This is a genomic window from Paenibacillus sp. FSL H7-0326 (genome assembly GCF_001955535.1).
Classification (GTDB): Bacteria; Bacillota; Bacilli; order Paenibacillales; family Paenibacillaceae; genus Paenibacillus; species Paenibacillus shunpengii.
This window is the reverse complement of sequence record NZ_MPVN01000003.1, coordinates 1-57,671: the sequence shown is the minus strand read 5'-3', so window position 1 is coordinate 57,671 and position 57,671 is coordinate 1. Positions and strand designations below refer to the sequence as shown.

The following is a 57,671-nucleotide window of genomic DNA, read 5'->3' as shown; positions in this document are numbered from 1 at the left end:
GGCAGCACACCTGACATCAGCGCCATGATGACAAGTAACAACGGAAAAGTTCGCCGGAACCTGCTTTTCATTCTGTTTCCTCCATCTATTTGATACCCGAATGTGCCATTGTAGAGATGACCTTACTTTGAAGAATAACAAAGAAGATTAGATTAGGTACGAGCAGGATCAATGCAGCCACAGCTGCAGCTCCCTGACGTGCAACATTATTTGCCAGGTTGCTTGTTAATGTAGAAAGAAAAAAAGGAAATGTCTTCATCTCATCGTCCTGCATAAATAAAGCTGACGTTTCCACATTACTCCATGAGTTTTGGAAGGATAGAATGGCAACGGTAGCAAGCGCAGGCATACACATGGGTATAATAATTTTTACAAGCACAATGAATTCATTAGCACCGTCTATACGCGACGCCTCCAGGAGTGTATCCGGAATTTGATCTATAAATTGCTTAAGTAAAAATACACCGACTGGCAGTGCAAGCATGGGCAGTAAGTGCCCCCAATACGAATTCAAAATACCAAGATTGCTTACAACCAAATATCGGGGAATTTGAATAACTTCAGGGGTAAACATCAACATGAGAATAATGAGAGAAAATATCCACTTTTTACCGGGAAATGCATGCTTCGACAAGGGATAAGCACACAAAACACTGACTATGGTAATACCCATTACGCTAATCAACGACACAAACAAGCTGTTAAACAAGTATCGCGAAATAGGAACGATGGAGTTAGACGTAACCCAGATAAGTTCCACAAAGTTTTGAATATTAGGCTCTTTAACGAAAAAGGTTGGCGGATAAACGAACAGCTCATGATAGGGCTTAAATGCATGATTAAAAATATATATAATAGGCAGCAGCATTAAGACTGACAGAATCAACATGAACACATTGAAAAGGACTCTTTTCACTAATCCCGACGACTTCAGTGTTTACTCCTCCTTTGTGCCAAACAATCCCCAGCTGAGCTTATTCGCAAAATACATTAATATTAGAAGAAATACGGAAACGGTTGCCGCATATCCCATCTCAAATCGGATAAATCCGTAATCATTGATGTGATTGACAATCAAATGTCCAGAATACTCGGGTGTAGGATTAAGCCCGGACAATTCAACACCGATTGAACCCGTTTTAAAAGTAGTGACGATGGCCATTACTGCACCAAACAGCATTTGGGGCTTCATTGACGGAATCGTAATGTACCACAGCTCCTGAAGGTGGTTCCGTATGCCGTCAATTCGGCCAGCTTCATATAATGTCTTATCCACATTAAGTATTCCGGCAAGCATCGCAAGGAAACCCACCCCCATGCTTGACCATAATGTAACCACGATCATGGAATTCATCAGTAGCTCAGGACTTGTAACCCATAATTTTGGCACATCAATTAAACCGAGCTTCAATAATATGCTGTTCAAGTAGCCTACCCGATCACCGGACAGAAGCGGGAGCCAAATAATCGTCATGGCAATACCAATGGTCAACGAAGGAGTATACATGGCCAGAGCTACCCACTTTTGATAACCTCCACGCAGGCGTGAGATAAGCCAGGCTAGCAGAAATGCCGCGATATATCCTCCAGGACCGACGATAACTGCAAATTTAAAAGTATTTGGCAATGCGTATTTTAGAAAAAGCATATCCTGGGCAATCAAATATCGAAAATTACTCCAACCGACAAAACGCGGTTGCTCTATGCCGTTATAATAAGTAAAACTTAGGGCGACGGCAGACGTGATCGGAACAACGATGAAGAGAGTAAAACAGATTAGAAAAGGAGCGATAAACAAATATGATATACGATAATGCCATACCCTACTCCACATCGATTAAGCCTCCTGTCCATGGCTGATCAACGACCGAAATATCAATTTCCGATAAGGTCTCTCCCTGCTCATCCACAAATCCAAACTCCTGCTGCTTTCTAATCAGCTCACGGTTGATATCTCGAGCTGTTTGCTCCAGTGAAGACATATAGTTATCTGTCCCGACTACAGACCTCACCCAGGCATTATTCAGCTCGCGGTCCAGGTAATATCCGCCTGGAACATTAGGAATATCTTTATACCATGTCCATTGCTCCAATATGACCTCAGCATCCTCTTTTTTCCATGGCAGATTGATAAATGCTTCCACATTTGACGTATTCCATCGAAAAGCAACGCCATTAACGGCTTCCAAATCTGATCCGTATTGTGTCTGAACCTCGGTAGATAACCACCATTTCATAAATTCCCATGCTTCCTCTTTCTTCTGAGATTGTTTAAAAATAACTCCTGTGCGTTGTCCCCCACCTGCCCATCTGCTAATCGTTCCATCTTCCTGCTCTATTCCTGGAATAAGGGCAATGCCCCATCTTCCATTCAGTTCAGGTGCTGCTGCTGATAACTGAACATACATATTGTAGTCAGAGATGCCAATCGGCATGGTTCCACTGCGAAAATGCTGATAAAAACTAGGCACTTCTCGTTCAAGGGCATAGGTGTTAAACAAGTCTGTCCATTGTTTAAATGCGGTGTAGGCTTCAGGCTGATCAAGTGCTGTTTTCAGCCCTCCTGGTTCGTAGAACTCAACATCATTTTGATAGAAATAGGTTGCATATTCCTTTGGATTGACATAGAAATTCATGAAGTTTTGCTGCAGCGTTGGTAGAAGGTCATAGACTTCCTGCCAGGTTTCGGGAATCTTAAGATTCAATCGTTCCAGTATGTCTTTTCTATAATAAAGAACTTGAAATGACTGCGTTTCGGGAACACCATAATATCCTCCGTTATAATGTAGCGGCAGCCATGATCCTGGACTAAAGCGAGGATATAGCTCCTGGAATCCATCCATTTCAGACAAGTCTTGTAAAGAGCCTCTTATGGCATAATCGACAGGCAAATCCTGCGTCAGCCCCAAAGCAATATCTGGCTGGACTCCTGCCGCGTTGGACATAAGCAAGAGCTCTGGATCAGGCAGAAGATTTACTTTCACTTCAATTCCTGTCTCTGGGGTGAATGATTCGTCAGCAAGCTGCTGTAGTTGATCCACATAATCGCGCCCCCTCTGAACCCAAATATTTAGCTTGGTATCATCCATATCGTTCAGACTGTCTCTTGTATCAAATGAGTATCCAAAGTTTTGTATACTCCCCCAAGCCCGGTCAAACCAACCAGCCACCATTTTAGGCGGAGAAGCATCTGCCGGAATGATGTAAATCTCATCTAGTTGCAAGGATTGCTTGGATAACGTATCCATAAAAGTAGCTATCTTTTCTCTAATCGAGGAAATTTCATCTACGTTATATGGTATTTCTTCAGGATTACCGAGCATTGCCCGCAAATCTTTGACTGATGTATCCAAACCTTGACTGACGGAATCTTTATTGCCGTTAACTCCTTCCAAGTCGTCAGCAAGTGCTTCCATTGCCGCAGCAGCTGCCCTTATATGCTCGGTCATACCCGGAAAATCTTGCTCCATGTCCCAGGTTCGGTTACGATCAAGCGTTCGATCGCTGTTCGCTTTATTACCAGATATTGTTCTGAGATCCCAATCGATTGCTTCAAGATGAGCAAGCAGCTTCTCTAAATCGATAATGATAGGCTTGACGGGTGACTGGGTAACTGCAAGCGAAAGTGTATGTACTCCTTTCTCAAGTTGTACTAAATATGGATCTTTATTTGAATTTTGTAATACGATGCCTTCCCAGGATGCAGAATACGGAAAACCATAGGCTTGAAAAGGTTCAAAAGGGACCTTTCCATCTATTTTCACAGTTCGGAAGGATGTTTTTTGGGCTACGGTATTTTGTAGTGCACGAAATCCTAATTTGTACACGCCTGTTTCCGGAACTTCAAAAGTCCAAGTGATCTCTTGATTCTGCTCGAGCCATCTCTGTCCTCCGATAGTGTTGTATATAATTCTGCCGGTGTACCGGGGTACAGTCCTGTCATTTTTATCCGAATACATTTTAATTGCGGTATCGTTTTTTGATGTGAATTGTTCTGCTTGAATTGTTATTGTTTCTGACGAATTCGTTGTGGATTGGTTGTTATAGGATGCGAAGGCTTCCTCGTATGTGGGAATATTCTGCTGAGGCACAAGCTGTAAGCTTTCGAGGGCAACAGGCACACGTCCATGTAATCGAATCATATGTTTTCCTGAAGTAAACTCCCACAGTAAAGGTTTTGAATAAGCCCCTCCCGAATCGACAAGCGGCTGGGAGTTCCAAGTAGATATATCGAAGGATCGTGGGCGAATCTCATCACCATCCGAATTTTTTAGAATCGGGAGTTCATCTGCCCATGCTCGGTAAAGGTGAACTGAGGATGCTTCTCGAAAAGGTCTGGTGCCGTCAATGGTGATATCCCACTGAATTGGAGCTTTATCTTTTGTGTTCTTTACAGGTATATAAGAAGCATGGATTTCGTAAAGCCCGGCTGTGGGCACATCAACTTCATACTCAACCCAGCCTGTTTCTGAACTATTCCATATCAAAACATTTTGTTTATTCTCGTAATCACCCACGTATATTTCTGTGGGATGTGAAACGTTTTTCGGCTCAGATGCGTTTATTTTAATTGTAGATTTGGCTAGGGGTATATTCTGCTCAGACCATTCCGATAGTTTTTCGCTATAATAGGGATCACTTTCATATTCGAATGTAGTTATAAGCTCATCAAAGGAGACGGAATCTCCATTTGTAACTGATTCTGCCTCTTCCCCACAAGATGACAATATAAATAAGACTACAAACATGGCGGCAAGAAGAAGGCACTTTTGCTTCATTAAGTTCATTTCTGATACACCCTCTTTCGACGAAAGTAGCTCTTTCAATCGGCTATCCTGATACCAGATTCCACATGAAAGAAATGGGCTTTAAACAAATCCAGTACTACTTTGACCTGTTCGTCGTCTGAGAAATGCTGATCTGGCTCTACTCTTACAATTAGATGCTTCTCCTCACCAATATCGAGATACAAAAAACGATCTGCTCCCATTAATTCATTGTCCTTATAAATACCAGTAATAATCGATTCTGAGAATAATCCCTCCAGCTTCACATGCTCTGGTCGAATGCCTAAAATGACTGTTTTATTCACTAGGTTATTTTTTCGCAGCAAGGCTTCTTTTGTTTCGCGAATAGAAATATCAATCCGTTTTGTTCTAAAAACGAGCTGTCCTTTATGATCCTCGGCTATCTTACCTTCAATTAAATTAATCTGAGGAGAACCTATGAAGCTTGCAACAAACAAATTAGCTGGTTTTGAATATACGGTCTCCGGGGTATCACATTGCTGAATAACTCCGTTTCTCATTACGACAATCCGATCAGCCATGGTCATTGCCTCAACTTGATCATGTGTGACAAATATAAATGTAGTGCCCAGCCGTTTATGCAGCTTGGTGATTTCCATCCGCATAGTAGAACGAAGCTTGGCATCAAGATTGGATAACGGTTCATCCATCAAAAATAATTTTGGATTACGAACGATGGCTCGTCCCAGCGCTACACGCTGTCGTTGTCCACCCGACAAATCTTTTGGCTTTCGACTTAAATACGGTTCTATCTCGAGTATCCTGCTTGCCTGTTTTACAGCCTGATCAATTTCGTGCTTGGGCATTTTTCGCATGCGCAGTCCGAATGCGATATTCTCATAAACCGAGAGATTAGGATACAACGCATAATTTTGAAAAACCATTGAAATATCCCGATCCTTCGGAGGAAGGTGATTAACCAATTGATCTCCTATGAAGATTTCTCCTTCCGTAACATCTTCTAATCCTGCAATCATACGAAGTGTGGTGGATTTTCCGCAGCCTGATGGACCAACGAAGACGATGAACTCTTTATCCTTGATATCCAAATCAAAATCTTGAACAACCGAATTTTTTTCTTTTCCATACCTTTTATACAAATGTTTAATGCTCACGCTCGCCATTTAAGAAATCCTCCTGTTCAAAATAAAATAGAGGATATCAAGTAACATTGATATCCTCCATTGGTATGGTAGAAATATATACTAGATTTATTAGTTCGTAACTGCTTCTCTCAGTCTTAACAAGTCAGTGGCTTCATCAGCCCGCTTCAATTCCGTTTCACTCAGTCGTTCGTTCCACGCAGTGGCGGCTTCTGTAATATGCTCAGGCTTTGATGCTCCGAGAATCGCTGATGTTATACCAGGACGACTTAACACCCAGGACAAGGCATATTGTGCAGGTGTTAAATTTCGTTCGTGGGCTAGCGGCTTGATGGCCTCGGCAATGCTTATTGCATTCTTCTGAAGAAGTTGTTGGAGTCTCGGTTCCCCAGCAGCTAGACGTGTGCCTTCAGGAGGTGCCTCTCCTTCTTTGTATTTCCCGGTTAAGACACCGCGCCCAAGTGGACTGTATACAATAACTCCGACTTGTTCTGATTGTACGAAAGGAATGATCTCGTTCTCAATTTCACGTGAAATTAGACTATATTCCGGTTGTAAACTCTCGAATCGGTGTAATCCGTGTAAAGCGCTGATGCCATGGGCTTTGGCAAGCTGCCAGGCTGCATAATTTGAAGCTCCTATATACCTCACTTTTCCTTGATGTATTAAATCGTCCAGTGCACGGAGTGTTTCCTCAAGCGGCGTTTCCTCATCAAATCGGTGAACCTGATACAAATCAATGTAATCTGTCTTCAATCTTCTCAAACTGTCATCAACTGCTTTATAAATATGGTAACGGCTTTGTCCGCCATCATTAGGTCCTGACCCAATACGACCGTGAACTTTGGTAGCTAACACAATCTGATGGCGTCTTTCCTTGAGTAAATTACCCAATATGGTTTCAGAGGCACCTTCTCCATATACATTTGCAGTATCCACTAGATTGATCCCCTTATCTAGTGCTAAATCCAGAATTGTAGATGAAGCTTGTTCATCAATCCATCTGCCAAATGCCATAGTTCCTAACGCTACAGATGATACCTTTAAACCTGTTCTTCCAAATTTCCGAAATTCCATTTAATTAACCTCCTCTAGTTATAAATAAATAGAAAAAACCGAAGACAATAGCTGTGAAACTACACAAAGCATTGTCTCCGGTTATCCGGTCGAAAATATATTAGAATCATAATGGGTAACACACTTAATACCAAGAATAGATTGTTAATTCCTATTAACCCTATAAGATAATTTACAATTTAACATGGAGATTCTATACTGTCAATACTTTACTTTTATTAAGTTGGTTAAAGTTTAGAAACAAATCCTTGAGCTAGCCGAGTTTAGCGATTTTTTTATGCAGCTATGTTCATTTTACTATGTCATCTGCTCTCTAGAGAACTGCCGCCTTGCCACCATCAATATTGACTGCTGTACCGGTTACATAGGATGCAGCGTCCGACACAAGGAATGCAATCACGCTTGCGGCTTCATCTGCTTCCCCGATTCTGCCTAACGGGATGTCATGACGCGGATCGGCCGCGAATTCTTCCCACGATAGATTTTGCGCTGTCGATTGCCACAATTTCTCGATCTGATCGCTGTGAATGAGTCCGATGCAGACTGCGTTTACGCGAACCCCGCCTCGCGCCAAATCCTTGCTCATCGCTTTCGTCAGAGCCAGTCCTGCAGCACGGCTTACCGAGCTTGGAAGGGAGGACCCAAGAGGCGTCTTCCCTCCCACAGCCGTAACGTTGACAATTGCTCCTCCGCCATCCTTTTGTAAATACGGCAGCGCAGCCTGAGCGAAATGGACTGCGCCTAACAATTTCAAATCTAGATCAGCAGTCCATGCGGCAGCATCCACATATTCGAATGGCTTAGCTGCCGAGGTACCTGCGTTGTTCACAAGAATATCGATACCGCCAAATCGCTCGGCTGTTGCAGCCACTGCTCGGTGTACATCCTCCTCAACTGACACATCTGCCGCGATAATGAAAGGCTCAACTCCTGTTTTCGCGACAATTTGCTCTGCTGCTTCCTTAAGCGGTCCTTCGTTTCGTGCGACGATGGCTACCTGTGCACCTTCCGATGCGAGCAGTATCGCCGTTGCGAGTCCAATACCCTTACTGCCACCTGTGATAATTGCCCGTTTTCCGTGTAATCCCAGTTCCATGAATGAACACAACTCCTTTCTATTTCTTTACTAAATGACATACATCATTATTTTCTACTTTAATCATGATTACCCTTTTAACCGCCAGTACAATACAACAAGAAGCAGCAAGTCACTGACCCGCTGCTTCCCTATCAATTCATTATATCCTGCTTTTTTAGATGCACTGGGTGTTTCGGTCTTGATAGACCGAGATGGCTTCTTAGCGTTGATCCCTCATACTCTGTTCGGAATAAACCCCGACGTTGCAATTCAGGTACAACAAGGTCTACAAAATCATCAAGTCCACCTGGAAAAAAAGGAGGCATGATATTAAAGCCATCTGCTGCCCGGGATACAAACCATTCCTCCATCTGATCCGCAATTTGGCTTGGTGTTCCGACAATTTCAAGATGCCCTCTTCCACCTGAAATTCGTTCATATAGCTGTCGGATCGTCAGACCTTCGCGTTCTCCCATTTCTTTAACCAGCTTAAAACGACTTTTGCCACCATTGACCTCTTCCAGCTCCGGAAGATCGGGTAGCGGAGAATCGATGTCGCAATGGGTTAAGTCGAAGTTAACAAGAGCAGATAATAGTGTCACTCCTACTGCTGGAGGAATAAGACCATTTAGCTCCGCCTGTTTTTCCTTGGCTTCTTCTTCCGTTCTTCCAATGATCGGGAAAAGACCTGGCATAATTTTAAGCGAATCCTCCGAGCGATTATATCTGCTTAATCTTCCCTTCACATCTGCATAAAAGGCTTGCCCTTCTTTAAGCGTCGGCCACGCGGTAAAGATGACTTCTGCCGTACTTGCAGCTAATTCTTTACCTGGTTTAGAGGCTCCGGCCTGCACGATAACCGGGTAACCTTGAACAGGTCTTGCTACATTAAGAGGACCTTTTACAGAGAACCATTTACCTGCATGATTTATCGGATGGACCTTCGTCCGATCTGCGTACTGTGCGGAATTCTTGTCATACAGAAAAGCATCGTCCTCCCAACTATCCCATAAACCCTTGACTACTTCGATGAATTCCTCTGCACGCTCATAACGCAGTTCGTGTAAAAGATGATGCTGTTGGTTGAAATTTAGAGCTTCATCGTCATATTTAGAAGTGACTACATTCCAGGCAGCCCTTCCTCCACTTAAATGATCAAGTGATGCGAACTTACGAGCAACGTGATAGGGTTCATTGTATGTGGTGGATGCAGTTGCAGCCAGCCCGATTCGATTGGTGACGGAAGATATTGCGGATAGAAGAGATATCGGTTCGGGGCGTGAGGACACAATTTGCTCGACCGCCGCAGGATACCGGTTAGAAACGTAGTAACTGTCTGCAAGAAAGATCATATCGAACTTTCCTCGCTCTGCAGTTTGAGCTAATTTCTTATAGAGTTGAAAGTCCATTACGGAAGAGGTTTCTGCTTCTGGATGTCTCCAAGCAGCGATATGATGCCCTGGAATTAGAAAGAATGCACCTAGTTTAATCTGTCTATTGGTATTCTCCATATCGATATAACCTTCCTTTACTTAATAATTCTTTAGGGATAACATAGCAGAGGACTAATTGGATGATTGCTGTAAAGCTTGAAGCACATAAGAATCATTAACACCATCTTTAAACAGGAGCGGTTTTTTTAGAAAGTGATTCTCAAGTAATATCTCAGATGTTGCCTGCTGCGCATTTAACGCTTCTTCTGAATAAACCGATAATTGCGCCGAGCTGCGTTCCAGTACAAGCTTTATAATATCCGAGGGGATTTTCGTTTGCTGTGAATAGATATTGGCAGCTTCGTCCATGTTCTCGCTCTGCCAATCCAACGAACGTTTAAACTGCTTTAAGTACTCTATTACAAGGTCAGGATGTTGGTTGGCAAAATCAGAGTGGGCAATCATTGAAATAGGAGCATATACTTCTGTATTGGCCTCAAGGGCGATGGCTTTCTTTTGTTCTACGTACAGTGTTATGTTTGGATCAATTGTCACCCACGCATCCAGTTGTCCTGCTTCGAAAGAAGCTCGGGCATCCTCAGGCTGTAGATTAATAATAGTTATATCCTCTTGTGATAATCCGTTTTCCTTCAACACTTTTATCAGATACACATGTGACGTTGAGCCTTTTGCAAGCCCAATGGTTTTTCCTTTTAAATCTAGAATGGTCTTGATGTCACTTTCAACAGGAACAAGAACGGCATTAAGATTCTTGCCTTCACCGATGAGTCCCACAACTTCAAACGGCAATTCATTAGATAGCCCCGTAATCGAAGCTCCGTCACCTAGAAATGAAAGATCAACCCTCCCGGACACCAGGGCTTCCAGTACAGGCGGACCGCTCGTAAACTTGCTCCACTCTACTTCCGCACCAAGCTTCTCAAATTCTCCCTCTAGCCATCCTTTCTCCTGTGCAAGTACAAGCGGATTCAGGTTCCCGTTAATCGCGATGCGAACCTTAACTAACTCCCCTTCTTCCGATGCTTGGCTTTGCAAATCTTCACTCGCACTTCCGCAGCCTGTGACCATAACAACTAACGCTAACAATAGAAAAATAGGTAGACGTAACTTCTGGGCAATTTTCAACATTTCGCAGCTCCCTTCACATCTCACTGGTTCTAAATAAGATTATTCGCATCTTATTAATCGGTTTAAAACAAAAAAAAAGACTCCACGATACAGGCTCAAGCTTAAATAATAGCTTAAATCTCTGGTCGTCCAGTCGATTCTAATTATACTTGTTCAATTGTCGTTCTCACAAAATGACTCTATAGTCAGGTTGTGTTGTGAAGAAATCATAGAACATACCATTCTCATTGTCAACCCTACTTTTTTTACGAGATAAGAGGACTCAAGGCCCTATCATTTCGAGAAGCAGATCAATTGTCGTGTCATTAGCAGGGGCATACTCCCGAGCCTCTAGCAGCATAAGATTCTGAATCAACGTAGCAAATAACGTTGCCAACTGAATTGGATCACCCTGCCTTACAGAACCGTCTCTATGTCCTTCTTCGATGATCGAAATGAGCAGGGCTCGGTTTTTTTTACCGCGTTCTCTTATTTTTTTCTTCTCCTCGTCATCCAGCAGATCTGTGAAAATAGCTTGAAGCAGCACGATGTAACTGTCAGCATTTTGCCCCTGGGACAATACTTTTGTAGTGATATAGCGAAATTTCTCTATCGCCTTTTCGTCCATTGCTAATGCCTTTTGTAAATGCTCGCCATATAGATCTTGGCCACGTTTGATAACCGCGAGCAAAATTTCTTCTTTTGACTTGAAATAACTATAGACATGACCATGGCTCCGTCCCGCTTCAGCGGCGATATCATCGATCTTCGTTAGCAGCCCACGACGTGCAAATACACTGGCTGCCGCATCAAGAATTTGCTTCCTGCGCTCTTCTCGCATTCTCTGATCTCGTAATATGTTACGCGGCATTATGTAACCTCCTGCCTGTTTTTTTCTAGTTTAACAGAGACATCGAACTTAAAACTATGTTAATCCAACAATTTTAATATCTACACTCGGGTATTGACTATATTTAGGCTACAATGATATTCTTTTTTTACAATATGACTCATCAGTCAATTTGTATATGAGAATCGACTAGACCACTAGAGATTCGGCCAGGATGTTTTTTTCTGCTGCCGGTCTCTTTTTTTTATGGACTTTAAGGCATCTTCTCCATCTCAACTGTTCGGCAGCTTTAATATTAAAGAATTGAAAGGAATATGTAACCATGCCATTACCGGTTAAGGCTAATCCTGCAGCACCACCGAAGGCCACTCAACGCTTTGTCAACAAATGGCGTCTATTCTTTAGAGGAGCGGCACTTCCATTTTTCGTACTTGTCACATGGCAAATATTAAGTCAAACAGGCATAATATCTGCTCAATTATTTTCTTCCCCCTCGCTTATTCTGAGACAGTACTTTGAGCTTACCGTTTCAGGAGAGCTGCCTCGACACTTGCGAGTCAGCATTGAGAGAGCATCTCTCGGCTTCTTACTTGGGGGAAGCTGTGGATTGATTCTCGGAGTATACGTCGGCATGTACCGGCGTTTTGAAGAGTTCGTAAATCCAACCGTGCAGATGTTGCGAACCATTCCCCTTCTTGCCATAACACCATTATTTATTATGTGGTTTGGATTTGGTGAGCTTTCTAAAGTGCTGCTCATTTCGCTCGGCGCCTTTTTCCCGCTCTATGTCAACTCGTTTCTTGGTGTTCGTAATGTGGATATCAAGCTGTTTGAAGTAGCCCGTGTATTGGAATTCGGACGTTATCGTCAGCTAACCAAGCTCGTGTTACCCGCCGCACTCCCGAATATTCTATTAGGAATACGTCTCTCTCTCAGCATATCTTGGTTGTGCTTAGTCACTGCGGAATTGCTTGGAGCGGATATAGGTATAGGCTTTATGATTCAGGATGCACGCTCCTTCATGCAGACCGATATTGTGTTCGTTGGAATTACCATTTTTGCTATTGTCGGTAAAGCTTCCGATTCCATTGTGCGCTTTTTGGAAGTTCGTATGCTGCGGTGGCAGGATAGCTATAAAGGATAGTTACGTAATTTAAAATCCGCCAAATCGATTAGATCTAAAAGGAGATTAGATTATGAAGAAAGAAACAAATTCAGGTTCTTATAGTCCCAGCAATGCCACATCTTTTACCCGCGCAGCCCATCTCGATTTTCAGAAATCCTCTTTGTTTCGGTGGGAAGACAAACGCGACTTTGAAGATGCTCAGAAAGGCTTCATATCCAAAGATGAACCCCTAGTTATTCGCAGTACGGACGGTTCCGTCATATTGGATGCAGAACAATATTCTGAATTTCTTCACACGAATGAATCCTGCCCCGATACCGTTCATCCCAGCTTATGGCGACATGCCAGGCTGAATGCCAATGCAGGTCTCTATAAGCTCCGCGATCGGCTATATGAGGTAAGAGGATATGATATGTCCAATATGATCGTAATTGAAGGTGACACGGGATATGTAGTTCTTGATGCGCTGACAAGCGTTGAAGCCGCTAGCGCAGCAATCAGCCTTGTATATAGAACACTTGGAGATAAGCCCATCAAATCTGTTATCATCGGACATTCTCATTTAGACCATTTTGGCGGCATCAATGGATTGATTGATTCAGATGAGGTAAAGAAGCATAACGTCAATTTATACGCTCCTGAAGGCTTTACGGAAGCTGCACTGAGCGAGAACATATTGGCCGGACCGGTAACCACGAGAAGGGGAAGTTATCAGTTTGGGTTTAAGCTGCCTATCGGTCCACGGGGATTGGTTGATGGCGGACTCGGTAAATTTAGCAGAGGGGGAACCAGTTCGTTTCAATATCCTACTCATTACATAACCTATACCGGACAGGAAGAGATCATAGACGGGATTAGATTCGTATTTCAGCTTGCACCAAATTCCGAAGCGCCTGCCAGCATGCAGGCTTATCTACCGGATTTCAAGGCACTGTGGGTCGGTGAAATTGTAAATCATGTGAATCATAACCTATGCCCAATTAGGGGAGCCAAACCCCGGGATTGCAAAGCATGGAGCGGATACATTAATGAAATGTTACAAATGTTTCCAGAGGCTGAAGTGGCATTCGGCTCTCATTTTTGGCCTGTTCATGGAAGGGAAAGAGTCAGCAATTGGCTCAGCAAACAACGGGATCTCTATAAATACATGCATGACCAAACTCTACGCCTAGCCAATCATGGATTGACACCTGACGAAATTGCGTATGAGTTGCAGCTCCCAGAGAGTTTGGTAACGGAATGGTTTAACCGTGATTATTATGGTGCAGTAGCTTTGAATGTAAAATCAATCTACAGCTTTTACTTTGGTTGGTATGATGGAAACCCCGTCAATCTTAATCCTCTTCCACCGGCAGAAACCGCTCGTAGATGGATAGAGTGCATCGGAGGAACCTCAATAGCATTAGAAAAGGCACGAGAGGCCTATGCAACCGGTGATTATCAATGGGCTGTTCAGCTGCTTAATTATATCGTTTTTGCTGAACCTAATAACCATGAGGCAGCTATATTGGAGGCTGATTGTTATGAGCAGCTTGGTTACCAGCAGGAGTCAGCCACCCTACGAAATGCGTATCTAACTGCAGCTTGGGAGCTAAGAAACGAGGAACAAATAAATCCAAATACAAAAAAACGATCCATTTATCAAGATATGAGTATTGAGGATTTACTGGATTTTCTGGCTGTTCGCCTTAATGGCCCACGAGCTGAAAATAAAGATTTTTGTGTATGCTGGACTTTTTCAGATGATCATACTACCTATTCAATGGTTGTAAAAAATGCAGTTCTTCATACGGATAAGCAAGCTCTGACAAATATGAAGAGGGATGCGGATGTTTATATTCAATCATCGCGCTCAAGCTTTAAGCGCATTATGTTTGCCGGTTATTCTCCAAGAGACTTAATACAATCAGGGGAGCTTGAATTATCCGGCGATTACGATAAGCTGCAGGAGTTCATAATGCTGTTTGATACATTTGATGGCCAGTTTTCAATTGTCTTACCTTGAGCTGAGTCATCAAACTTTGGACTGTAATAATTAAGCCAGTCTACGGTATTATCCGTGACTGGCTTTGTTATGTGAACCATATCAAACTTTGATGGTGATATCGACCGCTTTATATAACAGCTTCTCATAAAGGAAAGTGGCATGCCGCCAGATGTCCGTTTGAAAGTTGGCGCAGCTGGGGTTCCTCCTCACGGCAGCGTGATGTCGCAAACGGACATCTAGTATGAAACCTGCAGCCGGAAGGCGGGCTTGATGGCGAAGGGATTTCCCCCTTAAGACGGTAGCCGCCATCCCCTCTGCCCCTGCTTATTTGAGGCACCGACCTTATTAATGCCTGGGTATAAGGGTGTGCAGGCTGCAGAAAAAGAGATTCGCTTGGTGCAATCTCCACAAGCTTGCCCAAATACATCACACCGATCCGGTCAGATATATGCCTTACTGCTTGAAGCCCATGAGCAATGAACAGGTACGTGAGCCCAAGCTTTCCCTGCAATTCTTGAAGCAGATTAATGATTTGAGCCTGAACGGATACGTCCAGAGCTGACACCGCTTCATCGGCTAGAATAAACTTAGGATTTAGAGCTATTGCTCTAGCGATGCCGATACGCTGTCTTTGTCCCCCTGAAAATTCGTGCGGGTATCGCTCAGACCAGGCTGGATCGAGTCCTACGAGTTCAAGCAGCTCATGTATACGCGAGTGTAATTCTGTACCCTTTAATTTCTGATGAACTTTAAGCGGCTCTGCGATGCTGTCTCCAATCTTCCAACGCGGATCAAATGATCCATATGGATCCTGAAAAATGGTCTGCATATCCCGCCTTACTGACCGGAGAGCTGTACCTTTAAGCTTTGTCAGATCTTGTCCATCAAAGGTAATGGTTCCTTGCGTGGCTCTTTCAAGCTGAAGCAGAACTCTACCAAGGGTTGATTTGCCGCTGCCAGACTCCCCTACAAGCCCGAAGGTTTCATGCTTGTTGATGGAAAAGGTAACATCGTCCACCGCACGAATCACTTTATTACCTCGGATCAGACCATTGCCTTGCATAGGGTAATATTTCCGTAAATGATTCACGGTGAATAATACTTTGGTGTCTTTACTCTCCTCCGTTACGTCTTGTTTCTCATTCGCCTTCTCTGACATCACCATACTTGAATTTAATGGTACTGATTCATCAGAAACCTCAGATCCGTTTAACCAGAAATCACTACGAACGAGCTCGTCTGAATGCCAGCATGCGATTTTTCGATGCCCATATTTCGCTAGAGGGGGAGCTTCCTGTTTACAGTGTTCTGTAGCAAAAGGACAGCGAGCTTGGAATCTGCAGCCGTCCGGTAGTGAAGTAAGACTAGGTATTGAACCCTTAATCGAATATAGCTTCGAACCTCGAACAGAATTCAAAGTCGGAATGGAACGCAGCAGCCCCCTTGTATATGGGTGCCCGGGAAGAGCAAACAATTCATCTGCCTTTGCTTCTTCAACCACCTCACCGGCGTACATGACGGCAATCCGATCAGCGATTTCTGCTGCGACTCCAAGATCATGGGTTATGAGAAGGATGGACAGCCCGTACTCTTCCTGCAGTTCCTGCAATAGCTGCAGAATCTGCGCCTGAATGGTAACATCAAGCGCAGTGGTAGGTTCATCTGCAATAAGAAGGTCAGGTTGACAAGACAAAGACATGGCAATCATGGCTCTCTGCAGCATGCCTCCCGACATCTCCCCGGGATATTGCCGAAATCTCTGTTCGGGATCTGGAATACCGACCTTCTTCAGTAATTGGATTACTCTGTTTTTAGCTTCTCGCTTACTTACTTTATCATGCTCGATAATAGTCTCTTGAATCTGATGTCCAATTGTAAACACCGGATCAAATGCTGACATCGGTTCTTGAAATACCATAGCCATCTTCTTACCTCGGAACTCGCGCAGCTCATGTTCTGGCAGCGTCACGATATCAGTACCATCCAGAAGCAGTCTTCCTTTGGTGATCTGACCGTTCTCATGATCAATTAAACGCATAATTGCTTTGGAAGTTACCGTTTTTCCGCTTCCCGACTCTCCTACAAGACAGACGGTTTCTCCTGCGTTGATAGATAAAGTGATATCCCTGACGGCATTAATGCTTCCTTTCGGTGTATGAAAATCAACGGACAGCTGTTCAATTTCAAGTAATCTGCTCATTAAGTTAGCTCCCCTCTTATCGCTGCGTTAAGTTTTTCGGATCAAGATGATCCCTTAGACGATCTCCGATCATGTTGACCGAAAGAACAAACGCGGTTATAGCGAGACCCGGGAAGGTGCATATCCACCACGCGACCGTCAAATAACCTCTGCCTTGGGACAGTAGCGTTCCCCAGTCCGGAACCTCACGAAGCACGCCGAGACCAAGAAAGCTCAGACCGGAACCTGTCAAGATGGAGGTGCCTATCCCGATTGCGGCCATGACGAGCAGCGGGGACAGGCTATTAGGGAGTACATGCTTCCAAAATATTTGAATGGGTGATGCACCGATGGAGGCTGCTGCTTTGACAAAGGTCCGATTGGTGATACTCATGACTTGGGCTCTCATTACACGGGCATAACCCGGGATGGAGGATACAGCCACGGCCAGCACAATATTGAACAGACTTGGTCCAAGTGCGCTCGCGATGGCTAGGGCCAGCAAAATACCGGGAATGGTCATCAAAATATCATTTAACCGCATGATAAGCGTGTCTATCCATCCTCCCGCATATCCGGAAAGAGCTCCAATGGAACCACCAATTAACCCGCCGACGAGGACGGATGCAAAACCGATAAACAGCGAATCCCGGCTTCCGTGAACAACCACACTGAAGATGTCCCTGCCGAAATAATCTGTTCCGAACAAATGAGCGGCACTAGGCGGCTGCAATATACGATCAGTTAACATTTCAGTAGGCGAGTAAGGAGCAATCCAGCCGGGTACAACAGCACACGTCAATGTGAACAGAATCAACAAGGCTGCTCCATACAAAAATAAGCTGCTTACTGTAAATTTGCCCTTTTGGCGAATAGCAGGTGGAGATACAGTCTTTCGTGCCCGCCATAACGTTTTGGAGGATACCGCCTCCTCTCTCATCCTTGTTCCCTCCTCATTTAGAAGCATTATCACGCCGAACGTCTTACACGCGGATCAATGAAGGTATAAGAAATATCCACGAGCAGATTTACAAGCACATAGATAATCGCAGAAAATAATATAACGCCCTGAACGACTGGCAAATCCTTCGCCATAATGGCATCCGCTATAATTCGGCCAATGCCTTGTCTTGAGAACACCGTTTCAATGACAACGGTCCCTGCCAGCATTTCTCCGATCAGCATCCCGATCATGGTTACAGCGGGAATGAGTGCATTTCTAAGAGCATGGAAGTACATAATTCTCCGCTCCCTCAATCCTTTTGAACGAAGGGTCACCATGAATTGTTCATTAATGACATCAAGCATACTGTTTCTCACCATGCGGACAATGTAACCGGCTCCGACGGTTCCCAGTGCAATTGCTGGCAGAACTAAAGTCTCCCATCCCTCTGATCCCATCGCCGGAAACCATCCAAGCGTTATAGAAAAAATAAGGATAAGGAGAATGCCTGACCAAAAGGTCGGCATGGAAATACCGAACAAGCCAATCAATCGGGCAATGAAATCAATGATTCCGTTTCGATGAATGGCTGACAGCACGCCAAGCAGAATACCGACGATGATCGATATAAGCGAGCTTGCAGCGGTAAGGGCTAAAGTAGCGGGGAAATTCTCCAATATTTTAGGAAGTACCGGATCTGAATTAATCAATGAATTGCCGAAGTCACCCTGCAGAATATTGCCAAAATAACGAGCGAACTGAATATGGAACGGCTGGTCGACTCCCAGCTGCTCACGCAGGTTGGCAATCATTTCAGGCGTTGCAATGGATGGATCGACCATATTATCTGTTGGATCTCCTGGCAGTACATAGAGTATGGAGAATACCAGAACCAATGAGCCGAAGATGACCATAACAGAGGTCAGCAGGCGTTGTGTAATTTTCCATGCCACTGTTCTTCACCCTCCGTCCTATTTTTGTAAAGAAACATCATTGAACAATGGATAACCGAGGGAATCAAACTGTATCCCCTGTACAGTTTTAGATGCGGCTACCGTGTACGGAAATACATATATTGGAAGAATGATTGCCTGATCAATAATATATTGCTGAACCTGTTTGTAGAGCTGCTCTCTCTTCGCATCATCTTTTTCAACTCTTCCTTGTTCAAGCCACTCATCAACCTGTGGATCGGACAGTCTGGATAGCGAAGCCTGTGTATTAGGGTCATAGGAGTGATAGAATGAATACAAGGCGTTCGGATCAGAGTTCACCTGACTGTTTCCGTATAAATCATAGTCACCGTTCGTATACACTACCGTACGGATATCTTTCGTAATTTCAACTTCAACCTCAACACCGATTTGTTTCAACTGCTGTTGGATCATGACCGCGATATCGTTACGCTTTTCCCGATTAGGTGTTCCATCGACATAGTGCAGCTGCAGCTTCTTGCCGTCCTTCTCCCGAACGCCATCAGAACCCTGAGTCCACCCCAGCTCATCCAGCAGCTGGTTCGCTTTATCGATATCTGGAGAGATTGAATCTTCGAGTGTGGCATCATAGCCGAATATTCCTGGCGATAATGCCGACCAGGCTCGGTCATACGTACCGAGATATAATGTTTTTACAATCGTATCGACATCAACTGCCAGTTGAACGGCTTGTCTTGCCTTCAATTCATTCCATGGCTCGTGGTCTAGATTAAAAAACAGTGTGTAAGGCAACCCTACGGTGTTGGTTTGAAGCAGCTGATAATTAGGATCATTTTGCAAGGTCAGAATATTTTGTGGAGGCACCGTTTCTGCAGCTAGCACCTGATTACTTTGGACGCTTCCGATACGTGTAGCTTCTTCCGGCACAATTTTGAAATCTATACCGTCAAGGTAAGGAGCTGCTTGATTCGATACCAGCTCTGGTGCCCACTTATAATCCGGATTGCGTTCTACTTGGATACTCGCATTCTCATCCCATTTCACGAATTTGAACGGACCCGTCCCTACCGGATTTTGTCCGAGCTGATCCCCGTATTTTTCAGCAGCAGCAGGAGATACGATACCAAGCAGAGCCTGACTCAAATTTCCGAGGAATGCTCTGGAGGGGGTGGATAGATGAATCTTAACGGTATATTCATCAATGACTTCGGAAGATTCGTAAGGCTGAAGAAGGGCTGCAGCATTGGCAGCTTTCGTCGCCGGATCAAGAATGCGATCAAAGTTATATTTGACCGCTTCTGCATTGAATGGCGTGCCATCCTGGAATACAACATCTTCTCTTAGCTCAAAGGTATAATCAAGTCCATCTTCTGAAATTGTCCATTCCTTTGCGAGCCAAGGCTTAATTGTATTATCGGGAAGCTGTACAACAAGAGAATCGTAGATGGTGCGAATGACCCTTACAGATACAGCGAGCCCGCTACGATGAGGGTCCAGCGTATCCGGTGAAGTCGCTAAGGCAAAAGTCAGCTCTCCGCCTTGCTGGGAATTTCCTTGAGCTGCACCCTGACTCTTCACAGACTCCGTTCCTTGCGTCGTTTGACTTCCTCCGCACGCGGTCAACATCATTACAATGGATAACGCCAAGGAAACTGCTGCGATACTTTTCTTTCTTATGCGTGTATGTATTTTCATTAAAAGACTCCCCCTCCGATTTAGGTCGTGCACAATCTTATCCGTTAATCGCAGTATCCTTCTGTTTCGCATATCGATTTACTGGGATGGGTATGCCCAAATTTCCCCGTAAGGTATCTTCCTCATAATCGGTTCGGAACAAACCCCTGTCTCTCAGAATAGGTACAACCTGCTCAACGAAATCATCAAGACCTCCCGGCACGCTTGACCCGATGATGAAGCCGTCCGCGGCTTCTTCTTCAAACCACTGCTGTACAAGATCGGCCACCTTCGCCGGTGTTCCGATAAAAGCCGTTCTTGGCGTAGCTTCTTGCAATGCAACCTGGCGAAGGGTTAAATTATCTTCTTTCGCTCTTTGCTTAATACGGTCTGTCGTGCTGCGGAAACTGTTCGAGCCGAAATCCCCGAGCTCAGGAAACGGCTCATCAAGAGAATATTGAGAGAAATCGTGATGATCGAAATAACGACCTAGATACTGAAGTGCTTTTTCTGGAGTAACCAGTTCCGCGATCTCCCGATACTTTTGTTCGGCCTCCTCTTCGGTTGAACCAACAATAGGCCCAATGCCAGGCAATATCAAAATTTCATCTGGAGATCGACCATACGCAGCAGCACGCTGTTTCACATCTTTGTAGAACTGCTTTGCCTCTTCAATTGTATCCGGACCCGTAAATACGGCATCCGCTGTTTTTGCCGCTAAATTACGTCCACTGTCTGACGATCCCGCTTGAAATACAACAGGCAAGCCTTGGGTTGATCTTGCAATATTAAGCGGTCCTTGTACTGAGAAATAGCTGCCTTCATGGTCAAATCGGTGCATTTTTAGAGGATTAAAGAATGTTCCGCTCTCCTTATCACGGATAAAGGCATCATCCTTCCAGGAATCCCACACGCCTTTAACAACCTCCAGAAATTCTTCTGCGATTTGGTAACGCTCCGAATGGGATGGGTGAGAACGCCCGCCGTAATTTAATGCTGTACCTTCCAAAGGAGTGGTGACTACATTCCATCCTGCACGTCCTTTGCTGATATGATCAAGTGATGCAAATTGTCTTGCAACTGTAAAAGGCTCACTGTATGAGGTAGAAAGAGTTCCCACAACACCGATATGGGAAGTAACGGATGACAAAGCAGATAGAATCGTAATTGGCTCAAACCGATTGAGAAAGTGAGGGATTGATTTGTCATTGATGTAAAGACCATCAGCTATAAATACAAAGTCAAATTTCCCTTCTTCCGCCTTTTGTGCCTGACGGGTATAGAATGAAAGATTCACACTGGCATCCGCAGGAATGTCCGGATGTCTCCACGCCGTATGACTACTTCCTACTCCATGAATGGAGGCACCAAGACGCAGCTGTTTGTTTTTACCCACTCAAAATCACCCCAATATATTATTTTCAAGACATTTGTGGACGATCTTATTTTTCCCATCAGTATACTAGGACTTAATGTATGGAAAACTCTATCATCTTGCTTATTTCAGAACAAGATCATATAGAGAAGTTCTATTCATGTATTTTCAAACTCTATTAAGGCATGTCTTTTGTTGAGCTATCGAGAAGTGCAAACCAAAAACCGCGATCCAGCAATATAGACCGTGGTCTTTGGGTAAGCAGTATTAAAGTTATTATTATAGTAGAGAAGAACTTGAGTTAACGGACAGCCTTGGCTTTCGCATGACGATTCTCAGGAACGGAAAGTCCAAGATTCCCACGCAGTGTGTCGCTCTCGTACTCGGTTCTGAAGATTCCTCTTTCTTGAAGAATCGGCACGACCTGTTCAACAAAATCCTCGAGCCCGCGAGGGACGGCAGCAGTGATCATAAAACCGTCGGCTGCACCTGCTTCGAACCATTCCTGGATCTTGTCCGCTACCTGTTCCGCGGTGCCAATAAAACCGCCGCGAGGAGTAGCAGACTGCAGAGCAACTTCTCTCAGCGTAAGGCCTTTTTCCTTCGCATCCTTCTTTATTTTATCTGTGCCGCTTTGGAAGCTGTTCTTGCCGAGGTCACCTAGTTCAGGAAAAGGTTCATCAAGCGGGTACTGCGAAAAATCATGATGCTCAAAAAATCTTCCCAAATAGTTTAGTGCATTCTCAATCGTGACTAGACCGGCCACTTCCTGATACTTCTGCTCGGCTTCCTCCGGTGTGCTTCCTATAATCGGGCTAATCCCCGGAAATATAAGAATGCTGTCCGGGCTGCGTCCAAATGAAGCAGCACGAGATTTGACATCCTGGTAGAAGCTAACCGCATCCGCAAGCTTTTCATGACCTGTAAACACAGCGTCAGCTTCTTTAGCCGCATAATTTTTCCCCACCTCAGATGAACCTGCTTGGAAGATAACAGGCTGTCCTTGCTTGGAACGGGCAATATTCAGCGGACCTTTTACGGAGAAGAATTCACCTTCATGGTTCAAGGTGTGCATTTTCTCCGGGTCGAAGAATACTCCGGTCTCCTTATCTCTAACAAAAGCGTCATCTTCCCATGAGTCCCACAGACCACGAGTGACTTCAAGGTATTCAGTCGCAATCCGATATCTCTTGTCATGATCAGGATGCTCTTTCTTGCCGTAATTCAAGGCAGAGCCTTCAAGAGGAGAAGTGACGATATTCCAGCCTGCCCGGCCTCCGCTAATATGATCCAGGGAAGCAAACTGGCGGGCAACGGTAAAGGGCTCGCTGTAGGAAGTCGACAAAGTACCGACAAGACCGATGTTCTTGCTGGCAGTAGCAAGCGCGCTTAATATTGTAATCGGCTCAAACCGATTCAAAAAGTGTGGAATGGATTTCTCATTGATATACAAGCCATCTGCTATAAAGATCAAATCTAGCTTTCCTTCTTCTGCTTTTTGGACCCATTGTTTGTATAGATCGATATTTACGCTTGCATCCGCTTGTGCGTCTGGGTGACGCCACATGGAGGTCCCCCCTCCTACTCCGTGAAGCAATGCCCCAAGCTTTAATTGACGTCGTTTAACCATCTTACATCCTCCTTATCTGAATTCGATTAATGAATTGCCTGAGCGGCCTTCGCTTGTTGGATCCGTTCGATTTGACCCAAATGGTTCTGAAGATGATTCGTAAAGCCTGCAATAATCTGTGATATACTAACATTCTCCCCTTTGGGGTTAATCCCCGTTTTCGCCAAATCCGTGCTGTTTAACCGACGAATAAGCAGACCGTTGTAATAGAGCAGGGCTTCGAATGTTATCAAAATATCGGACAAGTTTCCCTCATTGGAGTATTGACCACTGACCCAAGCATCCTGATTAAAGGCCGGAAGCTGAACCTTGGTCCCCGCTAGAATATCTCTAATTCGAAATGAGACGACAATGCTGTGATCAACCAGGTGAGAAATGACCTCTTGGACACTCCATATTTCCGGAGCCTGTTTCCACTTGAGCTCACTTTCCTCAAGGCCAGCAATGGCGGTTTGCAGCTGATGGGATGTATTTAAGAAAGCTTCAATATTAACGTTACTCACATAAATCTCCTCCTACATTTTTTTATCAAATGATTACGAGACTTAAAGAAAACGAATCTGCTTACTCCGCATAATGTTCAAGTGCAAGCTCTGCCAGTGCAGTGAAAAAACCAATGCTGACAGGGATGGACTGTTCATCCAAATCAAAGGAAGGGTGATGCCATTCGTGAAGGCCTGATGTTCCCATAAAGACGAATAATCCAGGTATGTGCTGCTGATATACTGCAAAGTCTTCGCCTGCGGGGGATGGTACAGGAACTACCGTCATATATTCAGCTGCTGCAGCTGCTGCTGTGCCAAGCTTCGCGAGTATAGGATCGTTGTTTACAGGAGGAGGTCCTTCAATCCAACGGACCGTTGCTGTCGTTCCAAAGGCTGCCGCAACTCCATCAACGACCTGACTAAACCGATGAAGTACATCCCCTCTCACTTCCTCATCAAAAGTGCGAATCGTCCCTTCAAGCAGCGCCTTGTCGGGAATGACATTCCACGTTGTGCCACTGTGCAGTTTGGTGACGCTGATCACGGCACTCTTCAAAGAGCTCACATTCCTGCTGACAATGGCTTGCAATGCGGTAATGATATGAGATGCTGTGACGATCGGATCAATTCCGGCTTCAGGAACAGCAGCATGTGATCCTTTTCCAGCGATCTCCACAATAAATCCGTCTGCAGCAGCCATGAGTGGTCCCTCTTTAATTCCAATCGTGCCGACGGGAAGATCCGGTTTATTGTGCATGCCGAATATCGCCTGTACCCCTTCAAGTGCTCCGCTGTTAATGATCTGCTGAGCTCCTTTCGCTTTTTCTTCAGCAGGCTGAAATATGAGTCTGACTCTTCCCTTTAGCAGATGCTCCTTCTCTTTGAGTGCATAGGCTGTCCCTATTAATGCAGCCGTATGAAAATCATGCCCGCAAGCATGCATCCTGCCTGGATACAAGGAAGCATAAGAAAGCCCCGTTTCTTCCTGAATGGGAAGTGCATCAATATCTGCACGCAGGGCAATAATCGGTCCTTTCTGTGCGTCTCCTATTTCTGCAATGATACCCGTTGAAAGTGAGTAATCAAGAATACGAATCTGCGCCTCTTCAAGCCATCCCCGAATACGAGCGGTCGTTTCGAATTCTTCATTTGAAAGCTCTGGATATCGGTGCAGCTCACGACGAATATCTACAATCCGGTCCGCTGTAACGCGGAGTGATTCATTCTGCTTCGTCACCCTAGTTGTCCTCCTGTAAGAAAACGGTATTTACGGCCTCAAATCAGACTTCTGTCTTAACCTCGGAGAGTGCTTCACTCAGCAGCTCGTAGGAATGAACGCGCTTATCAAACGGTTGTATGTTGCTGGTTATTATAAATTCGCTTATTCCTGAACGCTCTTCCAGTTCGAGTAATTTATCCCGCACGGTTTCTTTTGTTCCTTTGATAATGGCTGGCTCTTGTTCTTCAATCGTATAGGATTCACCAGCTTGCCTTCCGAATTCCTCCGCTTGTTCGAGTGTGCCAAGAGTCAGCGTCTTGCCGCTGGCCAGATGAATTTTAACAAGCTTATGCGTTCCTGCAAGGGCCTCGGCCTCCTGGTGCGTGTCAGCTACAATAACGGATACAGCTACAATGATTTGAGGTGTAGCGCCATGGGAATAGTCAAAGAAATTGCGATAGGTTCGTATCGCTTCTAGCGCAATATTTTCGTCACCGTTTATAAATAAGGAGAATACGTATGGAAGGCCCAGCTTTGCAGCAATTTCTGCACTGCCCGTGCTGGCCCCGAGAATGTACAATTCAGGAGGCGTTTCGGTCAATGGAGCTGCACGCAATCCCGATAAAGGATGCTGTTCTTCCAGTCGGTTATACACATATTTCTCCAGCTCCACAATCTTGTCGGTTAGTGTTGCCTGCTGCTGTACTCCTTGCTGTAATGCCTGAGTACTGCGGGGTAAGCCGCCCGGCGCGCGTCCTATACCAAGATCAACCCGTCCCGGAGCCAGTGAAGCAAGCACATTAAAGTTCTCTGCCACTTTATACGGACTATAGTGCTGAAGCATAATACCTCCCGAGCCGATTCGAATATGATTGGTTTTTGCCAGCAAGTAAGAGATAAGGACCTCTGGAGAGGAGCCGGCTACGGTATCCGAATCATGATGCTCAGATACCCAGAAACGTTTAAAACCGAGTTCTTCTGATTTTTGAGCGAGCTGAACCGTGTGTGCAAATGCATGGACTGCTGTCTCTCCAGGGTAAATGGGACTTTGATCAAGAACGCTTATTGTAATTGCCATGCCTTTCTTCCTCCTAAATGACGTAATTGAGTTCAGGCGTGATCCGTTTCAAAAATTGCTTCGTCCGATCCTCTTGTGGATGATGAAATATCTGCTCAGGCGTGCCTTCCTCGACGATCATTCCACCATCCATAAACACAACATGATTTGCCACATCTCTTGCAAAACCCATTTCATGTGTGACAACGATCATCGTAATCCCTTCCTTCGCAATGTTGCGGATTACAGTCAGAACCTCTCCTACGAGCTCAGGATCAAGTGCTGATGTCGGTTCATCGAATAGAATGACCTCGGGTTCTAATGCCAGCGCCCTCGCAATACCGACTCGCTGCTGCTGACCACCTGATAGCTGGCTTGGATAGGAATCCAGTTTCTCCCCCAGACCCACCTTTTCTAGTAAAGCGACACTGCGTGCTTTCGCTTCTTCTTTTGGCATCTTTTTAACGATAACGAGACCTTCCATGACATTATCTAGTGCTGTCTTATGCTTAAATAAATTGTATTGCTGAAACACCATGGCTGATTTTTGCCGCAGCGCATGGATTTCCTTCTTCGTTGTATGCTTGCAGTCTACTCGGTAATCACCTATCACAATTTCTCCGCTATTGGGTTTCTCCAAATAATTCAGGCAGCGCAACAGCGTCGTTTTACCGGAGCCGCTCGGACCAAGAATGACGACAACCTCCCCTTTGTTTACTGTCATATCCACGGATTTCAGCACTTGATTTTGCCCAAAGGACTTGGATATGTTCGACAGTTTGATCATAAGGCTCCACCTCGATTATGCAGATTTAATCTTTTCTCAAGTATCGCTGTCATTCGCTCGATCAGTAGTGTCAGTCCCCAAAAAATCAGTGCAGCCGCCAAGTAAGCCTCAAAATACTTCCAGTTTGTCGATGCTACGATCTGAGCCTTCGCGTTAATATCTACGACCGATACGGTAAAGGCAAGAGTCGAGCCATGAAGCATGCCAATTACTGAGTTGGATAGATTCGGCAGACTGACCGCTAGTGCCTGAGGGAATACAATTCTTCTCAAGCCCTGCATCATGGTCATTCCTATGGAATAGGCCGCTTCCAGCTGTCCGCGGTTAACCGCAAGGAGTCCGGATCGCACCACTTCTGACATGTAGGCACCTGCAGTTATTGAGAAAGAAACGAAGGCAAATCCGATCATGGGCAGGGAGGAAGATTTAAAGCCCCAGCCGAGCTGCGCAGAAACCCAATCGATGATCACGGGCAGCCCGAAATAGATTAGAAGCAGATGGGTAAGCATTGGCGTTCCGCGAATGAAGGTGACATAGGCTCCCGCCAAATGGCTTAACACGGGGACTTTATAGATTCGAACAAATGCCACAATGACACCGATAACAAAACCGGCGATTACCGAAACTGCGGTAATGACAAGTGTCGTCGGAATGGCAGATAACAATAGAGTGAATGCAGTCCATATGAAGGAAGGATCAATCTTCACCGTTTATGCCCCCCTTTTCTTCATTCCGCCGCTTGCGGTGAGACTCCCTGAGAGACGCCTTCTTCCTAGAAGACGGAATTTACTCCGAACTTCCGCATCAGGCAGCTCATGCCGCAATAGCCGATGCTCTGCAGCCAGCAGAGTTTTCTCAAGCGTCATGCTGACCACAAGATAAATGAGAGCAAGAGCAATATATGCCTCGATAAAGTGCTGGGTAATCGACCCCAAGGTTTGTGCCTTACCGGTCATTTCCATTACCCCCAGTGTAAATGCAAGCGAGGTATCCTTTAAGAGTGCAATAACTGTATTCGAGAACACAGGTACAGCAATGGCCAGCGCCTGTGGAAAGACGATTCGACGAAAAACTTGATGTCCTTTCATTCCTATTGCGTAGGCTGCCTCTATTTGTCCTCTATCTACGGCAGTAACCGCTGCCCTGATCATCTCTGACATGTAAGCTCCTGTATGAAGTCCGTATGTTAGAATGACAAATACAAGTACAGGAGCGCGGGTCATATCGATTTGGATGAGCATGAGCAGCTCAGGAAGACCGTAATAAAATAAAAATAGCTGAATCAGAATCGGTGTGCCCCGAAAAAATGAAATGTACACTTTGGAACAGGTTTGAAGCACCGGTAACTGGTAGAGACGAGGAAGGGCAATAAGGAAGCCGACGATTATACCGATGAGAAGTGAGCCTGTCACAATCATTAGGGTGATACCCAGCGTTGACAGTAATTTGGGCAGGAAATCAATAATAAATGAGAAATCAAACGGAGCACCCATCGGCAGTCCTCCTTCCTATGATTGTACAGTCCTTACTCTGTCGTAAAGTCTTCGCCAAGCCATTCCTTGCTGAGTTCCGACAAGGTACCGTCCGACTTTAATTCCTTAATAACCCCGTCAATCGCATCCGCTAGCTGTTGTCCTTCAGCATCATCTTTCCGGAATACGAACAGTATGTCCGCTTTGGACAGCTCTTCCCCGATTGTTTTCAGCTTGCTTTGAGGATCGATGAGCGAGAGGGTGAAATCCTCCCCTATCGTTGCATCGACTCGGCCCGTTGTTATCTGACTTACGGTATCGTTTGCGGCCCCATTCTGATAAACGATATTAATCGCATTGTTATTGTCTTTGTTGTAATTCTCTAAGATCTGTGCTGCGGCACTGGTCGCTGAAGTCAGAACCTTCTTCCCTTTCAAATCATCAAGCGATTGAATCGGCTCCTTGTTGTCCTTCGACACAATAATTTTATTTCTCCAATGCGCGTAAGCCTCTTTATTAAACAAATACTTCTCTTCTCTCTCCGGGTTTTTCTCCATCTGGTGGGCGACTAGATCCACTTTTTTTGTCTCCAGACTGAGCAGCAGATTGGAAAATTCCTGAGTTTGGAATTCAAACTCGTATCCAGGTAACCGTTCATCGATTTCACGAACGAGCTCGACGTCAAAACCCGTCAATTTTCCGTTTTCGTCTATGAAGCAGATTTGCGGAAATCCTGTTCCTGTTCCTACAATAATCTTTTTAACTTGTGCTTCATTCCCACTCGCTGCTGTTTCGTTTGATTGAGCCCCGCTGTTTGAATCTGCACCGCATCCAGCAATAACTCCAGCCAGCAGAATAGCAAATGTGAAACCCCAGGATTTCCTCATGACCCTATCCCCTCTCATTACATCTCTTTTTCATTTACTATAATCCCTATGTATTTAGTAAGGATTGTTATAGTCATTAACTTTACCGTGATTATGCAGCGGCGTCTAATAGAGTTTTTCTATTCTTTTATGAAATTCATCAATAAGACAGCTCGGCGACCCGTTCGAGCAAGGATTCTACAAATAGGCTATTTTCACCAGTTAACGAAATCAAATTCGTTTGCAACGAGATCCCAGCTGTTTCGATAATGTCGACAGGCACGAGCGTGCCTTCCTGCATTTCCTGCCTAGCACACAACTCAGGAAGGAAGCAGATTCCTGCTTTTCTTATAACAAGCTTCTTTGCCGTTTCTAGATTATCTGCTTGAAACACAATGTTCGGTGGCTGCTCCAAGCTCTCAAACACGCGGTGTATCCTTAACCAATCCAAAGATCCGCATTCAAAAAAAATTAAAGGTTCGTGCCGGATGCTGCGAATTGAGGCTGTTCCTTCGGAGGCAAGGGGGTGTTCCTTATACACATAGAGACGAATGGGATCTTCATAGAATGGGAATGACTGAAAGGCTGGATTCACTATTTTACGAACAAAGGCCAAGTCTAACTCCTTAGCGATCAGTTTATTGATAAGCTCATCTGTCGTATTGGTAAACAATTTAAATCTTACGTCCGGAAACCGATAATTCAACACCATCAAGAGATCTGGCATTAAATAATTGGAGACAGAAACCGTGCTGCCGATTCGCAGCTCATTGGACATTGTTTTTTTGGACTGAAGGTGATGTTTTCCTTTTTGAAAGGTTTGCACGATCTGCTGAGCATAAGGGAGGAACTGTCTTCCTTTCTCTGTTAACAGGATTTGCTTACCGTGCCGGTCAAATACTTTGCAGTCAAGTTCACGTTCGAGTGATTGAATTCGTGCTGTCACTGTAGGTTGAGTTAGAAAAAGAACGTCCGCTGCCTTGTTAAAACTGCCATAGTGGTTAATGTAAACAAATGCCTCGATGTTCTCGATATTCAATATGAGCACCTCCAATAATATAAAGCATATTATTCCTATGAATATAGAAGGTTTTAAGCGTGTAAGAGTCCTATAAATTATTCTTATCTTAGGTAGTCAACATATCGTTGTCAATCCTTATTTATTCTTTTATGCAAATTAAAAGGATTATCTCCAGTTCCTATCATGAAGACATATCCGAATGTAATACAAGTGAAAATTTAAGTTCTTACATATAGATTTTTTTTATTAGAATATTAATATTTTTATTTTCCTATATGTTTAGTTGGTATTTAATTGTATACTAATCTCACTTTATCATTTGCGTATACTTTTTTAATAAGGAGTGACATCAATGAGTTCCAACGTACAAAATGTCATCATCCGTGATGCTGAGGAATGGGAAGCCGATATGATTGCTGAAGTCATGGTAGAAGCCTATGGGCAGTATGCCCTCACGATGCCTCCGGACCGATGGGAAGAATATCGTGAATCGATTAAGGCTTCTGTATACGGGAGTGCTCCTGTTGCACGTTTGATCGCATTAACTGAAGGGAACATCGTTGGCAGTGTACAAATGTTTCATTCTTCAGAATCGGCCTATGGAAAACCTGAAATGGGAATACATTCTCCAATTATTAGATTGTTAGCCGTCTCCCCTGCGGCACGAGGTCTTGGAATTGCTACCCTCCTCATTCAAGAAGCTGCCCGCAGGTCGATTCAGCTGGGAGCATCCACACTAAATTTACATACCTCGGATATGATGGCTTCCGCTGTAAAGCTGTATGAAAGGCTGGGATTTAAACGTGCATTTGATACCGACATTTGGAATGGAGACACACTAGTCAAAGGTTACCGGATCGAGGCAGCATCGCTTTTGGGAGAGAGATTGCATTTTTCATAAAAGAAATAATAGATAAAACCTAACATATTTGTTAGGTTTTTTTGTACGAATGATAAATTAATATGGCTCGAATTTAATTCAGAATGTTTCAATTATATCGATGATTGTCTTCCATGTTTCTTCCCTCTGTCTCCTCAAGCTATCCTGCGGCCAGATGCTCCCTGGGTCCTGCAAATCATGATCTATCAGGGTAAGCATCCACAAGGAAAAGGCTGCTGCGAACAGCATATAATCTTTTTTGAACGGTTCTTTATCATAAAGCCTTCCATGCGCTTGAGAGAATTCAAGGTAAGCATCCAGCACCTTGTCACGAATGAGTACGTCAGGCATTCTTGGATACAGCGGATGTGACATATCAAGCATATGATACAAGTCCCACAAGGGTGAATTCCGATGATTGTGCTCCCAATCGAGCACCACAATTCTGCCAGAGGATGTCCTTCCATAATTGCCAGGATGCAAATCACCATGAGAATACACTTCTACATCGGAGAAAGACAATCGCTCCAGCTTATCATAGAAAGCATTCACTTCATTCTTTTCATAACCTAGCGACTTTAAGAGCCTACTTATTACACTTCTTTTTGCCGATAAATCAGTCACAATCGCATCATATCCCGGCTTCTGACCAGAACGTGATAACTCCGGGTAAGGATCGAGCGGCACAGCATGCCATAACGCCATCCATTCAGCAATCTGTATAAGCATAGACTCATCTACTTCGTGATGTATCGTTCCCATATCCTCAAAGAGAAGCCATGGTGTCTCCTGCGTACGATCTTTCGATTGGGCAATCAGTCGAGGATACATGACAGGGAGATGAGGCAATACTTTTGCATAAGCCCAGCTTTCTCCTGTATTCACTCCTTCGAGAGGAAGTTGCTTTAATATGTAGCTTTCAGAAGATTCACCTGTTAAGCGCTCTACCCTTCTGCCTTCAAGGCCAACATGCAGCAATTCACGGGCGTTGACAACTAGACCATGTGTAGACACTCCCTCAGGTAGGTGCCATTCCTCAAATTTTAATAATTCTTTCATGCGTTAAATCCCCCGTTCCGATCAAATGTGACTGTAGCATCAAGTATAGTTTATTTCTTAGGATTGTGGGGTGTTTCCAGTTCATTTTACATTCATTAAAAAACGCCTTATTGCTTAACCTCCCCCTATTTTCCTTGTAAAGGCATGTGTAGGATTGAAGCAGCAATAAGACGCTTTATGTGTTGTATGGGTTATAAAACAATACCACTGATTTTCATGCCATTACTGTGCACAATTCATGTACAGGTCATAAAAAGAAGACGAGCCCTTAAACCAATTCACGCTGCTCAAGCACCTTCTTCAAATAAACCGCGAGGTCATCCTTCAATTCTTCATTCTGCATGGCATAATGAATGGTCGTTTGAATGAAGCCCAGCTTCTCGCCTACATCGTGACGAGTACCATCGAAGTGATACGCGATCAGATCCTCTTCAAGTCCTAATTTAGCGAGCGCATCGGTCAGCTGGATCTCCCCGCCAACCCCGGCTGGAGTTTCACCCAGAATATCGAAAATACGAGGCGTCAAAATATAACGGCCAAGAATGGCCAGATTGGACGGTGCATCCTCACGCTTCGGTTTCTCTACAAAACGATTCGCCTTGTATACTCGCTCTGACAGTTCTTCACCATCGACGAGACCATATCGCGAGACCTGCTCCCAAGGCACCGGCTGTACGCCGACAATGGAAGATTCATGCTTCTCGTATATGTCCATCATCTGCTTGAGACATGGCACCTTGGACTCTACAATGTCGTCCCCAAGCATTACGGCAAAGGGTTCATTGCCGACAAATTTACGGGCACACCATATCGCATGACCGAGTCCAAGTGGTTCACCTTGGCGGATGTAGTGAATGTCTGCCATTTCAGACGATTTGCGCACTTCATCCAGCAGTTTCCATTTATGCTGCTCAGCCAGATTATACTCTAGCTCAAACGAATTGTCGAAATGATCTTCAATGGCCCGTTTGCTCTTCCCTGTTACAATGATAATATCCTCAATACCGGAAGCAACAGCTTCCTCTACAATATATTGAATCGTCGGTTTATCGACAATCGGGAGCATTTCCTTGGGCATTGCTTTTGTTGCCGGCAGGAAGCGAGTTCCCATACCTGCTGCCGGTATAATCGCTTTACGAATTTTCATGTTGTTCTCCTCCTCATTGCTGCTGTTGTGGATGCGGCTTAGCTGTGTCACTTAGTTCCTCAAGCTTTTTAAGCAGAGTTCTGAATTCCTTGTTGGTCTTCAGCTGATATTTGGCATTTGTGTTCCCGGAGCCAATCTTAATAGAGAATGCTTCTTCGGGAAGTGCATTAAACATATCTTCATCTGTATAATCATCACCCGCACCAATAATAAAATCAAAGGCCTCTGCCCGTGTCAGCAAATGAACCCCGTGTCCCTTATTGATTCGGCTGTCCTTCACCTCGAGCACTTTATTTCCTTCAAGTACACCAAGGCTCATGGACTGCGTAATGGATATCAATGCTTCTCTAAGCTCATCCCGTTTGAGTGCGATGACATCAGGCTCACACTGCCTATAGTGCCAAGCCAGGGAATATTCCTTCTCCTCAATTAACGAGCCTGGCATCCGATCTGTATACATTTCGAGAATGTGGCGAATTTTATCCTTCCAATCATTATCGACATTAATGGTCTTGATCCATTCCCCTCCAGCTTGCTTAAACCACAATCCATGGGAGGCGATCAAATGGAGATTCAGATCTCCGAGCCATTTTTCGATAACGCCGCGATCTCTGCCGGTAATAATAACGACTGTATTCTTCGGATCCTGTGATAAACCAGCCAGCAGCTGCCTTAGCTCCTCATCCGGCTTGGCTTGATCCGGCGTCGGCTTGAAGCCGACAAGCGTTCCATCATAATCCAGAAGGATCAGGCGCCGCTCTGCATCCGTATAGGCGGTTTTTATCACCGAAGAATCAGAGACATCAACCAAAGGCTTCGTTTGCAGGACCCCTGTTTCGCTATTCCCCAGAGCTGTAATAAATTCATCTGCCCAGAAGTTAATATTGTATCTGGATAGACGATGATGCATCATTTTATTACGCTCAATCTTCTCATGATCCGGCATATCAAGCGCGGTCTTAAGTCCTTCTGCAATGGCACCGTGATCATTCGCATTGACGATAACCGCTTCGCCCAGCTCACTCGCCGCGCCCGCTGTTTCACTCATCACCAGCATGCCCTTGTAATCATTGCGGGAAGCAATATATTCCTTCGCTACCAGGTTCATACCGTCTCGAAGCGGAGTGACCAGAAGCACATCACTATGGCGATAGAAGGCGATCAGATCGTCCTGGCTGAACGTTCGGAAGAAGAACCATATCGGCATCCAGTTGACCGTACCGAACTGACCGTTGACTTCACTGACGAGCACTTCGATATGTTTTTTTAACGTGTCATAGGTTTCCACTTCCACTCGTGACGGTGCAACAATCAGATTCAGACGAACCTTCTCGTGATATTCCGGATATTTCGTCAAGAACCGCTTAAAGGCTTTGATTCGGTCAGGAATGCCCTTGGTATAATCCAGCCGGTCAATAGACAAGATGTTCTGGATGGTGCGTGTGCTTTCTACAAAATCCTGCAGTTCGCTCGACAATTCCACTGTGTCCGTATTGGAGAAATATTCATAATCAATACCCATTGGGAAAGCTTCAACCTGCACGGTATGTGTCTCGTAGCTGAGCTTGTTCAAGCTGTGTTCCACCCCGAGTATTCTGCGTACGGTACTGAGGAAGTGCCGGACATAATCGTAAGTATGGAAGCCGATCAAATTAGCCCCAAGCAATCCCTGAAGTATCTCTTTGCGCCAGATCAATAGTCTGAATATTTCAAAAGAAGGGAAAGGAATGTGGAGGAAAAAGCCGATTTTGGCATTCGGGTATTTCTCTCGAATCATTTGCGGCAGCAGCATCAGCTGATAATCATGCACCCATATCGTATCATCGGGCTCAATGACTTCATCCAGTACGTCAAAAAACTTCTGATTAACTCGCTTATAGGCCTCCCAAGTATCTATGCTGTATTCCGTATTGCTCGTGAAGTAATGAAACAAAGGCCAGATCGTTTCGTTACAGAAGCCATGATAATATTGATCGATCTCTTCCTCAGATAGAAAAATAGGAAGACAGTTGTATTGCTCTGACAGTTCGGTGTTAATGGATGCTTGATCCACATCAGACAGCTCATTGCTGGAGATTCCCGGCCATCCGGCCCAAACGCTGTTTCCTTGCTCATGGTAGCTCTTCAGTCCCGTTGCCAGACCACCAATACTCTTACTATAGGTGAGTTCGGACTCGTTCTTCTTGACAGTAACAGGCAGACGATTGGATACAAAAATAAGTTTACTCAATGTGGATCCCCTTTCCAGTAAAAGTCTCTCTATTTTCTAGATTATATATTTTGATTTTGCTTGAAATTGCGCTCTTCCAAGCAAGTTACCTGTAACTTTCATACCCGCTTTCAACGAAAATGACTCAAGCGTAAGGGATGAACATGATTGTGGCGGTCTTTTTCCGAACCATAGACAAGTGCTTAATTAGGGCAGCGAGCACAGCAAAAAGACCTGGAAATCGGGTTTCCAGGCCTTTTTCTTTATATGTTATATAAAAACCGATATGAAGCTAATGCTCCGCTTCCAATCCTTGTACTCTGCTAAAGCAATCAATCAACGTTTCCAGCGCCTCGAGCTCATCCTTCCCTCTCGTAGACAAGCGAATCCTCGTCCCCGCGTTAATGGGCTGCAGGATCATACCAAGCAGACTCTTCACATCAATCACATGCTCATTGTCATTAGGGTCTGTGTACGTGATGATAATTTGTGAGATAAAGCTTGATGCCAGATTCGAAATTTGAATGAGTTCCTGCTGGTCATAATCAGATTGCACGATGAATTCATGTACCCTCACATCCATCACCCTTCGTCTGTCTTTTATGTTCTATAGCTTTATGCAGATACAAATGATTTGGTGATACAGGCTTACAGAGCCTCTATTCATTCATAAGCGCTTCACAATTATGAAGCGTATTCAAAATGATTATAAGCTATATTCTAATCGAAACTAACCATTTGGTAAACGGTTACATTTTATACCCTATCCGATTAAGATTTTTGTCCCTCGTACCAAGTAAGAGCTTTTGCTTCAATTTCTTTGACCAATGCATCCTTCCCATAAGAATAGGACTGTATGTCGTTAGGAAATTTTTGTGCTAATTCCGTTTTTAATGAAGCATATTTCGCAGCATCTTCTGGATGTGTTCTCAAGTAATCCCGAAATGCGAGGTGACGAGCTACATTGACATCACCGGCTTCAAAAATATGAATTTGGTGCGTACGATCATCCCCACCTTTTCTAAAGTATCTTCGACCTGGCATTCCGAACTCGCCCATACATTCATAGCCTAGCCGCTCCATCTGTGGATTATATGTATCGACAAGTTCAATTCGGTGCACGACAGGCATGATATCGATAATTGGTTTGGCACGTAATCCAGGAACTGAGGTACTGCCTATATGATGGATGTCTACCTGTTGATCACCCAATATGACCTTCAGATTCTTTGCTTCTACTTCAAAAAGTTCAATCCAATACTCGTTATAATTGACGACATTTACTTTCACAATCATTCCCCCTTATTACTAGATTAGGATAGAACAAAGCAGTCCACAACGGACTGCTTTGGTTTAACTCTAGCTTCTTTATAACATCATAACTTCATAATAAAGTAAACTTTCTATGAAAGACAAGAAGCAAACACATTATGCACATGAATATTATCCACCGTTTTGGCCAGCTGCGCCGTCATCAGCACAAATGCATATCCTTGCTTCGGATACATCCAGACCATACAGCCGCCTATGCCGTTATGACCAAAAATATCTCGTTCGATGTACCCTTTGTGACGTACCGGCATTTTCCATACAAATCCGTAATCCGATTCGACCTCGTCAATATGAAGCGTCTGCGGTGTAACCATCTGCCTGAATGTCAGCGGCTGTAGAAGACGCTTGTCTTCCGCATACTTCGTTTCATTCAGCATGGCTTTCGCGAAGATCATCAGATCATCCGCTGTACTAATCAAGCCGCCAAAGGGCAGCTTAGCACTCATCAGCTGGTCCATTCGCCCCGCTATCGCTTCAAAGCTTCCTATAGGTGCCATTCGGGACTGATCTGCCCCTGGTTCACCAAAGCTGGTATCCTTCATACCCAGCGGATCAAAGATATGTGTCTTCAGATAGTCTTCATAGGTCATACCGCTGACACGCTCGATGATCTCCGCAAGCACGGTAAAAGCAATATTGTTATAGCTTACTGCCATACCAGGAGCAGTTGTCAAGGTACTGGATACGAGAGAAGTGAAGATCTTGGCATGATTCATACCGTCTGCTTCGAGCTTGCCTTGTGCCCACCTTGCCATATAGGACTCATCCAGCCCTGACGTATGGGTCAGCAAATGCCATAGGGCAAGCTTGTCTTTCCCCTGCTCACCGAACTCAGGGAGCAGCTCAGATATAAGCTGGGAGGGATGAAGTAAACCCTGCTCCCATAATTGCATAATAGCTAATCCAAACATAGGCTTCGTAATGGAGAATACCGGATAAGTGCTTGTACCGTCTATATTTGTTCCATGATCATGAATGCCATAAGACCGTAGATCAATGGAATACTCTTTATCTGTGATGCCAAGTACAGCAGATGGCCATGCTCCAGCCTGCACTTTCTGTTCGATGTAACGATACATGGGTTCAAATTGACTTAATTGCTGGCTCACTCCTGATACCTCCATCTAAATATGTAAATTTGGGGCGATGTGTCGTGCTTTCTACTAGCCCATCACATATCGTAACACGGAAATTTATTGGTTACAAAAAAACGTCTGCTCCTGAGCAAAGGAAGCAGACGATGATCCTATGAATTTTCGTGGAGCAGAACCTTTAGTCAGTCCACTCTTGAATTCGATTCAGCATGACGCTGACCTCAGCACGATTCGCCATGTCATTCGGTGCGAATTTGGACTGGGATTTGCCTTGAATCAACTGGTTATTGTACAGATAGGAGATGGAGGACTGGGCCCAGTGATTCTGAATATCTGTAAATGGCGCAGCTTTAACGGCCAACTCACTTGTCCCTGCCGTGAGATGCCTGGATAGGATCGCAGCTAATTCTGCTCTTGTAATGGGAGCATTCGGCTTGAACGTCAGCGCCCAGCTCTTATCCTTGGAACCCTGAATCAGACCGTAACTCGCAGCGGTTTCCACATAATCATAATACCAATCGGTCGTTTGGATATCCGAGAATGAGGGTGCCATCGTCTGAGCCATATCAAGCTGAAGTGCAGTTACAACCGCTTTGGCGAATTCAGCTCTAGTCATATTGCGGAGCGGTTCAAAGTTGCCTTCGTTCGTACCGACAAGCACTTCACTTGTAGCTAGACGAATGATGGCGTTCTCCGCCCATTTGACTTTGGTTAATGCCGACTGATCTTTAAACCCGGAGATGATTTCTTTACTTGTCGGCAGGCTTACTTTTTGCTCAGCTTTATCTCCCACGGTCTCAATAACTTCATTTACTTTACCTGTTCCCGATCCGCTTCCTGAGATTGTAATTGTAGGATGGTTCACACGATGTATGATGTTAATGCCCGGATTATCCGGCTGAATAATGATGGATTTGGACTGGGTTAGCTTGGCTGATCCCGCCTTCAATGCACGAAACTTCACCGTTCCTACTTTTCCATAGCCCGTAAACAGCTTCGCATTCTTCGATGTAATCGCCTCGGCAATTTGTACGGTACCTGACGCATTCACTTTATTAAGCAGGCTCATCGGATTACTTGTCTTCTTAAAAACGCTTGGCGTAAGCTTGTTCTCTCCTTCGACAGGCGCAAGCAGTGCTTTATCAAAATTCAAGTGAACCTCATAGCCCTGTACTTTACTGTAGTCTCCCGTAAAACCCTGCAGCCAAATTGCAACTTCAACAATATCTCCTGTCTTGACATGGTATGAAGAGGGCACGAGACGAACTATCGGAAGATCGGATTGGCTATTCGAGGCTGAAGTAACGGCTGTGGATTCTGCAGCGAGCATGGCAGCAGGATACGAGCTAAGGATCAGACCACTCGCCAGTAGAATCGTTGCTAACTTCTTTGATAACGGAGTTTTCATCATGAGTGCAGCTCCTGTCTTCTTGTTATGTAAGGAGAGAGGACTAATAGTCCTCCCTCCAGCTTACTGTTTCTTTCGAAATTTATATATTGCTAGGATCAAATAATTACAGCTCGTAGTTGCCGATGATGTATGAGATGTCCAGCAGGTCTACTGCACTGTCACGATTGATATCCGCTGCAGAGGCTTTAGCATTTGGCCAAGCGGAACCTTTCGTTTTGCCGAACTCTTTGGCTGTCAGCTGCAGATCCACGAGATTCACTGCACCGTCATTATTAACGTCACCTGCTGTCAGCGGTCCGAAGTTCAACGTTTCACTGCCGTCTACGGTTACGCCTGCTGTTTCCGTAATGTGACCCGGAACAACAACGCGAACCGTGTAAGTTCCTTCTATAACTTCGATGGTATAAGTGCCGTCAGCACGAACCGTTCCTACGCCTGCTACTGAACCGTTACTATCGACAGCTTCAACAACAACCTTGTGCACGCCATCCGCACCTTGGTACCAAGTCTCACTGTAGTCGACACTGTCAGCGAAGGCTTCAGCATCGATACTGCCTGTGATGGAGTATTGACCAGGTGAAGGATCACTTGTTACCGTTACAGTCGCTCCGGTTACATCACCAACTGCAATATCTGCAGAAGTACTGTTCAGTGCACGAATATTTGATAACTCGAAATCATACTCGCCTTCACTTGAGCCAGCGAAGTTAAATGATGCGAGTGCACCATCTCCGGTGTAACCGGACTCCAGTCCAACCAGCGTAATGACATAGTCTGTTTTCGCTAATCCATTACCGAGTGCCGTTGTTTCTTCATAAACGTATGGAGTTACACCTGGATTCTGCTCTTCCTGATAAGTTGCGAGAACCACGCTTGGTGCTGTTGTACCTTTTACCAGATCTTCATCATACGTCAAGCTGAACTGAGCGGAATAGAGATCCTCCACTTCGGAGAAATCGATATCCAGATTGAAGGATTCATTGACACCAACTTCATCGGCGGAAGGTTCAACCGTTAAGGAGATTTCACCTGGAGTTGGTTCTCCGGGTTCTTCACCGTCACTCTCATATTCAACAATATAAGAAGGGGTTAAGAATCCGTTACCCGCAAGATCATACACATACACTTCAAATTCATTCTGACCTTCTACGATGGGCACTTCGACTTCAAATTTACCATTTCCAGAAATCGTGCCTTCGACATATTCCCATTCACCGTCCACAACATAACCTGCTTCGATCACGATGCCCGAATAACTCCCTAGCGCGTCGATCATCAGATCTTCTCCAATTTGCCCGGAGATCGTGCCGATATTTCCTTCAACTGTAATTTGAGGATCGCTAAGTGTGGAAGTTGGAGCCTCAACATCTAAAATAAATGGGTATGCGTGTTCGAACAAACCTACGAGTTCACCATTCAGTTCAATCCATGGAACCACAGCGTAGACACCCTGTTCAAGCTCAGAATCTTCCGTTTCCAGATCATAATCACTTACGGTCCCATCCCAATTCTCAACAACATATTCACCGGATCTGATTTCATCTTCGACCTCATCAATTACACCAACCCAATCACCAGTATAAAGATCATATACATCAAGTGATATATAGTTCGTGTCTATGCTGGCATAATAATAGACATCCGTCACATCGCTGACAAAGTCTCCGTTTGGCGAGAAGTACTGCGGATCGAGTTCTGTAATTACCTCAGGATTCTTCACCGGCTCTCCTACATAGACGTTTACTGGGATTTGAAGCTGGTGACCGCCGGCTTCTGTCAAAATAATCTCCCCGTCATAATTGCCTTCTGGAACTTCAGCATTCATTGCAATGCTCACGTCAAAAGAGGATTCACCGTTCGCAGGAACGGAGATTGAATTCTCACTTACAGTAAGTGTTCCTGGCTCTGCTCCATACCATTGTGTTGATACACTGTAGGAAGAAGACTCACCGATCACATCACTTACATCAACGGTTCTGGAGGCTTCAGCACCTTCACCAAGCACCCCAAAGCTAAGAAGACCGGTTTCATATGGTGTTTCCTCTCTCGATTCTACGGCTGTCGTCGTCTCCTGAACAAGCGCTACTGCTTTGGCTTCAAGCGTACTTTCAAGATCAATACGACCCGCCCCTTGTTCATTATGCTTGTGTCTATTGCCGTACAGGTCATTAATCTTCAATGCGTTATTCGTCATGAGTCCTTTGATTTCATAATGACTTAAAGACTCGTCCTTATCGAGCAGTAGTGCAGCAGCCCCGGCAATATGTGGTGCGGCCATGCTTGTCCCTTGAAAATCTGCATAAGCATCTGTGTAATCACCACCATAAGCAGGTACAGAGGATCTTATTGCGATTCCTGGTGCCGAAATATCCGGCTTAACTATATAGTTTGGCAAACTTGGACCTCTGGAACTGAAATCTCCGATATAATCCTGTTTCATTTCTGTATTTAATGTAATGGTATAACCAGGTGCTGCTTCGATTATTGATTTAAGCGCTTCTCCATCTTCAAGTGAGAGGCTTAACGTAGGAATGTAGTCACCCGGAGCACCTAAGGTTCCTCCAAAGTTTCTTGGCTCATTGTTATACACGAGTGCAGCTACAGCCCCAGCAGCCTGAGCATTTACAGACTTCTCCGTGAAGGATATGCCGCCTCTTTGAATGAGTGCAACTTTTCCTGTTAAATCCTTATCCTCAAAGTCGCCTGTCGTGCCCAGACCTGCATATACCACCTCAAGTGCTTGTCCTTCTAAAGGAGTAATGTCGGGAGAGAAAGTCATGAGACTTCCGAAAGATTTAATCAATCCTTCTCCAGTCACTGTAGGTAGATTTAACACCGGTGCAGAAGCACCTACTGAAATGGGTATTTCAGCTGAACCTGGTGAACCCAGTGTATATCCATCCGGACCATCGTTACCGTTAGCAACAACTGCGACAACTCCCGAGAGAGCTGCATTATTTAAGGCTACAGAAGCAGGATCAATCTCATTGTTGATGCTGCTGCCTAGAGATAGGTTAATGACATCCATATCATCTAATACCGATTGTTCGATTGCTTCGATAACGCCTGATGTTGGACCTGATCCACCTGGACCCAGTACTCGGTAAGCATACAGATCTGCTCCGTAAGCTACCCCTTTAACCCAACCGGTATCTCCTTCAGGGTCTAATGGATTGCCTCGACCCGCAATCGTACCGGCTACATGGGTACCATGATCGGTCTGGGCATCTGGATCTCTTGGATCTGGTGGTGTTTCATAGGGATCGTCATCATTATCGATGAAGTCATAGCCACCTTTGTATGCATCTCGAAGAGACGGATGGTCATAATCAATTCCTGTATCAAGTACACCCACTTTAATCCCGGTGCCATCGTATCCGATATCCCAGAATTGCTGAGAACCTATCATTGGAGCACTGTCGTCCATATTCGGTGTCATGCTGTCCAGTGGTGTTGCAAACATCTCCGAATCTGGATAGACCGCTTTAACGCCAGGTAATGTCAGCAGAGACTCTACTTGATCCGCTCTTATGTCGACTGCATACCCATTGAATACGACGGAGTAGTCTGTCTTGATGGTTGCATTAAGTCGTTTGGCTGCCGAAGCAAAAGATTGCTGTTCCTTCTTAATCAGACTACGCTGGTCGCTTCTTGAGGAGCTTAAGCCTTGAGTTACCTTTGATTCGTGAAGGGCTACGGGGTCTTGGGATAGTTCTACAATTACACTGATTGTACTGGTGCTGTCGGATTCAGGAACAAAATTTTGAGGTGCACTCTGAGAGGATGAAAGACCGGATAGTTCACTGTTCGGTACCGGTTTTGATCTAGGAGTGGAATTCGTACTGCCGCCCGAACGTTCCATTGCTTCTAGCTTCTGATTATAGTTTAATGATTTACCTTCAATACTAGATAATAAATTACTCTCGTCTACATTAAATATGGAAGGATCAAACTTCCTATTCGTTGCTTCTGCTCCGGAGACTACTGCGGGAAATACTGTGGAAAGGAATAACGTGGAGACAACCGATAATGACATCAATCTGCGTCGAATGGGCTTAGACTGCATACTACTCCTCCTATACGATTCAATGTAAGCTAAGTTTCTGCAATACTCTATCAATCTTCATGTCTTCTCCTCATCGCATGTCTCCTTTTTCGATAAACTTCTACTTATGTAGCTTGAAGTAACGCGGTTCGTTCTTCGAAAACTATTTTAATTCAACACGCTTAAAAACATTGTAGAATTTCCTGATATGCCTTATATGATGGTAGAATTGTTGTCAAACACCTTGTTTTTACATAAAACTCGAGCTATTTTCGTATAAAATCGAACATAACAAACTGCTTAGGTGAAGTTATTTGACATCCATTCTAATCAACCATTGGTTGAATGCTGTATAATGGATAGATTTTTTGTCAGATCGACTCAGAATCTCGGAATCTACAATTGAAAAACAGGAAATTAGCGCTACATTTTGTATCGAGCTAATGAAAGATTTAGTCGAAATGTACTAGGATAAATGCAGCTGTATATTACAACTAGAACATAAAAAAGCCCATATCCTCCTGATTCCAGGATAAATATAGGCTTCACTCACAATTCTTAAGTATTTAGAATGTAGAATTCGAGCTGCAGCAGCTACTGCAATATATTCCACACTGCCTTCAGCATGCTCTTCATTTCCTTCCGTGTAGACATACCCAAGGAGTTCTTCTTCTTGAATATATAATTCATTTTATTGCAAAAACGAAACGATGGAATGTAATTCGACAATTCCACATTCGTCTAGATCAATTCCATTTTTCTGTCATACCCTATCTTATCTTCGGTTAAAGGAGGAATTGAGATGAGCGGAGTTGTTGAATCTTACAGCGGTTACGGTATGGGTGGTTACGGCGGTGGGAATAAGGTCGGCGCTATTTTAGTACTCTTTATTCTCTTGGTTATCATTGCTGCATCCTTTGGTAAAGGCTATTTTGGTGGTTACTAATAATCCAGCATAGAATTTTCTTAACCTGATATAAAGGAGGAATTGCTGTGAGCGGTTTAGTTGGAGGCTTTGGGTACGGCCATGGCGGCGATAACACAATCGGAGCTGTTCTTGTACTGTTTATTCTCTTGGTTATCATTTCCGCATCCTTTAAATGGGGCGGATTTGGAGGATACTAATAGACTGAGCAAAAAAGAGGTATTCCATATAAGGAATGCCTCTTTTTTGTGCTTGTTGTATCATGATGAATAAATTAATCCATATGAGATCCGCCGTTAATATCAATCTCCTCACCCGTAATGTAAGCTGCTTCTTTGGAAGCTAAGAAAGCAATTGCTGCTGCAATTTCCTCCGTTTCTCCCGGTCGACCAGCTGGAATTCCGGCGATTACAGCCTCTGCAGCAGACGCTTCCATCGACTTCCAAATATCCGTATTCACTAGGCCTGGAGCGACACAATTGACCGTAATACCGTCGCTTGCCACCTCACGGGCTAAATTTTTGGAGAATCCGAGTACGGCTGCCTTGGATGCGGAGTAATGAGCTCCTCCAAAGACCCCGCCTCCTCGTTTCGCGGACACGGACGACAAGCTGATAATCCGTCCATATTTCTGTTTTCTCATTGGTTCGAGTACAGCCTGTGAGCATAGGAATAATCCGAACATATTTACGTTAAAAACACGTGACATATCTGCCAGACTCATTTCTTCGACAGTTACCTTCTGCGATATGCCTGCATTATTCACAAGAATATCAATTCGTCCGTAAACTTCCATCACTTTATTCATCATCGCTTTTACAGAATCTTCACTGGTAACATTCAGCTCAACACCCAATGCTTCTCCACCTGCAGCTTGAATGGCCCGAACGGTATCCTGAACTCCATTCATATCAAGGTCAGCCACAACGACTGCTGCTCCCTGCTTTGCAAGGGTCATTGCAATAGTACGCCCAATCCCTCTTATAGATCCGCTTCCTGTAACAACAGCTGTCTGGTTCGTTAATTCAAACATGATGTAAACACTCCTGTACCTGTAATTTTGATTTCGTCATTTCAACATTGATTTAGCCGTAGATACAATGTTCTGCACGGTAATACCGTTCAACTCCAGCAGTTTCTCGTAAGGGGCAGATTCACCGAAGCGATCCTGTACACCAATCCGTCTGACAATGGCTCCGCCTTCTTCTGCGACCACCTCACTCACTGCACTGCCAAGTCCATTCAAGATGTTGTGATCCTCCACAGTAATGATTCTTCCGATAGACAAGCAATCGACCACGGCTTCCCGATCGAGCGGTTTAAGGGTATGCATATCAAGCAGCTTTACAGAAATACCTCCCTTCTCCAAATCTTCTGCTGCTTCCATAGCTAGATGGACAGTATCTCCGTTGGCAATAATGGCTACATCTGTGCCATTCTTCAGCTGCTTGGCTTTTCCGATCTCAAATTTTTCATTTTCATCATATATGACGGGAATGGTATCCCGTGTAAAACGCAGATAGACAGGACCATCATGCTCCGCTGCAGCGGCAACCAGCTTACGAGTGGAATAATAATCCGCTCCCATAATAACTGTCATATTAGGTATAGTACGCAGGACCCCCATATCCTCAATCGCCTGATGACTGCCTCCGTCATTTGCAGGGGTAAGTCCACCATGGGAGCAGGCGATTTTCACATTAAGATTCGGATAGCACACCTCCTGCCTGACTTGTTCAGCCATACGCAGTGACCCAAATACCGCATAAGTGCTAATAAAAGGAATCTTCCCTGTTGTTGCGAGACCTGCTGCAAGGCCTGCTGCATTCTGCTCAGCAATACCGACATTGATGTGCTGATTTGGCAGCTTAGCTGCAAAATCTGTCGTTTTACATGATTTGCCAATATCTATATCGACAACATAAATATTTTTGTTCTGCAAGCCCAATTCAACGATTTCGTGACCAAAGGCGTCTCTCGTCGCTATTTTCTTATTTTGCGTGTTTGTTTTGGATGTGTTCATCATTTCAAACCTCCCGCAATTTCTTTCATAGCATCTAAATATTCTGCTTCTTTTGGAGCAGCTCCATGCCAGCCGCAAACATTTTCCATAAATGAAACTCCTCTGCCTTTTACCGTGTTGCAAACGATACATTTAGGTTTACCATTCTGCTTGTCTCGGATTTCATCCAAGGTGCTCACAATCTGCTCCATATCGTGGCCGTCAATTCGTTTAGTCTCAAAACCGAACGCCTGGAATTTCAGCTCTAGATCAAGGTTTGGCATAATTTCATCGCAGGTGCCGTCAATCTGCAGATTATTATCGTCAACGAAGACAATCAGATTGTCTAATTGATACTTGTTGGCCGTTTGTGCGGCTTCCCAGATCTGTCCTTCTTGACACTCTCCATCACCCAGCATCGCAAATACCCTGTAATCTTTTTCGTCCCGTTTACCTGCAATCGCCATACCGACTGCACAGGATAACCCTTGGCCTAGCGAACCGGTAGAAATATCGATGCCCGGGCATTTTTTCATATCCGGATGACCTTGAAATGGAGAACCGTATTTACGTAACGTATGGACATGCTCAAAAGGTACATAGCCTCTATGCAGCAGGGCCGCATATTGGATTGGGCATACATGTCCTTTGGACAAAACGAACCGGTCCCGATCCTCCCATTTCGGGTTTGCAGGATCAATATTCATTTCCTTAAAATATAGAGCTGCGATAATGTCGGCTGCCGAAAAAGATCCCCCGGGATGTCCGGACTGTGCTTCGTAAATCATGGTCAGAGCAGTTTGCCGTAATTCAACAGCCATGTTCTTTAATTGTTCAATACTCGGTTGCTGCATGAATGATCACCTCATGTTTTAGTGAAATGAAAAATATAGACTTCGCATTTGTAATTTTGTCTACTTGTCTCCTAAGTTACTTTAAATAAAAACGAGTATAGAAGTAAATCTGCTTATTTATACTCGCTTATTTCTAATTTGGTTGTTAATCTGCACTTGAATAGAATCATACTAAAGTATCACTCGTATTTTTTATTGGAGCCTGACTCTCGGCAGTGTTGTTCTTGCCGGATTGCTTCACAAGAGTAACGACAATAACGGCACTTACAATCATACTAATTCCCAGAATAATCATTCCCATATTATGTGTTCCGGTAAGGTCATTGATGAACCCTACAAAATAGGGACCGAAGAAGCCTCCAAGATTACCGATACTATTAATGAAAGCGATCGCTCCACCTGCTGCAGCCCCTGTCAAGAAGGACGGCGGAATAGCCCAGAACGGAGAGTAGGCTCCAAAAGCTCCGCACAAACTGATCGTCAACAAAATGAATGCGCCTACAATACTGTATTCAGCAATAAACACACTAAGGATCATCGCAATAGCACTTATGATAAGACATCCTGCTACATGCAGCCTGCGTTCATTGGTTTTATCTGAGCTTCTACCTACGAAAAACATGACAACCATGGCGAACAGATACATGGCTCCAAGCACCCATCCCATATTTTGCAAAGACAACCCTGTCGTCTGTGTTAATCCTTGAGAGATCGTCGGCAGGAACATATTTATTCCGTAGTAACCGAACATCCAAAAAAAGTATCCAAATGACAATATAATGACGTCACGGTCTTTGATTGCTTGCCAGAACGTATAGTTTTTCACCTTTTGCTTCGCTTGCGCTTCCTTCGTCGTTACGTCGATAAGCCACGTTTTCTCTTCATTCGTCAACCATTTCGCGTCCTCAATCCGATCTGTCAAATAGAAGTAGCAGATAATACCTAGCAGAATTGCTGGAATCGCTTCCAAAATAAATAACCATTGCCAACCTGAAAGTCCTAACCAATCAATCTGGAGTAAAAATGTAGAGAGTGGTGATCCGATCGCATTCGCTGCGGGAATGGCAATCATGAAGCCGGCAATTGCCTTGGCATGATGCTTGGATTGATAAAATCCACTCAGATAATGAACCATGCAGGGATAAAAGCTTGCCTCTGCTACACCAAGCAGGAATCGAACGATATAAAATTGCACCGGAGTTTGGACAAAAGCCATAATGATCGCAATGAGTCCCCACGATATCATAATGCGGCTGATCCAGCGTCTTGCTCCGATTTTGGTCATCATCGCACTGCCCGGTACTTCTAGCAGAAAGTAACCTACAAAAAAGATGCCGGCTCCAAAGCCATATACCGCATCCGAGAAGCCTAAATCCTCATTCATACGAAGTGCAGCAAATCCAATATTTACCCGGTCAAGGATGGATATTGTAAAGCATAGAAACAAAAACGGAATTAATCGAAGCGTAACCTTGCGGGTCGTTGATTTCTCTAGCTGCTGAATATCCATAACAAATTCCCCCATAAAGGTGTAATAATCATGCTATCTAGGTTGACCTGCGGTGGCAAACCTGCTAAATTAACCGCTTACAAAAACTAAAAAAATATATTTCCTCTCTCCCTTCTTCCATGAACATTATACAAGTTTTTGTAAATTGATCTACTTGTTAACTTGTATCCTAAGTGTTTTGCATCCCTAGTATAAAACTCGCTTAATAAATATGTCAACACTTTATTCACGACTTGTTCAATAATAGGATCTTTTTCATAGAAAAATCCTCCGTTCATCCCTTCTTTGAACAGAGGATTGATTCATGCTATTCATGTTTCCAATAGCGGTCATATAGGTTTTGCATATGCGAAGTCATAAGCTTCTCCGCCCGATCTCCATCATGCTGCTCAATGGCTGAAATAATTTCTTTATGTTCTTGGAAATTCGTGTCTCTATAATCCGGACGGGTAACCGTGCGATCTCGGATAAACTTCCACATTTCCTGCTGTTTCATGGCCTCCACTATAGCGGTTACAAACTGAAGAAACAGGTCGTTATGAGAAGCTTTAGCGATTTCGGTATGCAGTCTTTCATCCGTCTCTGGCACATATTCCCCTTGGGCTGTCTCTAATTCCATCTGCGCCACGGTCATGCGAAGAGCTTCAATCTCTTCCTTCGATGCTCTTAGTGCAGCATATTTGGCAATCAATGGTTCGATATTCATTCTCGCCTCAACAATATCCTCTGGTGCAATAGATTCAAGCATAAAAGACGTTTCAGAGGAAGCTGATTCTGAAGGACTCTGAGTACTCTTTACATAAACACCTTCTCCTTGACGTGAATAAATATAACCGTTCATTTCCAAAGCGCTCAATGCTTGTCTAATCGGCGCACGACTTACACCAAACTGAGCACAGAGTTCTCGTTCTGTTGGCAATTTGTCACCTATATCAAATGTTCCTGACTGTATTTGAGACAAGATTTGATCATAGATTTGTATATACAGCTTGCTGCTAGTCACTCGGTTGAATTGAATACAGATCACATCCCTTCTGCTTGATTTCATATTCTATTAGTTATTATTCAATATGTATTATATTATAGCAGTAACTTGTAAGACAACATAATGAGTATTTAGTATAAAAACAAATATTCCCCTTCCGCTAAGGTTGGAGTATGCTCATCACCATTGAATTGTTGTGATGGCTTATTCACCCAGTTTTTTGGAAGGGGATTTAATCAAACGATATATGACCTTGTAAATGAAATAGTTACTGCTTCTGGTTCATTTTATTCACCGCGCTAAACAAAGCCTTGACAGAGGATTTGGCGATATCGGCGTCAACGCCGCAGCCCCAGAATACGGTTCCATTACTGGATGTAATACCGATGTAAGAAACAGCCTGTGATTTGGAGCCCGTCTCAAGTGCATGCTCGCGGTATACCAGGTCCTTATATTCTAGTCCACAATGATTCTGAAGCGCATTACTGATGGCATCCAGTCTTCCGTTACCGTTACCTGTAATTTGTTTTAATTCTCCACCCGTTTGAATCGTTACAATTGTATGGAAGTCCTCATCATCCGGGAACTGGTATTTCACAAATTCGACCGGTACTGAAATGTTTACATATTCCTGCATGAAGATATCGTAAATTTCGTTTGGCATCAGCTCTTTTTGTGTACGGTCTGACACATTCTTGACGACATAACCAAAGTCTTCGCGCATCTTCGGCGGAAGATCAAGGCCATATTTCTGTTGTAAAATGAACCCGATACCGCCCTTGCCGGATTGACTATTGATACGAATAATGTCACCTTCATATTCACGGCCGATATCAATCGGATCAATCAGCAGGTAAGGAACGGACCAGTGGGTACGCTGCTCCTCTTCACGCCATTTCATCCCTTTGGCGATCGCATCCTGATGTGAGCCTGAGAAGGCCGTAAATACAAGTTCCCCGCCATATGGATGTCTCTCATCCACATTCATTTTCGTCAGGCGTTCATATACCGAGATGATCTGAGGAATATTGGTAAGATCTAGCTGAGGATCTACTCCGTGAGAATACATATTCAGTGCTAGAGTGACGATATCTACATTCCCTGTACGTTCTCCATTACCAAATAAGGTTCCTTCTACCCGCTGTGCACCTGCCAGCATCGCCAGCTCCGCATCTGCAACACCGGTTCCTCTATCATTGTGCGGATGGACCGACAAGATTACATGCTCCCGATGGCTTAAGTGTTCACTCATATATTCGATCTGGCTCGCATAAATGTGAGGCATGGACATCGATACGGTAGCAGGCAGATTAATAATCACCTGATTGTCTGCTGTAGGCTGCCATACATCGAGTACACTGTTGCAGATATCAAGAGCAAATTCTATCTCCGTACCGGTAAAGCTCTCAGGCGAATATTGGAACTTAAAATTCCCTTCTGTATCCTGGGCACACTGCTTCAACAGCTTTGCTCCGGATACCGCAATATCAATAATTTCTTTCTTGGATTTGCGGAACACCTGCTCACGCTGAGCAAGGCTTGTGGAGTTATACAGATGGACGACCGCACTTTTGGCTCCTCTAAGGGATTCAAAGGTCTTGCGAATAATATGCTCTCTGGATTGGGTAAGTACTTGAATCGTTACATCATCTGGAATAAGGTTCTGCTCAATTAAGGTTCTAAGAAAAGCAAATTCTGTCTCGGATGCAGCTGGAAAGCCGACCTCAATCTCTTTGAATCCAATGTCCACAAGGAGATTAAAATACTCCAGCTTCTCTTCAAGGTTCATAGGCACCACGAGCGCCTGGTTTCCATCTCTAAGATCGACACTACACCAGGTCGGTGCTTCGGAAATATATTCTTTTTTTGCCCAGTTCATGCTTGTCTTCGGGGGCATAAAATAACCTCTTGCATATTTCTCCACATTTTTCATCGTAACGACCACCCTTTTCCCAATAGTATGTACATCTGATTTATGGATGCAAAAAAAGCCTTCCATCTCTTCATAAGAGACGAAAGACTTTACATCTTACGTGGTACCACTCTAATTCATACCATAAGGTATGCACTCAGGCAGATACAGGTCCAGTTGCAATGAACTTATATCCCCTAATTGATAACGGTTAGGACTCCGGCTCCACCTACTCCAGTTCAGCGAGCTACTTCAAGGCGAGTTCCAACATTCCTATGCGGCTGTTTTGCACCGGACAACAGCTCTCTGATCGCTTGGAATTGATGTACTATTCCTCTTCATCGTATTTAAATATTGATGTCATTTTATACTACAAAATTGAAGTTAGCAAGTGAAATCACGAAAAAACTTACAAGTTCCGTAAAATAAATGACATCGAAGTTTTGAAAATTCGAGAGCTGAATACTTAACGTTTCTTCAACGAAAGGACATTTTTTAGTTAATCCCAGCGCTGATCCAGCTTATCCGCATAGAAGGCAATGGCCTGTCTGTAGCTCTGAACTCCGGAATGATTAGAATTTTCAGCGATTTCCTTCAGCAGCAGCCTCATGGCGGATGCATATTCTTTGAGATTATACTGAACCATTGCAAGAAAGACTCTAAACTCTCTATGATTCGGGAATTCTTCTATACCTTGCCTTAATATGTTCTCGGCAGCTTCATACTGACCCAAGCTTCGATATGTACTGCCCAGTCCCAACAAAGCTCCTGATCTATCTTCTCCCTGTATCCCCATGGAGATGGCCTCCAAATAATAAGGAACAGCTTCCTTCTCAAGTCCTAATGAATCGTAAGTCCAAGCAATCTGATATCTTATTTGCGCCGCTTGGTCATTTTCAATTGTATTTTTAATATGAAGTAGTCTTTCCAGCGCTTCTTCCTTGTTTCCTTCATTTCTTAATTTAATGGCTTCCTCTATTAGATTCATAATGAATACTCCTTCTCGCAGCATGCTTGCAGTTATATCTTAACAAGCTGTTTTTTCCCTGTTCATGAGTCCATCTACCCACTCATAGCATTCCGCAAGCTCAGCATCCGTGATACGATCAGATTGGTGCTCGAATAGTATAAGGACATCCGAATTCAGCTCCCGAATGGCGATTAGATAATCCTCGATCGGTGCCCAGCCATCAATAGGAGATAACCTCGGAAGCACCGGATGATGCCTTAGAACCGCGTTATCTGTGTAACGGGCATTGGATAAATGAATGAGCTTGGCATAGGGAGTGTACTTGCGAATTACTTTCATCGCATCAAAATCCGGATCGGTCAAGGACTGAAGAAACAATCGGGCCGTATCCAGACAGATTCGAATAGAGGGATACTTCTCCAGTAGTCGAATCAGCAGATCGGTTTCCACAATGACACTCCGTACAGCGTCAAATTCAAGAACCGGCGTAAAACCGTACTGCTCCCCATAATGGGATAATCTCTGAAATACCTCTTCACTTCTGGCTTCAAAGGATAGGTTCGAATGCTCGCTCTCCCATTCATACTCCGCTTCATTGTCAAAATACCACAGCCCCCAATCCTTCTGCGGATCCAGTCTTACCGGCTTAGGATAATGAAACAGTACATATTCTGGTGTTAATTGCTTATCACGCAAAAACTCCAGCTCTTGTTCAATGAAACGGAATGCTTCTTCTCTAGTGTTCTCATCTGATGACATAAAGAGCGCATCCCGCGAATCATGTTGCCCAGCACGAGGAGCGAAATGAAATCCATACTTGAATCCATCCTTATGGGACAAGGACAAAAGCCTATCAAAATCCTCCACAGACTCATATAAACAATTCTCAATTCCAAAAAAGTGACTCTTGAAATCCCTTTCATATTTACCGAGATCAAAACCACCATATTGTCCGATTAAAAATTGGGCAGGCATCTAACGTCTCTCCTCATACGTATAAGTGATATTTCTTTAGTACTATATCATATACAACCTCTATAGTTTGCAAAAGAAAATGAAAGGAAATATAGAGAAATATGGATATTCGGAAACGAAATAAAGTTAAAGAGATTAATAAGAAAAGGGATTGAAACCTGCTTTATAGAATTGATTTAGATAATTCATTTTCTTGGAGGGATGACTGAATGGCCGAATTGATTTATCATGTTGCAGTTTCACTAGATAACTTTATTGCGGATCAAGGTATGATCGATGGAAAGATTAATAATTCCAGCTTTTTATTTGATGGGGATCATGTCCCAGACTTTTTATCCGATATTCAACAATACGATGCCGTATTGATGGGTGGAAAAACATATGAGTTTGGATTTCAACTTGGTGCTAAGCCAGGTGAACCTGGCTATAAGGGCATAAAGCATTACATATTTTCTAACTCCATGCAGTTTGAGTCAAACGAAGAGGTCGAGCTTGTTAAAGGTGATGCAGTAGGATTCATTAAAAATCTTAAACAGCATGGGAACGGAAAAATTTGGCTATGTGGAGGTGGAGAATTAGCTGGGTCGTTGATTAATCATAAACTCATTGATCAATTAGTGCTGAAGGTTAATCCCATTATAGTTGGTGAAGGTATTTCTCTATTTGGAAGCGTAAAGCCCCGTCTTAACTTAAAGTTAGTGGACATGAAGCAATACTCTAATGGAGTTATCAAATCAACTTACAATATCATTTATACTTAGAATATCCTGGAGAACCCCGGTCTTTTTGTAAAGACTCGGGTTCTCTTTTTTCTTAAAGTGGCGTGCATCATATACAGAATTGGACCGCTATCATTTCTTCATTTTCTGCGCGGTTGCTGTGCAAATTCGTATTATAAATGATTTTCAAGCAAAAAAAGCTGTTTTCAAATAGTTTAACTACTTGAAAACAGCTGTATGAGTAACATCAGGTTGAGCGAATGGTTTGTTCAGTTTAACACCAACGGAACATATGTTCGATATTTGCAGCTTCGGAATTAGACAGGCGTCGCCTTGCTTTTCATATTATTAGTATAAATCCTGAATAAATATAAGTCTATATTTTTCCAAAAAAATCATCTATATTTTGATAGACCTGGCCAGGTGAATATATTAATGTGCAAGAATGGAGGCTAGCTTTAAAGTGAAGATTCGGTTGTGGAACACCAATCTGAAGATCCGATTATTTGGTGAATCGCTGTTCAACATGCTGTACTGGATGTACTTCCCTTTCATTACGGTTTATTTCAGCGAATTGTTCGGATTACAGACAGCTGGGCTTATGATGACAGTGCCTCCCTTGTTCAGTTTGGCCGGCAGCTTAATTGGCGGATACATGGCTGACCGTTTAGGCAGACGTACAGTGATGCTTATCGGTACAGCACTGCAGACCATCATGTTTGCCCTGTTTGCCGCATCGACTCATCATGTAATAGATTATGCGGCTTTTATAGGAATTGGCCTGGGTTCCGCCTTGTACAAACCCGCCAGTTCCGCGATGGTCGCAGATCTGGTCCCGCAGAAGGACCGCAGACAAGTATTTGCTGCTTATACGACGGCGAACAATTTAGGAGCCGTGCTTGGCCCCGCCTTGGGCGCTGTATTCTTCTTCGAATATCGGCAAGAGCTGCTGTGGTGCTGTACCTCCATCATGCTGATCTACTGGGCTCTGATCTTTTTCTTCGTTCATGAGAGCAAGCCCGAATCTGTTACCCATCGTACATCCTCCCATTCATTTCTGAGTTTACTAAGGGAACAATGGACAGGCTACGGGATTATTTTCCGAGATAAAATGTTTCTTCTCTACTTGCTGGCAGGAGTATTCTCGCTCATTTCAATCATGCAGCTGGATCTTTATTTAGCAGTCTATATTACCAATTACGTTCCAGCACAGTCCTTAATCTCTATGTTTGATATAAACATCCGGTTGGAACATACTGAAATATTGGGCTGGGTTCTGGGCTTGAACGGTCTTATGTTTGTGCTGTTTGTACTCCCAGTCACCAGATGGCTGCGTCCTGTACAAGACCGTAACGTATTCATTCTATCTGCATTGCTGACAGGAATCGGTACATTTCTACTCGGACTGGGCACGAATATCTGGTACTTATTTGGCTGCACAATCATCTTCACAATTGGAGAGATCGTAAGATCACCCGTGATGCATAGCTTCATAAGCCAATATGCTCCAGAGCACGCCAGAGGACAATATATGGGAGCTGACCATTTGCAGTATATTGCCGGCCGTCTTTTTGCACCCATTACTGTTTTTTTATCTGCCTGGGTTGCACCGCTTGGTATCTTCAGCCTTAATTTTGCTTCGTCGCTGATCAGTGCACTACTGTACTATGCGTTATTTCGAGGACTTCAATCAAGGGGCGTGTAAATCGCACCAGCATCCGAAATATGGCATGCAAGTGCCTATAACTAACAAAGAGACACAGCGCTTGTGTCTCTTACGTCTTTAAGTTGCTGCATTCGCAGCATTATTCTGCCTGGCCTGAATCGAGTGAACTCCCATGACAACTGCGATCCATTCATAAGAATCCACTTCACTTGATAGGTTATCTAGACGATAGGAGCCCGGACCGAAGAAGCCAGAGGTTCTTGTAAAGGTCGCTGCTACATTCCCCGATTCATCCTCAATCGTATATTCTTTGGAGAAGGCCGGAGAAGTGATGGAATAGATTCCTCGTGAACCCGCATGATATTCATACCTTTTCGTCAAAAAGCTCATCTTGGCCCTGACGATGCCAATAATCTCTTCCTCAGGGTCCATTACATTCCACTTTCCCGAGAACGCACGAAATTTACCCGAATAAACCAAATCACGGGATGGTCCATAAATGTCCAGAGAAGTGCCGAAAGCACTCTTTAAATCGATACTTCCGGCTTCTTGACCCGTGCCATCCACAATTTCTGTCATACCCGAGCTGAAAAAGTTATTCCTGAAATTAAGCTCCATTCCGCTTCCCCTCTTCATTCTGAAATGCAACTCTTATATTGACTCAGATCCAGTCATACTTCTCTCTTATCCCCTGATGAAAGGCATGATCCGGATTCTGCTCGACCATCCTCTGAATGGCCTGCTTCCAAGTCTGCTGGATATCTGTGGGCTTATCCTTCGTAACAGACTGTTTGCTCATCACGCCCTTGAGATAGACCAGATCCTCCTGCAGGCGATCCAAATCCTCTAGAAGCAGCTGATGTGATTTATGACGCAGGTTATTTGTCGATTGCAATGGCTGCAAGAGATCACTCTCAACATACTGGTGGTAGTCCTGCAAGAGATTTGCCATCACTCGGGTAGATGCACTGTCTTGCTGTCTAAAGTAAGGCTCCATCTGCTGAAGCGATATGCTGCCCAGTTCCAGACTGCGTGCTGCCGCATCAAGTCGACTCACCACCTCATCGGTCTCTAGTAAGTCATCTGTCTTAAGCTTCTCTGTCAAATAGGTAATATCTTCTATCGGCAAAGTGAACCCCCTGCCAACCGCTTCATTCCATAATCTTTCGTTTGTTTCCCTTTGAGCCTCCTTGTAATCCATTAGATGAATATTCAGCGCTGCACTAGCAACGAGCAGGATCGATAGCAATCCTATGATTAGTTTACTCTTATGTTTTTTCCAAAAATACATCATTATCGTTCCCCTCACTTATAACGTCCCCGGATGCTTGTAATACTCAATCATCTTAATGAACTGTAATGAATAGTTGCTCTCCACTTCGCTAAGTGAAAATAATTTCCCTTCCCATTCATGAAGTGCAAACACATAATCATGTCTAACCTCATCCATGGCCGGTTTGCCTATGTATTGTCCTTCGTAATCTTTGAACTGGTCCTTAAATGCTGTATCAAACATGATCCGATGCTTAAATGATGCATGGACAAAAGCGTTAACCAGCACCAAGGTGTCATGACTCTTATCGACGACCAGATAAATATTGCCGCGATCATCTTCAATAAGATCTTTGTTGATTTGAATATCCATGTTCTCCACTCCTTTTCTCTTATTTATACTTACACTTTAATATAGCGCAAAAGTTATTTTTGAATGACTTGTTATAGCTAATATTAATTATAATACCA

Annotated in this window: 50 protein-coding genes and 1 other annotated feature (1 of these 51 running past the window's edge); of the genes, 7 read left to right on the top strand and 43 right to left on the bottom strand. The window is 44.1% G+C overall.

Features of this window, described 5'->3' with window-relative positions; all coding sequences use genetic code 11:
- The 10 genes from BK126_RS16230 to BK126_RS16185 all read right to left on the bottom strand — a co-directional run.
- Positions 1 to 71: the 5' end (the start) of a YIP1 family protein gene (locus BK126_RS16230; protein ID WP_076313614.1), read on the bottom strand. Its footprint begins 2,080 nt before the window's first position; 71 of the gene's 2,151 nt are visible here — the first part of the coding sequence; the start codon lies at positions 69 to 71; the stop codon falls past the left edge of the window.
- A gap of 14 nt (positions 72 to 85) precedes the next feature.
- Entirely contained in the window at positions 86 to 889 is an 804-nt protein-coding gene (locus BK126_RS16225) for a carbohydrate ABC transporter permease (protein WP_083655967.1), read from the bottom strand.
- Between the two features lie 48 nt (positions 890 to 937).
- Positions 938 to 1,834 (bottom strand): carbohydrate ABC transporter permease, encoded by an 897-nt coding sequence (locus BK126_RS16220; protein WP_076313612.1) that lies wholly within the window; start codon positions 1,832 to 1,834, stop codon positions 938 to 940.
- Complete coding sequence (locus tag BK126_RS16215; RefSeq protein ID WP_076313611.1) at positions 1,824 to 4,787, bottom strand: extracellular solute-binding protein; 2,964 nt, start codon at positions 4,785 to 4,787, stop codon at positions 1,824 to 1,826. The genes BK126_RS16220 and BK126_RS16215 overlap by 11 nt, the downstream gene beginning before the upstream one ends.
- A gap of 35 nt (positions 4,788 to 4,822) precedes the next feature.
- Complete coding sequence (locus tag BK126_RS16210; protein WP_076313610.1) at positions 4,823 to 5,932, bottom strand: ABC transporter ATP-binding protein; 1,110 nt, start codon at positions 5,930 to 5,932, stop codon at positions 4,823 to 4,825.
- A gap of 90 nt (positions 5,933 to 6,022) precedes the next feature.
- Positions 6,023 to 6,988, bottom strand: coding sequence for an aldo/keto reductase (locus BK126_RS16205; protein ID WP_076313609.1), 966 nt, complete (start codon positions 6,986 to 6,988; stop codon positions 6,023 to 6,025).
- Between the two features lie 313 nt (positions 6,989 to 7,301).
- Positions 7,302 to 8,084 carry an SDR family NAD(P)-dependent oxidoreductase gene (locus tag BK126_RS16200; RefSeq protein WP_076313608.1) on the bottom strand — a complete coding sequence of 261 codons (783 nt, stop codon included), beginning with the start codon at positions 8,082 to 8,084 and terminating at the stop codon, positions 7,302 to 7,304.
- A 134-nt stretch (positions 8,085 to 8,218) separates the two neighbouring features.
- Positions 8,219 to 9,577, bottom strand: a complete 1,359-nt coding sequence (locus BK126_RS16195) for an LLM class flavin-dependent oxidoreductase (protein ID WP_076313607.1) — start codon at positions 9,575 to 9,577, stop codon at positions 8,219 to 8,221.
- 54 nt (positions 9,578 to 9,631) lie between these two features.
- Complete coding sequence (locus BK126_RS16190) at positions 9,632 to 10,648, bottom strand: ABC transporter substrate-binding protein (RefSeq protein ID WP_076313606.1); 1,017 nt, start codon at positions 10,646 to 10,648, stop codon at positions 9,632 to 9,634.
- Positions 10,649 to 10,910: 262 nt separating this feature from the next.
- On the bottom strand, positions 10,911 to 11,498 hold the full coding sequence (locus BK126_RS16185) for a TetR/AcrR family transcriptional regulator (protein ID WP_076313605.1): 588 nt from the start codon (positions 11,496 to 11,498) through the stop codon (positions 10,911 to 10,913).
- A gap of 301 nt (positions 11,499 to 11,799) precedes the next feature.
- Between BK126_RS16185 and BK126_RS16180 the strand changes: the two genes are divergently transcribed.
- Both BK126_RS16180 and BK126_RS16175 read left to right on the top strand, forming a co-directional pair.
- On the top strand, positions 11,800 to 12,621 hold the full coding sequence (locus tag BK126_RS16180) for an ABC transporter permease (protein ID WP_076313604.1): 822 nt from the start codon (positions 11,800 to 11,802) through the stop codon (positions 12,619 to 12,621).
- Between the two features lie 52 nt (positions 12,622 to 12,673).
- On the top strand, positions 12,674 to 14,608 hold the full coding sequence (locus tag BK126_RS16175; protein ID WP_076313603.1) for an alkyl/aryl-sulfatase: 1,935 nt from the start codon (positions 12,674 to 12,676) through the stop codon (positions 14,606 to 14,608).
- A 124-nt stretch (positions 14,609 to 14,732) separates the two neighbouring features.
- Here BK126_RS16175 and BK126_RS16170 read toward each other — a convergent pair whose 3' ends face one another.
- The 14 genes from BK126_RS16170 to BK126_RS16105 all read right to left on the bottom strand — a co-directional run bounded on the left by BK126_RS16170 (position 14,733) and on the right by BK126_RS16105 (position 30,251).
- Positions 14,733 to 16,790 carry an ABC transporter ATP-binding protein gene (locus BK126_RS16170; protein WP_076313602.1) on the bottom strand — a complete coding sequence of 686 codons (2,058 nt, stop codon included), beginning with the start codon at positions 16,788 to 16,790 and terminating at the stop codon, positions 14,733 to 14,735.
- A 16-nt stretch (positions 16,791 to 16,806) separates the two neighbouring features.
- Positions 16,807 to 17,709 (bottom strand): ABC transporter permease, encoded by a 903-nt coding sequence (locus tag BK126_RS16165; protein WP_076313601.1) that lies wholly within the window; start codon positions 17,707 to 17,709, stop codon positions 16,807 to 16,809.
- Between the two features lie 29 nt (positions 17,710 to 17,738).
- Positions 17,739 to 18,665, bottom strand: a complete 927-nt coding sequence (locus tag BK126_RS16160; protein ID WP_076313600.1) for an ABC transporter permease — start codon at positions 18,663 to 18,665, stop codon at positions 17,739 to 17,741.
- Between the two features lie 18 nt (positions 18,666 to 18,683).
- Positions 18,684 to 20,342 (bottom strand): ABC transporter substrate-binding protein, encoded by a 1,659-nt coding sequence (locus BK126_RS16155; protein ID WP_076313599.1) that lies wholly within the window; start codon positions 20,340 to 20,342, stop codon positions 18,684 to 18,686.
- A 37-nt stretch (positions 20,343 to 20,379) separates the two neighbouring features.
- A complete protein-coding gene (locus BK126_RS16150) occupies positions 20,380 to 21,717 on the bottom strand; it encodes an LLM class flavin-dependent oxidoreductase (RefSeq protein WP_076313598.1) in 1,338 nt (445 codons plus the stop codon).
- A 280-nt stretch (positions 21,718 to 21,997) separates the two neighbouring features.
- Positions 21,998 to 23,326 carry an LLM class flavin-dependent oxidoreductase gene (locus BK126_RS16145; protein ID WP_076313597.1) on the bottom strand — a complete coding sequence of 443 codons (1,329 nt, stop codon included), beginning with the start codon at positions 23,324 to 23,326 and terminating at the stop codon, positions 21,998 to 22,000.
- A gap of 26 nt (positions 23,327 to 23,352) precedes the next feature.
- The gene (locus BK126_RS16140) at positions 23,353 to 23,829 is read right to left on the bottom strand and encodes a DinB family protein (protein ID WP_076313596.1); all 477 of its coding nucleotides are present in this window, start codon (positions 23,827 to 23,829) and stop codon (positions 23,353 to 23,355) included.
- A 61-nt stretch (positions 23,830 to 23,890) separates the two neighbouring features.
- Positions 23,891 to 25,048 (bottom strand): amidohydrolase, encoded by a 1,158-nt coding sequence (locus BK126_RS16135; RefSeq protein ID WP_076313595.1) that lies wholly within the window; start codon positions 25,046 to 25,048, stop codon positions 23,891 to 23,893.
- Between the two features lie 43 nt (positions 25,049 to 25,091).
- On the bottom strand, positions 25,092 to 26,108 hold the full coding sequence (locus BK126_RS16130; RefSeq protein ID WP_076313594.1) for an LLM class flavin-dependent oxidoreductase: 1,017 nt from the start codon (positions 26,106 to 26,108) through the stop codon (positions 25,092 to 25,094).
- 13 nt (positions 26,109 to 26,121) lie between these two features.
- Complete coding sequence (locus BK126_RS16125) at positions 26,122 to 26,874, bottom strand: amino acid ABC transporter ATP-binding protein (RefSeq protein WP_076313593.1); 753 nt, start codon at positions 26,872 to 26,874, stop codon at positions 26,122 to 26,124.
- Positions 26,871 to 27,581, bottom strand: a complete 711-nt coding sequence (locus tag BK126_RS16120; protein ID WP_076313592.1) for an amino acid ABC transporter permease — start codon at positions 27,579 to 27,581, stop codon at positions 26,871 to 26,873. Before BK126_RS16120 ends, BK126_RS16125 begins: the two co-directional genes overlap by 4 nt.
- 3 nt (positions 27,582 to 27,584) lie before the next feature.
- Positions 27,585 to 28,367, bottom strand: a complete 783-nt coding sequence (locus tag BK126_RS16115; protein WP_076313591.1) for an amino acid ABC transporter permease — start codon at positions 28,365 to 28,367, stop codon at positions 27,585 to 27,587.
- A 32-nt stretch (positions 28,368 to 28,399) separates the two neighbouring features.
- A complete protein-coding gene (locus tag BK126_RS16110; protein ID WP_076313590.1) occupies positions 28,400 to 29,233 on the bottom strand; it encodes a transporter substrate-binding domain-containing protein in 834 nt (277 codons plus the stop codon).
- 139 nt (positions 29,234 to 29,372) lie between these two features.
- Positions 29,373 to 30,251, bottom strand: coding sequence for a LysR family transcriptional regulator (locus tag BK126_RS16105; protein ID WP_076313589.1), 879 nt, complete (start codon positions 30,249 to 30,251; stop codon positions 29,373 to 29,375).
- A gap of 334 nt (positions 30,252 to 30,585) precedes the next feature.
- Between BK126_RS16105 and BK126_RS16100 the strand changes: the two genes are divergently transcribed.
- Positions 30,586 to 31,134 carry a GNAT family N-acetyltransferase gene (locus BK126_RS16100; RefSeq protein WP_076313588.1) on the top strand — a complete coding sequence of 183 codons (549 nt, stop codon included), beginning with the start codon at positions 30,586 to 30,588 and terminating at the stop codon, positions 31,132 to 31,134.
- A gap of 78 nt (positions 31,135 to 31,212) precedes the next feature.
- Here BK126_RS16100 and BK126_RS16095 read toward each other — a convergent pair whose 3' ends face one another.
- From BK126_RS16095 to BK126_RS16060, 8 genes are all read right to left on the bottom strand, one after another.
- A complete protein-coding gene (locus BK126_RS16095) occupies positions 31,213 to 32,172 on the bottom strand; it encodes a phosphotransferase (protein WP_076313587.1) in 960 nt (319 codons plus the stop codon).
- A 268-nt stretch (positions 32,173 to 32,440) separates the two neighbouring features.
- Positions 32,441 to 33,319, bottom strand: a complete 879-nt coding sequence (galU, locus tag BK126_RS16090; protein ID WP_047910485.1) for a UTP--glucose-1-phosphate uridylyltransferase GalU — start codon at positions 33,317 to 33,319, stop codon at positions 32,441 to 32,443.
- A gap of 13 nt (positions 33,320 to 33,332) precedes the next feature.
- Positions 33,333 to 35,549, bottom strand: a complete 2,217-nt coding sequence (locus BK126_RS16085; RefSeq protein ID WP_076313586.1) for a bifunctional alpha,alpha-trehalose-phosphate synthase (UDP-forming)/trehalose-phosphatase — start codon at positions 35,547 to 35,549, stop codon at positions 33,333 to 33,335.
- 271 nt (positions 35,550 to 35,820) lie between these two features.
- Positions 35,821 to 36,105, bottom strand: a complete 285-nt coding sequence (locus tag BK126_RS16080; protein ID WP_076314076.1) for an HPr family phosphocarrier protein — start codon at positions 36,103 to 36,105, stop codon at positions 35,821 to 35,823.
- 194 nt (positions 36,106 to 36,299) lie between these two features.
- On the bottom strand, positions 36,300 to 36,824 hold the full coding sequence (locus BK126_RS16075) for a GrpB family protein (RefSeq protein WP_179085555.1): 525 nt from the start codon (positions 36,822 to 36,824) through the stop codon (positions 36,300 to 36,302).
- Positions 36,825 to 36,931: 107 nt separating this feature from the next.
- Positions 36,932 to 37,969, bottom strand: a complete 1,038-nt coding sequence (locus BK126_RS16070; RefSeq protein WP_076313584.1) for a serine hydrolase domain-containing protein — start codon at positions 37,967 to 37,969, stop codon at positions 36,932 to 36,934.
- Positions 37,970 to 38,132: 163 nt separating this feature from the next.
- On the bottom strand, positions 38,133 to 39,365 hold the full coding sequence (locus BK126_RS16065) for an S-layer homology domain-containing protein (RefSeq protein WP_076313583.1): 1,233 nt from the start codon (positions 39,363 to 39,365) through the stop codon (positions 38,133 to 38,135).
- A gap of 103 nt (positions 39,366 to 39,468) precedes the next feature.
- The gene (locus BK126_RS16060; RefSeq protein WP_076313582.1) at positions 39,469 to 43,431 is read right to left on the bottom strand and encodes a S8 family serine peptidase; all 3,963 of its coding nucleotides are present in this window, start codon (positions 43,429 to 43,431) and stop codon (positions 39,469 to 39,471) included.
- 781 nt (positions 43,432 to 44,212) lie between these two features.
- On the opposite strand from BK126_RS16060, the gene BK126_RS29455 reads away from it, so the two are divergent.
- On the top strand, positions 44,213 to 44,356 hold the full coding sequence (locus BK126_RS29455) for a hypothetical protein (RefSeq protein ID WP_177178688.1): 144 nt from the start codon (positions 44,213 to 44,215) through the stop codon (positions 44,354 to 44,356).
- Positions 44,357 to 44,403: 47 nt separating this feature from the next.
- Positions 44,404 to 44,535 (top strand): sporulation protein YjcZ, encoded by a 132-nt coding sequence (locus BK126_RS29120; protein ID WP_143042098.1) that lies wholly within the window; start codon positions 44,404 to 44,406, stop codon positions 44,533 to 44,535.
- A 74-nt stretch (positions 44,536 to 44,609) separates the two neighbouring features.
- On the opposite strand, the gene BK126_RS16055 is transcribed toward BK126_RS29120, so the two are convergent.
- The 8 genes from BK126_RS16055 to BK126_RS16020 form a co-directional block, all read right to left on the bottom strand.
- Entirely contained in the window at positions 44,610 to 45,368 is a 759-nt protein-coding gene (locus BK126_RS16055; protein ID WP_076313581.1) for an SDR family NAD(P)-dependent oxidoreductase, read from the bottom strand.
- A gap of 36 nt (positions 45,369 to 45,404) precedes the next feature.
- On the bottom strand, positions 45,405 to 46,358 hold the full coding sequence (locus tag BK126_RS16050; RefSeq protein WP_143757757.1) for a transketolase family protein: 954 nt from the start codon (positions 46,356 to 46,358) through the stop codon (positions 45,405 to 45,407).
- A complete protein-coding gene (locus BK126_RS16045) occupies positions 46,358 to 47,191 on the bottom strand; it encodes a transketolase (RefSeq protein WP_076313579.1) in 834 nt (277 codons plus the stop codon). Before BK126_RS16045 ends, BK126_RS16050 begins: the two co-directional genes overlap by 1 nt.
- Positions 47,192 to 47,357: 166 nt before the next feature.
- Positions 47,358 to 48,701 (bottom strand): MFS transporter, encoded by a 1,344-nt coding sequence (locus BK126_RS16040; protein WP_076313578.1) that lies wholly within the window; start codon positions 48,699 to 48,701, stop codon positions 47,358 to 47,360.
- Positions 48,702 to 49,008: 307 nt separating this feature from the next.
- A complete protein-coding gene (locus BK126_RS16035) occupies positions 49,009 to 49,749 on the bottom strand; it encodes a FadR/GntR family transcriptional regulator (RefSeq protein ID WP_076313577.1) in 741 nt (246 codons plus the stop codon).
- 205 nt (positions 49,750 to 49,954) lie between these two features.
- On the bottom strand, positions 49,955 to 51,619 hold the full coding sequence (gene leuA / locus BK126_RS16030) for a 2-isopropylmalate synthase (RefSeq protein WP_076313576.1): 1,665 nt from the start codon (positions 51,617 to 51,619) through the stop codon (positions 49,955 to 49,957).
- 72 nt (positions 51,620 to 51,691) lie between these two features.
- Positions 51,692 to 51,949: a binding site (T-box leader), on the bottom strand.
- A 148-nt stretch (positions 51,950 to 52,097) separates the two neighbouring features.
- Positions 52,098 to 52,586, bottom strand: a complete 489-nt coding sequence (locus BK126_RS16025; protein ID WP_076313575.1) for a tetratricopeptide repeat protein — start codon at positions 52,584 to 52,586, stop codon at positions 52,098 to 52,100.
- Between the two features lie 39 nt (positions 52,587 to 52,625).
- Entirely contained in the window at positions 52,626 to 53,543 is a 918-nt protein-coding gene (locus BK126_RS16020; protein WP_076313574.1) for a TIM barrel protein, read from the bottom strand.
- A 209-nt stretch (positions 53,544 to 53,752) separates the two neighbouring features.
- Between BK126_RS16020 and BK126_RS16015 the strand changes: the two genes are divergently transcribed.
- Both BK126_RS16015 and BK126_RS16010 read left to right on the top strand, forming a co-directional pair.
- Positions 53,753 to 54,304: a dihydrofolate reductase family protein gene (locus BK126_RS16015; RefSeq protein ID WP_076313573.1), complete on the top strand. Its 552-nt coding sequence runs from the start codon at positions 53,753 to 53,755 to the stop codon at positions 54,302 to 54,304.
- Positions 54,305 to 54,725: 421 nt separating this feature from the next.
- Entirely contained in the window at positions 54,726 to 55,967 is a 1,242-nt protein-coding gene (locus BK126_RS16010) for an MDR family MFS transporter (RefSeq protein WP_179085554.1), read from the top strand.
- Between the two features lie 78 nt (positions 55,968 to 56,045).
- Here the strand turns inward: BK126_RS16010 and BK126_RS16005 are convergent, their stop codons facing one another.
- From BK126_RS16005 to BK126_RS15995, 3 genes are read right to left on the bottom strand one after another with little or no spacing between them, the layout of a single operon-like run.
- Positions 56,046 to 56,546, bottom strand: a complete 501-nt coding sequence (locus BK126_RS16005; RefSeq protein ID WP_076313571.1) for an LURP-one-related family protein — start codon at positions 56,544 to 56,546, stop codon at positions 56,046 to 56,048.
- Positions 56,547 to 56,589: 43 nt separating this feature from the next.
- The gene (locus BK126_RS16000; RefSeq protein WP_143757739.1) at positions 56,590 to 57,222 is read right to left on the bottom strand and encodes a hypothetical protein; all 633 of its coding nucleotides are present in this window, start codon (positions 57,220 to 57,222) and stop codon (positions 56,590 to 56,592) included.
- Between the two features lie 15 nt (positions 57,223 to 57,237).
- On the bottom strand, positions 57,238 to 57,573 hold the full coding sequence (locus BK126_RS15995; RefSeq protein WP_076313569.1) for a hypothetical protein: 336 nt from the start codon (positions 57,571 to 57,573) through the stop codon (positions 57,238 to 57,240).
- Positions 57,574 to 57,671: the final 98 nt, after the last annotated feature.

Bases quoted from the DNA above. Each gene is read 5' to 3' on its own strand.
- BK126_RS16125 (WP_076313593.1), bottom strand. From the start codon at position 26,874: ATGATCAAACTGTCGAACATATCCAAGTCCTTTGGGCAAAATCAAGTG.
- BK126_RS16205 (WP_076313609.1), bottom strand. From the start codon at position 6,988: ATGGAATTTCGGAAATTTGGAAGAACAGGTTTAAAGGTATCATCTGTA.
- BK126_RS16025 (WP_076313575.1), bottom strand. From the start codon at position 52,586: ATGAATCTAATAGAGGAAGCCATTAAATTAAGAAATGAAGGAAACAAG.
- BK126_RS16075 (WP_179085555.1), bottom strand. From the start codon at position 36,824: ATGATTGTGAAAGTAAATGTCGTCAATTATAACGAGTATTGGATTGAA.
- BK126_RS16045 (WP_076313579.1), bottom strand. From the start codon at position 47,191: ATGCAGCAACCGAGTATTGAACAATTAAAGAACATGGCTGTTGAATTA.
- BK126_RS16200 (WP_076313608.1), bottom strand. From the start codon at position 8,084: ATGGAACTGGGATTACACGGAAAACGGGCAATTATCACAGGTGGCAGT.
- BK126_RS16055 (WP_076313581.1), bottom strand. From the start codon at position 45,368: ATGTTTGAATTAACGAACCAGACAGCTGTTGTTACAGGAAGCGGATCT.
- BK126_RS16185 (WP_076313605.1), bottom strand. From the start codon at position 11,498: ATGCCGCGTAACATATTACGAGATCAGAGAATGCGAGAAGAGCGCAGG.
- BK126_RS16210 (WP_076313610.1), bottom strand. From the start codon at position 5,932: ATGGCGAGCGTGAGCATTAAACATTTGTATAAAAGGTATGGAAAAGAA.
- BK126_RS16130 (WP_076313594.1), bottom strand. From the start codon at position 26,108: ATGGCAATTACAATAAGCGTTCTTGATCAAAGTCCCATTTACCCTGGA.
- BK126_RS16095 (WP_076313587.1), bottom strand. From the start codon at position 32,172: ATGAAAGAATTATTAAAATTTGAGGAATGGCACCTACCTGAGGGAGTG.
- leuA (WP_076313576.1), bottom strand. From the start codon at position 51,619: ATGAAAAATGTGGAGAAATATGCAAGAGGTTATTTTATGCCCCCGAAG.
- galU (WP_047910485.1), bottom strand. From the start codon at position 33,319: ATGAAAATTCGTAAAGCGATTATACCGGCAGCAGGTATGGGAACTCGC.
- BK126_RS16015 (WP_076313573.1), top strand. From the start codon at position 53,753: ATGGCCGAATTGATTTATCATGTTGCAGTTTCACTAGATAACTTTATT.
- BK126_RS16100 (WP_076313588.1), top strand. From the start codon at position 30,586: ATGAGTTCCAACGTACAAAATGTCATCATCCGTGATGCTGAGGAATGG.
- BK126_RS16220 (WP_076313612.1), bottom strand. From the start codon at position 1,834: ATGTGGAGTAGGGTATGGCATTATCGTATATCATATTTGTTTATCGCT.
- BK126_RS16000 (WP_143757739.1), bottom strand. From the start codon at position 57,222: ATGATGTATTTTTGGAAAAAACATAAGAGTAAACTAATCATAGGATTG.
- BK126_RS16215 (WP_076313611.1), bottom strand. From the start codon at position 4,787: ATGAACTTAATGAAGCAAAAGTGCCTTCTTCTTGCCGCCATGTTTGTA.
- BK126_RS16110 (WP_076313590.1), bottom strand. From the start codon at position 29,233: ATGAGGAAATCCTGGGGTTTCACATTTGCTATTCTGCTGGCTGGAGTT.
- BK126_RS16195 (WP_076313607.1), bottom strand. From the start codon at position 9,577: ATGGAGAATACCAATAGACAGATTAAACTAGGTGCATTCTTTCTAATT.
- BK126_RS16020 (WP_076313574.1), bottom strand. From the start codon at position 53,543: ATGCCTGCCCAATTTTTAATCGGACAATATGGTGGTTTTGATCTCGGT.
- BK126_RS16190 (WP_076313606.1), bottom strand. From the start codon at position 10,648: ATGTTGAAAATTGCCCAGAAGTTACGTCTACCTATTTTTCTATTGTTA.
- BK126_RS29455 (WP_177178688.1), top strand. From the start codon at position 44,213: ATGAGCGGAGTTGTTGAATCTTACAGCGGTTACGGTATGGGTGGTTAC.
- BK126_RS15995 (WP_076313569.1), bottom strand. From the start codon at position 57,573: ATGGATATTCAAATCAACAAAGATCTTATTGAAGATGATCGCGGCAAT.
- BK126_RS16060 (WP_076313582.1), bottom strand. From the start codon at position 43,431: ATGCAGTCTAAGCCCATTCGACGCAGATTGATGTCATTATCGGTTGTC.
- BK126_RS16170 (WP_076313602.1), bottom strand. From the start codon at position 16,790: ATGAGCAGATTACTTGAAATTGAACAGCTGTCCGTTGATTTTCATACA.
- BK126_RS16005 (WP_076313571.1), bottom strand. From the start codon at position 56,546: ATGGAGCTTAATTTCAGGAATAACTTTTTCAGCTCGGGTATGACAGAA.
- BK126_RS16155 (WP_076313599.1), bottom strand. From the start codon at position 20,342: ATGAAAATACATACACGCATAAGAAAGAAAAGTATCGCAGCAGTTTCC.
- BK126_RS16050 (WP_143757757.1), bottom strand. From the start codon at position 46,358: ATGAACACATCCAAAACAAACACGCAAAATAAGAAAATAGCGACGAGA.
- BK126_RS16165 (WP_076313601.1), bottom strand. From the start codon at position 17,709: ATGAGAGAGGAGGCGGTATCCTCCAAAACGTTATGGCGGGCACGAAAG.
- BK126_RS16065 (WP_076313583.1), bottom strand. From the start codon at position 39,365: ATGATGAAAACTCCGTTATCAAAGAAGTTAGCAACGATTCTACTGGCG.
- BK126_RS16180 (WP_076313604.1), top strand. From the start codon at position 11,800: ATGCCATTACCGGTTAAGGCTAATCCTGCAGCACCACCGAAGGCCACT.
- BK126_RS16035 (WP_076313577.1), bottom strand. From the start codon at position 49,749: ATGAAATCAAGCAGAAGGGATGTGATCTGTATTCAATTCAACCGAGTG.
- BK126_RS16145 (WP_076313597.1), bottom strand. From the start codon at position 23,326: ATGGTTAAACGACGTCAATTAAAGCTTGGGGCATTGCTTCACGGAGTA.
- BK126_RS16040 (WP_076313578.1), bottom strand. From the start codon at position 48,701: ATGGATATTCAGCAGCTAGAGAAATCAACGACCCGCAAGGTTACGCTT.
- BK126_RS16175 (WP_076313603.1), top strand. From the start codon at position 12,674: ATGAAGAAAGAAACAAATTCAGGTTCTTATAGTCCCAGCAATGCCACA.
- BK126_RS16115 (WP_076313591.1), bottom strand. From the start codon at position 28,367: ATGGGTGCTCCGTTTGATTTCTCATTTATTATTGATTTCCTGCCCAAA.
- BK126_RS16225 (WP_083655967.1), bottom strand. From the start codon at position 889: ATGTTGATTCTGTCAGTCTTAATGCTGCTGCCTATTATATATATTTTT.